The organism is Mycolicibacterium agri, from assembly GCF_002553505.1.
In the GTDB taxonomy this organism is placed as follows: Bacteria; Actinomycetota; Actinomycetes; order Mycobacteriales; family Mycobacteriaceae; genus Mycobacterium; species Mycobacterium agri.
Window position 1 is genome coordinate 114,200 of sequence record NZ_PDCP01000001.1, and the last position, 55,929, is coordinate 170,128.

Here is a 55,929-nt window from a genome sequence, read left to right on the forward strand (position 1 = left end):
CGACCAGGCCGACCGCGACGATCTGGCGAGGGCCGGCATCGTATGACCGAACTCGGGGGACGAACGGCCGTCGTCACCGGCGGCGCCAGCGGTATCGGCGCGGCATGTGCCCGCGAGCTCGCGGCGCGCGGTGCGGTGGTCACCGTCGCCGACGTCGACGACGTCGCCGCCAAGGCGGTGGCCGACGAGATCGGCGGAAAGCATTGGGCGGTAGATCTTTCCGATACCGCACCGCTGGAGCGGCTGAAGCTGGACACCGACATCCTGGTCAACAACGCGGGCATCCAGCACGTCAGCCCGATCACCGAATTCCCGCCGGAGCGCTTCCGCTTCATCCAGACGCTGATGGTGGAGGCGCCGTTCCTACTGATCCGCGCCGCGCTGCCGCACATGTACGAACGCGGCTTCGGGCGCATCATCAACATCTCGTCGATACACGGGTTGCGGGCATCGGAGTACAAGGTCGCCTACGTCACCGCCAAGCATGCGCTCGAAGGACTGTCCAAGGTGACCGCGCTCGAAGGCGGGCGCCACGGCGTGACGAGCAACTGCATCAACCCCGGATACGTGCGAACACCGTTGGTTACCAAGCAGATCGCCGATCAGGCCCGCACGCACAACATCGGTGAACAGCAGGTCGTCGAAGAGGTCCTGCTCAAAGAGAGCGCGATCAAACGTCTGCTCGAACCGGAGGAAGTCGCCAACCTCGTAGGCTGGCTCGCCTCACCGAACGCAGGCATGGTCACCGGCGCGTCCTACACCATGGACGGGGGCTGGAGCGCGCGCTGACGGTGTAGCGCGCTGAAATTAGTCGAGCCAATGGCCGATACGGCGCAGCGCCTCCTCGATATCGCTCGTGGGTCCCGCGAACGACAGCCGGACGAACGACCCGCCGCGCTGGGTGTCGAAGTCGATACCCGGCGCGATCGCGACGCCGGTGTCTGCCAACAGCTTCGAGCAGAACGACAGCGAGTCATCCGTCAGATGCGACACGTCGGCATAGACGTAGAACGCGCCGTCGGGCGGCGCCAGCCGGTCGATGCCGATCTTCGGCAGACCTTCCAGCAGCAGCGCGCGGTTGGCGGCATAGTGATCCAGCAGCGCGTCGGCCTCGGCGATGGACTCCGGCGTGAACGCCGCGACGGCGGCCGTCTGCGCCAACGCAGGCGGGCAGATCGTGAAGTTGCCGGTCAGGCAGTCCACCGCGCGCTGCAGCTCCTTGGGCACCAACAGCCAGCCGAGCCGCCAACCCGTCATCGCGAAGTATTTCGAGAAGCTGTTCACCACAACGGCTTCCCGCGACGTCTGCCACGCGCAACTGGTCTCCGGTGCGCCTTCGTAGACCAGGCCGTGGTACACCTCGTCGCTGATCAGCCGGACGCCGGCCTCATCGCACCACGACGCGATCGCCGCCAGCTCATCTGGCGGAATCACGGTGCCGGTCGGATTGGCCGGGCTCGCCACGATCACGCCGCGCACCGGCGGGTCGAGTTCGGCGAGCATGGCCGCGGTGGGCTGGAAACGTGTCTGCGGCCCGCAGGGAATCTCGACGACCTCGCATCCGAGCGCGGTCAGGATGTTGCGGTAGCACGGGTATCCGGGGCTGGCGATCGCCACCCGGTCGCCGGCGTCGAAGCAGGCCAAAAACGCCAGCAGGAAACCGCCGGAGGAGCCGGTGGTGATCACGACGTCGGCCGGGTCGACGGTGAGCCCGTAGCGCCGGTGATACGAGTCCGCGATCGCGGTCCGCAGTTCCGGAATGCCGAGCGCGACGGTGTAGCCGAGGACGGTGGTGTCGAGCGCCTCCTTGGCCGCGGCTCGCACCGCCGCGGGCGCTCCGGCGCTCGGCTGACCCGCCGAGAGGTTGACCAGGTCGCCGTGCGAGCGCTGGCGCTCCGCGGCGGCCAGCCACACGTCCATGACGTGAAACGGCGGGATGCCCGCGCGCAGCGAGACGGTGCGTTCCAAGGCGTTCCTCTCGTCCACCATTGCCGCAAGGCTACAAGCCTATTCACTCGCCGGTTTGTGCATCTGGCGACGCTTCAGCGCCTCAAACCGTCGCCAGATGCACACACGAGCGGTCTAGAGCACCTCGGACTCGAGCCTGCGCAGGTGCTCGCGCGGCGGGCCGAACAGTTGCGCGCTGCCATGCGCACGTTTGAAGTACAGCTGAATGTCATGCTCCCAGGTGATCGCGATGCCGCCGTGCATCTGGATCGCCTCCGCGGCGACCTTGCTGAACGCTTCACTGGCCGCGACCCGGGCCAGCGCCGCCGACGTCGGTGACGGTTCGGCGACGGCGTCGTCGACGACCGCGCGCGCCGACTGCACGGCGACGTACATGTCGGCCATCCGGTGCTTGAGCGCCTGGAAGCTGCCGATCGGACGGCCGAATTGCACTCTGTTCTTGGTGTATTCGACGGTGAGGTCAAGGCATTTCGACGCCGCGCCGATCTGCTCGGCGGCCAGCAGGATCGCGGCGGTGTCGGCCAGCCCCGGATCGGCGCCGATCTTCGACGTGCTCTTCGCCTCGACCCGTGCCAACGGCCGCGTCGGGTCCATGGTGGCCACCGAAGTCGAGGTGAAATCGGTCCAGCGGGTGAGAGTTTCGCCGTCCGCACCAACGACGACGTCTGCGACGGCGCCGTTGAGCACGTAGCCGGCATCGAAGACCACCGTGCCGATCGCGGAGCCCTCCGCCAGCCGCTCGAGCGCTTCGGCGTCGGGCTCGTCGGATGCCAGCAATGCGAGTTCGGCCAGCGTTGTGCCGAGCAGCGGCGTCGGAACCAGTCCCTTGCCCAGCTCCTCGAGCACGACCGCGGCGTCGGCCAGTTCGCCGCCCGCGCCGCCCATGTCCTCGGGCACCACCAACGCCGCGGCGCCGACCTGCTCGCACAACACCTTCCACAGCGACTCGTCGTAGCCGCGCTCGGACTCCATCGCCTGGCGCACCGCCGTCGAGTTGGCGTGCCTGTCCACCAGCGCCGCCACGGTGTCGCGCAGCAGTTCGCGTTCCTCGCTCATCAGAAGGCCTCCAATACCCGACGTCGGTGCCACGTCGGATCGCCCCACGCCGACCGCAACGCCTGCACGCGCAGCAGCAGAAGCGACAGATCATGCTCCTGGGTGAAGCCGATGGCCCCGTGGGTCTGCAGCGACGACCGCGCCGACAGCAGCGCCGCGTCGGCGGCGGCCACCAGCGCGGCACTGACATCACGGGTGGCATCGGCGGATTCGTCGGCCAGCGACAGTGCCGCGCCGTACACCAGCGGCCGCGCCAACTCGACCTCGATGTACACGTCGGCGAGCTTGTGCTTGATCGCCTGGTATGACCCGATCGGCCTGCCGAACTGGCTGCGCTGCTTGGCATACTCCACCGACGCGTCCAGCATCGCCTGTCCGGCACCGACCAGCTGTGCCGCGTTGGCCAGGACGCCGAACTCGAAAGCCCTTGCCGTGTCGGCATTTTGCGCATCACCCGAGGCGGTGGCGTCGAACAGTTTGCGCGCCGGGTCGACGGACTCGTGTTGGTCGCCCGCGGCGCCGTCGCGCACCTCGCCGTCGCCTGCGACCAGGATCAGGCCCGCGGAATCGGCGTCGACGGCGCGCGGCACCAGCGGCGGCAGCGCCACCGTGGCGATCAGTTCACCCGAAGCCAGTGCGCCGCAACGGTCGTCGTCGGCCAGCAGAACCGGTGCGACGGCGACCGATTCGATGACCGGTCCGGGAACCGCCCAATACCCGAGGCGCTCCATCGCGACGACGACGTCGACGGGGTGTGCCGCGATGCCGTCGAAACGTTCGGGCACGAGCAGCGCGGTCACCCCGAGGTCTGTCAGCGTTGACCACACCTTGCGGCCGGGGCCGGTGTCGCCCTGTGCCCAGGCCCGCACCGCCGCGGGTACGCCTGCCGCCGACAGCGCGGCGTCGATGCTGGCCGCGAAGTCGCGCTGCTGGTCGTCGAGATCGAACTTCATTTGGTCAGCCCTTTGGGTTCGCGAGGCAGGCCAAGCAGCCGCTCGGCGATGATGTTGCGCTGAATCTCGTTGGTGCCCGCATAGATCGGGCCACCAAGAGCGAACAGCAACCCGTCGGTCCATGCGTCGACCAGTTCGCCGTCCGCGCCGCGCATGTCCAGTGCGGTCTGGTGCAGCGCGACGTCGAGTTCCGACCAGAACACCTTGGTGATCGACGATTCGGCGCCCAGTTCGCCACCGCTCGCGAGGCGGGTCACCGTGCCGAACGTGTGCAGCCGGTAGGCCTGCGCCTTGATCCAGGCGTCGGCGACGCGGTCGGTGTACGCCGGATCGGGGTTGGTCTTCCACTGCGTGACGAGTCGTTCGGCGGGCGCGAGGAACCGCGCCGGGCTGCGCAGCGACATCCCGCGCTCGTTGCTCGATGTGCTCATCGCCGCGCGCCAGCCGTCGTCCACCCCGCCGATCACATCGTTGTCGGGGACGAAGACGTCGTCGAGGAAGATCTCGCCGAAGCCGGTGTCGCCGCCCAGTTGCGCGATCGGCCGCACGGTCACCCCGTCGGCATTCAGGTCGAACATGAAGTAGGTGAGGCCTTTGTGCCGTTCGGCTTCGGGGTCGGAGCGGAAAAGGCCGAATGCCTTGTCGCCGAACGGCGCCCGCGAACTCCAGATCTTCTGCCCGTTGAGCTTCCAGCCGCCGTCGGTCTTGGTCGCGGTGGAGCGCAGCGACGCCAGGTCGCTGCCCGACTCCGGTTCCGACCAGGCCTGCGCCCAGATCTCCTCGCCGCTGGCCATCTTCGGCAGCACGCGGTCGAGTTGCTCCTCGGTGCCGTGCGCGAACAGCGTCGGCGCCAGCATCGAGGTGCCGTTGGCGCTGGCCCGCCCCGGCGCTCCTGCGCGGAAGTACTCCTCTTCGAACACCACCCACTGCAGCAGAGTCGCGTCGCGGCCGCCGTAGCGCTTCGGCCAGGTGATCACCGAGAGTCCGGCGTCGTAAAGCACTCTGTCCCAATGCCGATGCTGCTGGAAGCCCTCGGCGGTGTCGTAGGACTTGGTGGGGAAGTGGTGCTTGTTGGCGGCCAGGAAGTCGCGGACTTCGGCCCGGAACTCCTCGGTCTCGCTGTCGAAAGCCAGATCCATCAGACCATCTCTCGCAGTTGAGGTTTGACGACTTTTCCGCCGGCATTGCGTGGCAGCCCGTCGAGGAACGTCACCGATCGCGGCGTCTTGAAGTTCGCGAGGTGTTGCCTGGTGTAGGCGATCACCGCGGCCTCGTCCAGTTCGGCTCCAGGCCGCTTGACGATGAACGCCTTGCCGACTTCGCCGAGCCGGTCGTCCGGCACGCCGATCACCGCTGCCTCGGCCACCCCGTCGAGCCTCGCGAGGACCTGCTCGACCTCGGCCGGATAGACGTTGAACCCGCCGCAGATGTACATGTCCTTGAGCCGGTCGGTGATGCGCAGGTTGCCCTTCTCGTCGACGGTCCCGACGTCGCCCGTGTGCAGCCAGCCGTCGGAATCGATTGCCTTGGCGGTGGCTTCGGGGTCGTCGAGATAGCCGAGCATGACGTTGGGCCCGCGCAACAACACCTCGCCGGTGCCGTCCTCGGCGGGCGCGTCGATGCGCAACTCGAAACCCGCGATCGGCCTGCCGCATGTGGTGGCGACGGTGATCGCGTCGTCGTCGGCGCGGCACATCGTGCCGAACCCGCTGGCTTCCGTCAGCCCGTAGGCGGTCAACACGATGTCGATGTCCAGCTCGGACTGCATCCGCTCGATCAGCACCACCGGGATGGTGGCGGCGCCGGTGACCGCGAACCGCAGCGAGCTCAGGTCGTAGTCGCGGCGCTTGGGATGGTCGAGCAGCGTCTGGTAGATGGTCGGCGGCCCTGGCAGCACGGTGATCTTGTGCTCCTGCACCGCCGCCATCGCCTTCTCGGGATCGAACGTCAGCTGCGGGATCAGCGTGGCGCCGGTCTGCAGGCAGGCCAGGATGCCTGCCTTGTAGCCGAAGTTGTGGAAGAACGGGTTGATGCAGAGGTAGCGGTCGGCGCTGGTGAGCTGCCCGCACTCGGCCCACGCCGCGGGCGCGTCCAGCGACTGCCGGTGCGCGCACAGCGCGCCCTTGCTGCGGCCGGTGGTGCCCGACGTGAAAAGAATGTCGGCGACGTCGTCGGGCTGCACCGCCGCCGCCCTGGCATCGGCTGCGTCGAGATCCGTACCGCGCGCGACGAATTCGTCCCAGGTGCCGTCGTCCGCATCGACCGGAATGCGCACGATGTGGCGCAGGTCGGGCAGTGCGGCGCGATCCAGGTCAGCGGTCTTGTCGGCGCCGAGGAACCGACCGGTGGCCACCAGCAGCGGTGCGCCGGTGCGGGCGAGCACGTCGGTTGCCTCGCCCGCGGTGTAGCGGGTGTTCAGCGGCACGAGCACACCGCCGGCGTAGGTGGTGGCCAGGCAGGCCACCACCCAGTGCCAGGTGTTGGGTGCCCAGATCGCGACGCGGTCGCCGGCGCCGACGCCCAGGTCGATCATCGCGGCGGCCGCAGTGCGCACCTCGTCGCGCAGTTGCGCGTACGTCAGCCGCCGCGGACCGCCCCAGCCACCGGTGGTCACCAGCGCGTCGTGGTCGCCGTATTCGTCGGCAATCCGGTCCAGGACCTGCGGAATGGTCCTCGGAACGGGGGTCATGGATGCTCCTCTAACAAAGCAAGTGCTTGGTAGGTTAGCCTACAGGGGTGATAGAGGTCCAGGAGTTCCGGGCCGAGGTCCGCGAGTGGCTGGCCGACAACCTGGTCGGCGAATTCGCCGCGCTCAAGGGCCTCGGCGGGCCGGGGCACGACAATGTGGCGTTCGAGGAACGACGGGCGTGGAACCAGCATCTGGCGGCCGCCGGTTACACGTGTCTGGGGTGGCCGGAAGAGCACGGCGGCCGCGGCCTCTCGGTCGCCCATCGGGTGGCGTTTTACGAGGAGTACGCGATCGCGGACGCGCCCGCCAAGGTCAACCACTTCGGTGAGGAACTGCTCGGGCCGACGCTGATCGCCTTCGGCACGCCCGAGCAGCAGAAGCGGTTCCTGCCGAAGATCCGCGACGTCACCGAGCTGTGGTGTCAGGGGTACTCGGAGCCGGGCGCGGGCAGTGATCTGGCCAACGTGTCGACGACGGCCGAACTCGACGGCGATCAGTGGCTGATCAACGGACAGAAGGTGTGGACGTCGCTGGCGCACTGGGCGCAGTGGTGCTTCGTGGTGGCCCGCACCGAGAAGGGCTCCAAACGCCACGCCGGACTGTCGTATCTGCTTGTGCCGCTGGACCAGCCGGGCGTCGAGGTGCGGCCCATCGTGCAGCTGACCGGCGATTCGGAATTCAACGAGGTGTTCTTCGACAACGCCCGCACCGACGCCGATCTGGTGGTCGGGGCGCCCGGCGACGGCTGGCGGGTCGCGATGGGGACGCTGACCTTCGAGCGCGGCGTGTCGACGCTCGGTCAGCAGATCGAGTACGCGCGTGAGCTTTCCGGCATCGCCGAGCTGGCCAAGCGCACCGGCGCGGTCGACGATCCGTTGATCCGCGAGCGGCTCGCCCGGTCCTGGCTGGGCCTGCGCACCATGCGCTCGTATGCGTTGGCCACGATGGACAAGGAGCAGCCCGGTCAGGATTCGGTGTCGAAGTTGTTGTGGGCGAACTGGCATCGCGAGCTGGGCGAGATCGCCATGGACGTGCTGGGCCGTGAGGGGCTGACGCTGACCGACGGCGACTTCGACGACTGGCAGCGGCTGTATCTGTTCTCCCGCGCCGACACGATCTACGGCGGATCCAACGAGATCCAGCGCAACATCATCGCCGAGCGCGTGCTCGGCCTTCCCCGGGAGCTAAAAGGATGAATCTTTCCGAACCGCCGAAAGAGATTGACGGACACGGGCTTCTGACCGGCAAGGTCGTCGTCGTGACCGCCGCGGCGGGCACCGGCATCGGCTCTGCGGTGGCGAGGCGCGCCCTGCTGGAGGGCGCCGACGTCGTCGTCTCCGACCACCACGAGCGCCGGCTGGGTGAAACCAAGGATCAGCTGACCGGCATGGGATTGGGCCGAGTGGAAAGCGTGGTGTGCGACGTGACGTCGACCGCTCAGGTCGATGCTCTGATCGCGTCGACGACCGCGCGGATGGGCCGGCTGGACGTGCTCGTCAACAACGCGGGTCTCGGCGGGCAGACTCCGGTCGTCGACATGACCGACGAAGAGTGGGACCGGGTGATGGATGTGACGCTGACGTCGGTGATGCGCGCCACCCGCGCCGCGCTGCGGTACTTCCGCGACGCCGACCACGGCGGCGTCATCGTCAACAATGCCAGCGTATTAGGTTGGCGTGCACAACATTCCCAGTCGCACTATGCCGCGGCCAAGGCGGGCGTGATGGCGTTGACGCGGTGCAGTGCGATCGAGGCCGTCGAGTACGGGGTGCGGATCAACGCCGTGTCGCCGAGCATCGCGCGGCACAAGTTCCTGGAGAAGACCAGTTCGTCCGAGTTGCTGGACCGGCTGGCCGAAGGCGAGGCGTTCGGCCGGGCCGCAGAGCCGTGGGAAGTCGCCGCCACCATCGCGTTCCTGGCCAGCGACTACTCCAGTTACCTGACCGGAGAAGTCATTTCGGTGTCGAGCCAGCGCGCTTAGGCGTCGATGCCGAGCATCCTGGCGGGATTGGTGGACAGAATCGCGGTGCGCTCGGCCTCGCTGATGCCAGGCATCTTCTCCAGCCACCCGACCGGGTCCTCCTGCACCATCGGCGCCGGATAGTCGGTGCCGAGCACGACACGGTCGATCCCGACCGCGTCGATCAGGAACCGCAGCGTCGCCTCGGTGTAGGTGCAGGAGTCGTAATAGAACCGCGAGAGGTACTCGCTGGGCGGCCTCGGCAGCTTCGCGTCGACGAACTCCGGGACGCCCATATCGGCGGCGCGCCAGGTCTTGTCCATCCTGGCCACACCGAACGGCGCATATCCGCCCGCATGGGCGAGGCAGATCTTGAGGTCGGGGTAGCGGTCCATGATGCCGCCGAACACCAGCGTGCCGAACGTGACGGCGCGGTCGACGAGGTTGCCGATGCTGTTGGGCAGGGCGTAGCGGGTGGTGCGCGCCTTCACCAGCGTGGGCCCGCACTGGTGGAAGAACACCACGGCGCCAAGCGATTCCACCGCTTCCCAGAACGGGTAGAAACGCGGGTCGTCGAGCGTGACGCCGTTGACGTGGTCGTTGATCGTGACACCGCGATATCCGAGGTGCGTCATCGCGAAGTCCATCTCGGCGATGGCCCGCTCGATGTCCTGCATCGGCACCGTCGCCAAGCCGGTGAACCGGTCGGGGTACTCGGCGATCATCGCGCCGATCTCCTCGTTGCAGGCGCGGGCGATCTCCTGCGTGAGCCCGGGATCGAGTTCGTAGCGGTAGAAGTCGTTGTTGACGGTCAGCACGTGCATGTCGATGCCAGCGGCGTCCATCTTGGCGATCCGGTCCTTCGGCGCGATGGAGAACTCCGGGATCTCCAGTTCACCGATCTCGTCGGTCAGCGTGTGCCAGGTTCCGCCGTCGAGCACCGACTCGCGGAAGCTGGGCGGGGTGACGTGTGAGTGAACATCGATGACGGGCACCGTTATTCGACCTCTCTGCTAGTGGGGTCGCCCAGCAGCATGGCAGCCGTGCCACGCAGGATGGACTCGATTTCGTCTTCGGTCAGCACGCCGATCGCCGACAGCCGTTTGACCGGGTCGAGCACCCGCATGGGGGCCGGCCAGTCGGTGCCGAGCACCACCCGGTCCGCGCCGACCACGTCGACGAGGTAGCGCAGCGTGCGCGCCTCATAGGTGACGGCGTCGTAGGTGAATCGCCTGGCGTAGCTGCTCGGTGGACCTGTTGTAGCGCCCCGCATCGACGGAAACGCGCGCCAACCCTGGTCCATGCGGTCCAGGGCGAAAGCGGTGTAGCCGCCGGCATGTCCGAGGCACACCTTGAGATCCGGATAGCGATCCATCACCCCGCCGTACACCAGCGCGCCGAACGTGATGGTCCGGTCGACCAGGTTGCCGATCGAGTTGAAGAAGAAGTACTTGTCGATGCGGGCCTGCACCGACGTCGGCGCGTACTGGTGAACGAAGATCAGCGCGCCGAGTTCGGCGGCCGCCTCCCAGAACGCGTCGAATCGCGGGTCGTCGTAGGTCACGCCGTTGACGTGATCGTCGATCATCACACCGCGCAGGCCGAGGTCGCGGATGGACCTGGTGAGCTCGGCGACCGCGAGGTCGGTGTCCTGCATGGGCACCGTCGCCAGCCCGGCGATCCGCGTGGGCCGATCCCGAACCATCGAGGCGACTTCGTCATTCACCTCGGCGGCGATTCTCGCGGTGACGGCGGGCTTTTGGTGGTACTGGTAGAACACGTCCGTCGGCGAGGTCAGTTGTACGTCGATGCCATCGGCGTCCATCGCCTCGATCCGCTGATCGAGGTTCCACAGATTCATCGGGTTGTGCAGCTCGCCGTCATCGGAAGTCATGCCGTGCCAGTCGTTTCCCGCGAGCACCGCGTCGCTGAAGCAGCGCGGTGTCACATGGGCGTGGACGTCAATGATGCGCGGCAATCGGGCCTCACATTCCGTGCATCTGATGGGTGAGCCTGGCCATCCACTCGTACTGGGTCACCTCGCCCAGCTGCTTCATCGCCTGCGTGTACTGTTCGCCGGAGATCAGCTTCTCGGCGTCGGCCTTATCGGCGCAGCGGATGTCGATGATGCCGTCGAAATCCGTTGTCAGAGTGCCGATGTTCTTGCCGATCGTCACCTGTTGCACCTCCGGCAGGGTCTCCAGCGCCTTGACGGCGTCGAGTGCGGCCGCCCGCGACGCCTCGTCGGCTTCATCGGCCCACACGAACATCGCGGCGTGCTTGTACTGGTTCTTGGTGATCAGCGGCGGGCCGTCGTACCACCAGTCGACGCGCGCCGTTTCCTCGCCGCGGCAGATGGAGGCGTTGTACACGGCGACTTCATGGTGGACGTCGTCGGTGTTGTAGGCGTCCATGCCGGCCTGGTCGTCGAAGTCCAGATGCAGTGCAACGTCGTAGCTCACGGCGGGGCCGAGTTTGCGGCTGCGCCAGCGGGGTTGACGTTTCCACGGCTTGACCTCCCGCAGCAGCGCCGAGCCACCGAACTCGTCGAGGCCGAAGTCCAGAGCGCGCACGCTGGGGCAGGCGAATCGCATGTAGGCCAGACCCTTGAGCATCTGGACCGCCTGCTCGAGCGTGGTCTCCTCGCGGAACATGAAGAAAGCGGAATGGCGCAGCATTTAGTGGTTAGCTCCTTCTGGTTCGGCGCCGACGGGCTCGGCGCGCATCTGCTCGAACAGGGCAAGAACGTCGGCCTGCTGGGTGACCACGGCGCGGTCGGTCTGCAGGCGGGGGCGGGGCAGGTTGATCGGGATGTCGGCATACAGCGTTCCTCCCTTGTTCATCATCAGGATTCGGTCGGACAGCTGCACCGCCTCGTTGACGTCGTGAGTGACGAACAGCACCGTTGCGCCGGAGGCCTGCCACAGCTCCTGCAATTCGGTACGCAGGCTGCGGGCGGTGATGGCGTCGAGATGGCTGAACGGCTCGTCCATCAGCAGTAGGTCCGGTTCGATCGACAGCGCGCGGGCGATGCCGATGCGCTGTCGCATGCCGCCGGACAACTGCGCCGGGTACATGTCCGCGGCGTGGGCGAGGTCGACCATCTCCAAAAACCGCATGCACCGTTGCCGCCGCGTCTTGCGGTCACCCTCGTCGTGCACGTAGATCATGTTGTCCAGCACGGTCCGCCACGGCAGCAGCCGCGGATCCTGGAAGACGTATCCGATCCGCGCGTTCTTGTGCGCACCTGTCACCGTGACGGCACCCGAAGTCGGTTTCTCCACGCCGGATACCAGGTTGAGGAAGGTGCTCTTGCCGCAGCCGGACGGCCCGACCAGGCAGACGAACGTGTGCCCGGAAGCCTCGAAGCCGAAGTCCGAGATGGCTTGCACCGCGGTCTGCCCGCGACCGGTCGGTTCGTAGATCTTGGTGACGTGGTCGGCTACCAGTGTCGCCATGAGCTCACCATCTTTCGGTTCCCTCCTGCCAGCGCCGCGAGCGACGCGCGAGGCGTTCGAGCACGAGCCGGTCGACGGCGAGGATGACGACGATCTCGACCAACCCCCAGCCCATCAACCCGTTGAAATTGCCTGCGTCATACCAGAACGCGGCGCGATAGCCCGCGCCCCAGTTACTGGCGAAGAACTCGACCAGCGACAACGCGCCCCACCCGGCCAGCACCGCATACCGGAACCCGGCGAATATGTAGGGCGCCATCGCGGGAAGCACCAGCCAGCCGAAGAAGCGCGCCTTGGGAACGCGGTACGCCGTCGACATCGCAATCAGCGGTTGCGGCAACGACTTTGCGCCCTCATAGGTGGATGCGACGAGCATCGGCGTCGCCGCCAGCACCGGAACGACGAACGGGCCCACCTCCGAGAAGCCCCACCACATGGCCGACAGCAGCGCCCAGATGAAGGCGGGCAGCGCGAGCATGATCGTCACGACGTCGCGGAAGTAGGCGCCGACGCGCCACCATCGTCCCATCGCCCACCCGATCGCGATGCCGAGCACCAACACCACCGACAGCGAAATCGCCGCGCGGCGCAGGGTCCAGGTGAGGTGCGGCCAGAACTCCCCGCGCATCATCTCGTCGATCAGGAACTCGATGGTCCCGAGCGGGGTGGGAATGCGGGTGGACAGCGCGCCGATCGCCTGCCACAGCACCAGCATGAGCAGGCGGGCGGTGTAGCGCGCGGCCACGTCGGAGGTCAGCCACGCCGCCCAACTACGCGATGGGGCGGCCGATCTGGTTGCGGTCGCAGTCATTTGCGCACCACCGTTTCAGCGGCAGAGGTGCTGACCGGTTCGGCAGGCGCGGCGGCCTTGCTGGCGCCGCGCCACCGCCGGCCACGCTGCGGTGTGTCGGCCCGCCACCGGAAAATTCGGTGCTCGGCGTTGACCAGCACCAGGCGCTCCAGCAGGACAACGAAGATGACGAAGAAGCACATCCACGCCAACACGTCGCGCACCGAGAACAGGTGATAGGACCGGCCGATCTGATAGCCCACACCGCTTGACCCGCCGAAGGTTTCGACGAGGGCAGCCAGCTTCCAGGAGTCGGCGAACGACACCCGCCCCGCCGCAAACGCGAACGGCATCACGGTCGGGATCACCACATGCCGGGCGAGGTCGAAGCGACTCCGGTTGAACGCCTTGCTCATTCCCACCAGGTCGGGATCGACCGACATCATGCCCGCCGCGACGTTGAGCGCGATGCTCGGCAGCACGAACAGGATCACCACCGACGTCGGCCCCATCCCGCTGATGCCGAACACGATGATCGCCACGATCGCATAGACGATCAGCGGGACGTTCGCAGCCAGATAGATGAGGTCGTGGAAGAACGCCCTGGCGTAGCGGAAGCGGCCCATCAGGAAGCCGATCACCGAGCCGAGGACGACGGCGATGAGCCACCCGAGGATCGTGCGCCACAGGCTGTCGAGGAAGTTCGTCAGGACGGCGCCCGACTGGGCCAGTTCGATCATCCGTTTCCCGACCGTCAACGGCGACGGCAGGACGTAGGGCTCCATCCGTGAGGAGGCGTACGCCCAGATCCCGATGAACGTCGCGATTCCCGCCAGCGAGTAGAACTGCGAGGCGAGGAGCCGACGCGTGGACGGGGCCAGTGACATCACAAGTGCGTCAGGATTTCGAGGGCTGGATGACGACCATCTCGGGATCGGGCTGGTCGGGGTTGACCACCCCGGCGTCCTTGAGCAGCTGGAAGATCTTCTTCTCCTGGTCGATCCACTCCTGGGTCAGATAGGGGGATTCGACGAACCAGTCGAACGCGGTGTTGAAGTAGTTCTTCATCCACTTCGCCTCTTCCTCGTTCTTCACGGCGAAGTGCTGCGGGTACTCGTCGATGATCTCCTCGCGGTGCTCGGCCCATTCGTCCAAGGCCCGCTGCCACACCTTGAGGAAGAACGCCGCCTCCTCCTGGTGCGAGTCGTACCACTCCTTGCGGGCGGTGAAGAGGTTGCTCATCACGCCTTCGTGGCCGGGTTCCATGATCTCGCCGAACAACTCGGAGGCCGAGCGGCCGTCGTACATGATGTTCAGCTGGCCGGAGGCGAACTCCGGAATCGACTGCGTGGGATCGGCAAACGCCGCGCACACCTCATTGTTGAGCACAAGCTGCGGAATCACCTGGTAGTCGGCGGTGACGAGATTGAGGTCGTCGCCGTTCTCGGCGAGTTCGCGGTTGTCCATCTGCTTGAGCAGCGCCATCCAGATCAGGGTGTTGCCGACCGGTGACTCGCCGGCGATCTTGCAGCCCTTCGGCATGTCGGAGACCGTCTTCCAGTCCGGGTTAGCCGTGATCAATACGTCCTTGGCCTTGTTGAACTTGCCGAAAGTGACTGTCTTGACGCCGGTTTCCTGTTCGAGGTTCTGTAGCTCGTAGGTGCCGATGGAGACGACGTCGGCGTGTCCGCCTGCGAACTGACCGTATTCGTCCCACGTCACGGTCTGCAGGATCCGGAACCCGGAGTCCTTCTCCATCTCCTCGAGGATGCCCTGATCCTGAATCCAGTCCCAGGCCGGATCGGGCGAGAAGGTGAAGCGGATGACGCCGTCCTCCCCGCCTTCGGCGGTCTGCGAGTCGCCCTGCGGACCGCTGCAGCCGGCGGCGAGCAGGACGCCCGCGCTCAGTGCAGCCAAGAGTGACGTTGTCGCCTTCTTCATGGATGGACCTCCTGCGTGTACCGCCGGGCGGCTGCCACAGTCGTCGGTGACAAAACGCCTGTACAGGCCGCGCAGCCGTCGGCCTCTGGCTGCCGCCATAAACTATAGAACGACAGATCCTATAAATTATGGGAATTTCGATCTTCCTGAGTTGCCGTTGTGTAAACGCTGCGAAACGACACCCGATCGAGGCCAGCACGGTTACCTAGCAAGCGCTTGGTTGCTATTCTCTAGTGGTGGATAAAGCAGCGCTGACTCGTCGCGAGGAGCTTCTCGACCTCGCCGCGACCATGTTCGCCGAACGCGGTCTGCGCGCCACCACGGTCCGCGACATCGCCGACTCCGCGGGCATCCTGTCCGGCAGCCTGTATCACCACTTCTCGTCCAAGGAACAGATGGTCGACGAGCTGCTGCGCGGGTTTTTGGACTGGCTGTTCGAGCGCTACCAGCAGATCGTCGAAACCGAGCCCAATCCGCTGGAGCGGCTCAAGGGACTGTTCATGGCCTCGTTCGAGGCCATCGAGCATCGGCACGCACAGGTGGTCATCTACCAGGACGAGGCCAAGCGGCTGTCCGGGCAGTCGCGGTTCGCCTACGTCGAGGAGCGCAACAAGCAACAGCGCAAGATGTGGCTGGACCTGCTCAACCAGGGCATCGAGGAGGGCTACTTCCGCCCCGATATCGACGTCGACCTCGTGTACCGGTTCATCCGCGACACCACCTGGGTTTCGGTCCGCTGGTATCAGCCAGGCGGCCCGCTGACCGCGAAACAGGTCGGCGAGCAATACCTCTCTATCGTTCTCGGCGGCATCACGGCCGGCACTTCAAAAGGAGACAAGTAAATGGCGGCAACCCCGCAGGCATACGTCATCGACGCCGTACGCACCGCAGTCGGGAAGCGCAACGGATCGCTGGCCAGCCTGCATCCGGTCGACCTCGGCGCCACGGCATGGCGCGGGCTGTTCGACCGCGTCGACGTCGATCCCGGCGCGGTCGACGACGTGATCGCCGGCTGCGTCGATGCCATCGGCCCCCAGGCGGGCAACATCGCGCGGCTCTCGTGGCTGGCCGCGGGCTACCCCGAAGAGGTGCCCGGCGTCACCGTCGACCGGCAGTGCGGTTCCAGCCAGCAGGCGATTTCCTTTGGCGCACAAGCGATCATGTCCGGCACGGCCGACCTCATCGTGGCCGGCGGCATGCAGAACATGACCCTGATCCCGATCTCGTCGGCGATGACGGTCGCCGAACAGTTCGGCTTCACCTCACCGACCAACGAGTCGAAGAACTGGCTGCACCGTTACGGCGACCAGGAGATCTCGCAGTTCCGTGGCGCCGAGCTCATCGCCGAGAAGTGGAACATCTCCCGCGAGGAGATGGAGGAGTACGCGCTCACCAGCCACCAGCGCGCCCAGGAGGCGATCCGCGCCGGACACTTCGAGAACGAGATCATCCCCGTCGACGTCGACGGGTCCGCGTTCGTCACCGACGAAGGCCCGCGCGACACCTCGCTGGAGAAGATGGCCGGGCTCAAGACGCTCGTCGAGGGCGGCAGGTTGACCGCCGCGATGGCCAGCCAGATCTCCGATGGCGCGAGCGCGGTGCTGCTCGCCTCCGAGCAGGCCGTCAAGGAGCACAACCTCAAGCCGCGCGCCCGCATCCACCACGTCAGCGCGCGTGGCGCCGACCCGGTGTTCATGCTGACCGGCCCGATCCCGGCGACGCGCTACGCGCTGGAGAAGACCGGGCTGGCCATCGACGACATCGACACCGTCGAGATCAACGAGGCCTTCGCGCCGGTGGTGATCGCCTGGCTCAAGGAGATCAAGGCCGACCCGGAGAAGGTCAACCCGAACGGTGGCGCGATCGCACTTGGCCATCCGTTGGGTGCAACGGGCGCAAAGCTTTTCGCCACCATGCTCAACGAGTTGGAGCGCACCGGCGGCCGCTACGGTCTGCAGACGATGTGCGAGGGCGGCGGCACCGCCAACGTCACGATCATCGAGCGGCTCTAGGCGTCCAGCCGCTAATCGATGATCTGCACCTGCACGCTGCGCCCCTGCGCCGCGGCCCGATAGAGCGCCTCGGCGACCGCCACCGCGCGCAGGCCGTCCCGGCCGGAGGCGGCCGGCTCCTGACCGGAGGCGACGGCCGCGGCGAAATCGCTGACCTCGGCGTCGTACGCCGCCGACGTCGTCGTCGCCAGCCGGCTCGTGCCGTCGTCGTCGTGCAGGTCGAGCGTGTCTCCCGGCGCCGGGCTGGTGCCGCCCCTGGCGTCGAGCCAGCCGTCCGTGCCGAACACCGTCCAGTCAGGCCGGGTTCCCATCCGCAAACTGTGCGATGCGATGTTGGCGAGCGTCCCGTCGGCCAGTCGGCAGCTGCCGACGAAAACATCCTCGGCGCCGGACTTGTCGGTCATGGCGGTGACTTCGACCACGGGGCGGTCGCAGAGGTACGCGACCAGATCGACCGCGTGCACGCCTTGGTGCAGCAGCGTGCCGCCGCCCGACAGCTTCGGGTCGGCGCGCCACGTGTCGTACGGGAAGAGGCCCTTGCCCGCACCGCACGCCATCTCGGCATAGAAGACGGCGCCGAGCCTGCCCGCCGCGATCGCATCCCTGGCGGCGCGGGCTGTGGCTTTGTGCCGCAGGTGAAATCCCGTGCTCAACCGCACATTTGCGGCATCGGCGGCCGCCACGATGGCGCGCGCGTCGGCCACGTCGAGTGCCAGCGGCTTGTCCACCAGCACGTGCTTGCCCGCCTCGAGCGCCGCCAGCGCGTGCTCGGCATGCAGGCCGTTGGGGGAGCCGATGTACACCGCGTCGACGCTGGGATCACGCAGCATCTCGGCATAGTCGTCGCACCCGGCGGCCGCCCCGTGCTTGTCGGCGAACGCCTTGGCCCGCCCGGGGTCTCGGCTGCACACCGCCGCCAGGGTGCTCTGTTCGTCGGCGGCGATGGCGGGCGCGATGGCTATGTCGGCGATCTTGCCTATCCCGATGATGCCCCAACCGACAGTCATGCGCGCTCCGATCCAAGCCCGTAGAGTTTCATAATTTATATCTCATGGCGGCTGAGATTGTTTGGCAGGTTGCTGTGAAACCCCTTGGAGACTCTACCGGCTAGGTAGCTGGGTGGTCGTCCGCGGTCGCGTCTTCGCCGGCGTCCTCGTCGGCGTCGAACTCCAGCGAGTGAATGCTGGACCGGATATGGGTGGCGACCGCTTCCGCGGCGGCCTCGGGATCGCGGCGCAGATAGGCGTCCAGGATCGCTCGGTGTTCGACCTGCGGGTCGGGACCGACGCGGTGGGTGATCGCCAACGGCACGTACAGCGCCGCCGCTTCGAGCAGTGAACTGAGGATGCCGACCAGGCGCGGCGACGGGGCAGGCGAGATCAGCAGCTTGTGAAAGTCGCGATTGCACACCACCCAGCTGTGGTCGGCCTTCTGCGACATGTCCGCGTACAGCTCTTCGGCGCGGTTGAGAACGTCCAGCGTCACGTTGTCCACGGCCAGCCGGGTGGCGTCGGGTTCGAGCTTGAGGCGAATGGTGTGAATTTCCCTGGCGTCGGCGAGATCCAGTGACGTCACCGCCGCGCCCTTGTGCGGAAGCAGCGTGACCAGGCCTTCGGTGGCGAGGTCGCGCAGCGCTTCACGCACCGGCGTCATGCTCACACCGAGATCCTTGGCCAGGGTGGCTTGGATGAGCGGTGCGCCCGGCGCCAGCTCGCCGGTGAGGATGCGGTTGCGCAACGCTTCATAGGCATAGGAGTGGGCAGTTCGCGGCGCAGCGACTGTCATAGCCCCTCGTTTCGTCGTTGCCGTTGAGCGTTTGCCGGGTGACTCGCTCGCTGGGCACACGCCGTGAACCCCTGCGTGACCAGCCGGTTCGCCCTTCTATAGAATACAGCATCATGTCTGGCAGCCCGGCGAAACCCACACCTGGACAGCAGGCCGGCGCCATGATGGCCGAGTTGGCCGCGACCCTTCTCGAGTCGTGCAGCCCCGCTCAACGCGCCGATGTCGTCCGGTCATGGGACGACACCGACCGCACCACGTGGTTCTACACGCCGACCGACCACGGCGGCCTTCCGCTCAACGCGCAGCGCCCGACGCAGCAACAGCTGACCATGCGGCTGGTCGCGGAGGGGTTGTCCGGCCCGGCGTACAACACCGTGGCCGCGGTCATCGGGCTGGAGAACGTGCTCGACCGCATCGAGGGCTGGCAGCGCGACTGGGGCCGCGAACGCGGCCGCGACCCCGGCCTGTACTGGATCCGAGTGTTCGGCGAGCCGGGCAGCCAGCGCTGGGGATGGCGCTTCGGCGGCCACCACGTCTCGTTGAACTACGTGATCGTCGACGGAGGGCTGGTGTCGGCGACGCCGTGCTTCATCGGCGCGGACCCCGCGCGTTCGCCACTGCTGGCAGGAGGGGAACTGGCGCCGCTGCGGGCGGTCGAGGAGCTGGCCAGGTCGTTGGTCGACACGCTGAGCGAGAACCAGTTGCGCACGGCGCTGCTGCATCCCTCCGCCCCGAGCGACATCATCAGCGGCAACCGCGCGCGGCTGAACGGGCCGGCCGAGATGATCCACATGAACGACGAAAAGCTCTGGGGCCGGCTGCTTGACGACTCGCGCATACGCGACCTCGCCGAGGTCATCGACCAGCGCGCCGAAGCGGGTTCGGGCTATCACGCCGACGACCACCACAGGCTCGCCATTCGGGCCACACCGTCCGGGCTGGCCGCCGCGGACATGACCGCCGACCAGCGGGGGCTGCTCTACGAACTCGTCGCGGCGTACGAGTCGAGGGCACCCGAGGGTGTGCTGCCGCGCACCCCGGAGTCGCTGGACGGCGTCCACTTCGGTTGGGCGGGCCCGCTGGTCAGCGGCAGCCCGCACTACTACCGGATCCACGGGCCGGACCTGCTCGTGGAATACGACAACACGCAGCGCCACGCCAACCACGCGCACTCCGTGTGGCGCCGCCCCGAGAGCGACTTCGGCTTCGACGCGCTGGCCGCCCACCGGAGCAATCACCCCCATTGACCCGTCGCACGACGCGCCTCTGCGGTACTGTTTTCTACAATTTATAAAGTAGTGGAGAGGCGGTGTGGTGGTCGAGGTTCCCGACGTCATGCGTGCCGCCGTCTTGTTCGGGCCCAATGATCTGCGGGTGGTCGAGAAACCGGTGCCGCGGCCCGCGCACGACGAAGTGCTCGTTCAGGTGGCCATGTGCGGCGCGTGCGGCACCGACGTCGCCATCCAGAGTGAGCCGTTCCCGGGCCAGCCGCCCTACGGGTCGTTCACCCCCGGCCACGAGTGGACGGGCACGGTCGTCGCCCGCGGCGCAGGCGTCGACGAGGTCGACATCGGGACACGTGTCGCCATCCACGTCCACCACGGCTGCGGCCGCTGCCGCAACTGCCTTACCGGCTCCTACACGGCGTGCGAGAACTACGGCGACGCCGAAAAGGGACACAGTGCAACGGGTTTCACCCGCGACGGCGGGTTCGCCGAATATGTCGTGCACAACGTCAGCTGCATCTACCCGCTGCCCGACAACCTCAGCTGGGAAGAGTCGGTGCTGATTTCGACCGCAGGCACTTCGGTCTACGGGCTGGACCGCGTCGGCGGCCTGATCGCCGGTGACACCGTCGTCGTGATCGGTCCCGGCCCGGTCGGCATCATGACCGCGCAGACGGTGCGGGCGCTGGGCGCGACCAACGTCATCGTGGTCGGCACCCGCCAGGAACGCCTCGATCTCGCCGCCGCGCTCGGCGCCACCGAGGTCGTCAACGCCGTGACGCACGACCCGGTCGCCGAGGTGCGAAGGCTGACCGGCGGGCGGGGCGCCGACATGGTGATCGAGTCGTCCGGTCATCCGGACACTCCCAATCAGGGTCTGCAGATGTTGCGCAGGGGCGGCAAGCTGTTGATCCTGGCCTTCTACAAGGACCCGGTCTCGTTCGACCTGAGTTTCGCCAACCGCGAGGAGATCTCGCTGTTCACCGCGCGCGGTGAGGGCCGTCGGGCCGTCGGCCGCGCGTTGCAGCTCGCCGCCGCCGGTCTGATCAGCGGCGAGCGGTTGGTCACTCACCGGTTCCCGCTGGACGAGATTCAAGCGGGTTTCGACATGCTGCGCAGTCGGCAAGGCAAACCGATGAAGGTGGTGTTCATCCCGTGATCGACCATGTGATCGCGTTCAAGGCGCCGGATCTCGACGCCGATGAGGAGAAAGAGCTATTCGCCAAACTCGCGGAGCTGCAGCATGTTCCGGGCGTTCGGGAGTTCTCGCTCGGGCGCAACTTCGGCGCTCGGTCGCGAGGTTTCGACGTGTGCATGCGCATCACGTTCGACACCAGAGAGGACCTCGACGCCTACGAGGCACACCCGATCCACAGGGAAGTGGTGGCCTACAACCGCCAGGTAACCCAGGAACACATCTGCTTCGACTTCGAGTCGACGGTCTAGCCGCCGCTCACTGCGCCAGCGCGAGGCCGCCCAGCGCGATGATCCAGCTGGCGAAGCTGCCGACGAGGAAGTACTCGGTGACGTCGTCGATGCCGATGATGTTGCCGTTCTGAAACGCCTTCTGCGCGTTGATCTCCGGGAATCGGATGATGCTCTTGGCCGCGACGACGGCGGTGGCCGCGGCGAGCTGTCCGGCCAGCCCCAGCCCGTAGATCAGCAGCCGCTCCATCGGGCCGAGCAGTCGCCCGCCCTTGAGCTTGTCCGACGCCTGCGGCTGACCCTCGGGCTTGACCGCACCGACCGAGCCTAGTACCAGCCGCACCAGCTGGTTGCCGGTGACGATCTGCAGCAGCGCAGCGCCGACGATCATCAGCAGGCGAGTCGGGTCCATGTCGCCGACGGCGGGTACGTCGACCCACGACGACCACCGCGCGACCAGCCCGCCCACATCAGAAGCCCAGCCGGACAACACGATCAGCGTCGCCATCGCCAGGGCGACCACCGCCAGCGGCGCACCCTGGTGAGCGCCGGTGCGCTCGGCGCGGGCGCCGAGCATCACCCAGCCGGCGCTCGCCGCGGCCGCGACGGCCAACAACGCAAGGTCGCCGAGGTGCCACAGGCCGGCCAGCACCGCGCAGACGATGACGACGACGGGCGCCAACACCACCGGCACCCAGACCGGGCGGATCAGCCGCCGGACCGCGTCGGCGACACCCATCGCGATCAGCATGACCGCCACCGCGCTCATGGCACGCCCCGCAGGTATTCGCTTGCGAGCACAAGCAAGTCGAGACCGTCGCGACCGGCGCGCTGAGACACCGCCGACGGGCTGATGCCCTCGGCCGCGGCGATGTCCTTCTTGGTTTGGTTCTGCAACAGTGCCTTCACAATCCGCCTCGATCGGTCGTTCAACGATCCAATCAGGTGGTCCCGACAAATCAGCGCGGCGTTGATCGACGCCACGTCGGCGCGGGTGTCGGCGCCGGCCCGAAACGAGGTCCGCACGAGCGCGAGGCCGGGCTGCCGCTGCGCTGACGCGGTCCACTCGATCGCCTCGCGCGCGGCCCACCAGCCGGGGCCGTCTTGGATTCCCGAAGCCTCATCGAGCACGGTGACTTCGCCCCAGCCGATGCCGAAGCGCACGTCGATGTCGGGCGCGACGGCCAACCGCAGCGAAAGCGTTGCGTCGATGGCGCGGCCGACGCTGGTGAACGCGCCCTGGAACTCGTCGCCGACCGTGAAGGCGGGCGGGTCGAGTGCCTCGCCGGCCAGGTCGCTCAGGGCATCGTTGAGCAGGCGGTGGGCCGCGGCGCGGTCGGCGACCGTGCGGGACCCGACCACGTCGCCGATCAACGTAGCCCGCAATGAAGGGCTGGACTTCATCCGGCTCATATGAAGACTATAGCTTCATTATTGGTCAATGAAGGTCATAGCTTCATAACAGCGATCCGTCTCAGGTAGGACCGTGGTGATCAGGCCGATTCCGGCGAAGGAACCCGGAATCGCGCTGCAGCGTCTGTCTAGTCGACGATGTGTCCTGAGGCGGCCCGCAGGTGCTTGACCGCGTCGCCGACGATCGACTCGATCAACTCCGCGCACGACGGCAGATCGCCGAGGATGCCGGCCACCTGGCCCGACGCCAGCACGCCCGCCTCGGTGTTGCCCTCGACGAGGCCCGCCTTCAGCAGCATCGGGGTGTTGGCCGCCATCACCACCTGAGACCACGAAAGTTCCTTGCCGTGACGCATCTCGAGGCCGTCTTTGATCATCGACCGCCACGTCATGTGCGACATCTTCTTGAACTTCTGCGCGTTGCGCACCGCCGCGGTGAACCCGCGCAGCCGCGAACCGCTTTCGAGTTTCTCGACCAGACCGGTGCGCAGCACCCGGTGCGGCATGCCGTCGACGCGGGTGGACACCACGGTGCCGTCGAGTCCGGCCTGCAGGTAGCGCTGCTTGACCTCGTCGGGAACCGTCGAATCCGACGTCAACAGGAACCGTGTGCCCATCGCGACACCGGCGGCGCCGTAGGACAGCGCGGCGGCAAGGCCCCTGCCGTCGAAGAAGCCGCCCGCGGCCACCACCGGAATGTCGACCGCGTCGAGCACCGACGGCAGCAGCAGCGTCGTCGCGACGGGTCCGGTGTGGCCTCCGCCCTCGCCGCCCTGCACGATCACCGCGTCGGCGCCCCAGCCCGCGACCTTCTTGGCATGCTTGGCCGCACCGACCGACGGAATCACCACCACGCCGGCTTCTTTGAGCTTGGCTATCAGATCGGGTTTGGGGGCCAACGCGAACGACGCGACCTTGACGCCCTCGCGGATGAGCAGGTCCACCCGGTCGCCTGCGTCGCCCGCGTCGGCGCGGATGTTGATGCCGAACGGTTTGTCGGTCGCGGCCTTCACCTTCGTGACGGCGGTCTGCAGCTCGTCGAGCGTCATCGTCGCCGACGCGAGAATGCCGAGGCCGCCCGCATTGGCCGTCGCCGAAACCAGCCGTGCACCGGCCACCCAGCCCATGCCGGTCTGCACCACCGGATGCTCGATGCCGACCAGCTCGGTCAACGGCGTCCGCAGCCTGCTCATCCGCGGATCTCCTTGTCCCGCAGCGACTTGGGGTCGATCGCCTCACGGATAAGCTTCAGTTCGTCGTCGGTCGGCAGCCGGGTCTCGGCGGCATCGTCCAGCCCGGCGATCTCGAACGAGGTGTTCTCCCGCACCCTGTCCGGATCGACACCGGGGTGCAGTGACACCGCGCGCATGGTGTGATCCGGGCCGTTGAAGTCGAACACGCCGAGATTCGACACCACCCGGTACACGTTGACGAACCGAAACGCGGGGTTGTCGGGATCGACCTTGTCCCAGCCGATTCCGGACACCACGTCGACGCGATCGCAGAACACCCGCTTCGAGTGGTTGCCCACCCAGTAGCTGGTCGCGTGATTGATGGTGTTGCCAGGAGCGCCCCGCACGCCGAACATCTGCCGCCTCGGATGCTGCAACGGCCCGAACGCCGAGAGGTTCTGGTTGCCGAACCGGTCGATCTGGTTGGCGCCCATCACCACATGGCGTCGGCCCCACGCCAACGTCTCGAAAACCCGGCCGAACGGCATCCAGCCCTCGATCGCACCGGCCGCGCCGATCGCCGGCGTGTCGGCCAGCAGGCGAGCCTCGCCGTCGGTCAGCAGGATGTCGGGCGAGAAGGTCAGCCGGGCCAGCCGGGCACCGACCGACACCATGGTCGTCATCGGGCTGACCATGATTTCACCTGCGTCGCGGAACAATTCGGCGCACGCGACGGCACACACCTCGGCACGGGTCACCGACATCACTGCTGCTCTCCAAACTTGCGGACCGCGGCCTGGTAGTCGGCCTCGTCGCCCGACAGGTAGGTGCGAACGAACTGCTGCCAGGTCTCGTCGGACGCCGCCGACTCGGCGTAGTGGCGCTGGAACTTCTCGTCACGCTTGTAGTCCGGTTCGGCGGTGGTGAAGTGCGCCCCGTTGGGGGCCTCGACCACGCTGTCCACCATCATCCGGTTGACCAGCAACGCCTGCGGCGGAACCGATTTCACCAGCTCCTCGGTCGGCACCACCCGCTCGACGGACAGGAACCGCCGCTTTGCGGCCATCAGGTACAGATCGTCGAAGTAGGGGTCGATCCCGGTGTAGGCGGCGTTGCCCTGCTCATCGCCGAGGTTCATGTGCACGAACGCCGCGTCGAGGTTGAGCGCGGGCATCGCGATGAGCTCTTCGTAGCCGCCGTCGGTGGGGTAGGGGGACGTGACGGTCTTCAACTCCTCGCCCCAGAACGCGCGCACGTCGCTGCCGAGGCCGGCGCGGATAGGCAGGAAGGCAAGCCGTTGCGCGGCAGCCTGCAAACCGCAGCGCAGCATGCCCTCGTCCATCTCGCGCGACTCGATCGAGCCGCTGGTGCGCGCCTTGGAGAACCACGGGTCGTAGAACGGCGGCGAATCCAGCGAGACGAAACCGTAGTAGACCCGCTTGACCTTGCCGGCCGAGCACAGCAGACCGATGTCGGGTCCGCCGTAGGTGACGACGGTCAGGTCGGTGACGTCGGTGCGCAGCAGCGCGCGCACGAACGCCATCGGCTTGCGCCGCGAACCCCAGCCGCCGATGCCGATCGTCATCCCGCTCTCGATCGAGGCGACAGCCTCGTCCAGCGTCGTCCTTTTGTCTGTCACCTGGCCGACCCCTTCTTCGTCCCGGCGAACGCGTCACGATGCTCGTCGGAGACCCCGGAGAGGTTGAGCTCGAACGTAAAGCCTTGCTCCATGCGGTAACTGGTGTTCACGTTCTGCACGTCGATGAAGTTCAACGCCTCTTTGGCGGCTCTGATGACGCGGGTGTCCTTGGCGGCGATGTCGCGCGCCACCCGCAGCGCGGCCTCGTCGAGGTCGGCGCGCGGCACCACCTCGTGCACCGAACCGAAGTGGTGCAGGGTCGCTGCGTCCACGGTGGCCGCGGTGAAGAACAGCCTGCGCATCAGGTGCTGGGGCACCAGTCGCGACAGGTGCGTTGCGGCGCCGAGCGCGCCGCGCTCGACCTCGGGCAGGCCGAACGTCGCGTCGTCGGAGGCGACGATCACGTCGGCGTTGCCGACCAGGCCGATGCCGCCGCCCACGCAGAACCCGTTGACTGCGGCCACCACAGGCACCGCGCACTCGTAGACCGCGCGGAACGCCTCGAAGCATCCCCGGTTGGCGTCGATGAGGGCCGTGAAGCCCTCGGTGTTCTGCATCTCCTTGATGTCGACGCCCGCGTTGAACCCCCGCCCCTCGGCGCGCAGGATCACCACGTGGGTGGACTGGTCGCGGCCCGCGGCGGTGATCGCGTCGGCCAGTTCGAACCAGCCCCGCGACGGGATCGCGTTGACCGGCGGGTAGTCGACGGTGACCGAGACGATTCCCGGCTCGACCGTCTTCGTGGTGATCGTCATCGACAACTCCTGGGTCGGTCCCTGGGGCTCCCCCGCAGGGGTCGGCTGCCTAAGCAAGCACTTGCTTGGTACGCTAGCACAGTGACCGACACGGCTGACAGTGCTGGTTTGGCCGGCATCAATCTCCGACTCGACGGTCGAGTCGTTCTCGTGACCGGCGGCGTCCGGGGGGTGGGCGCCGGGATCAGCGGCGTCTTCGCGGCCCAGGGCGCAACGGTCGTGACGTGCGCGAGGCGTCCGGTCGAGGGATCGCCATACGAGTTCCACTCCTGCGACGTGCGCGACGACGATTCGGTCAAGGCGCTGATCGACGCCATCGCGGCGGCCCACGGCCGGCTCGACGTGGTCGTCAACAATGCGGGCGGATCGCCCTACGTCGCGTCCGCCGAGGCGTCGGCCAAGTTCAGCCGCAAGATCGTCGAGCTCAACCTGCTTGGCCCGCTGTCGGTTTCGACGCACGCGAACGCCGTAATGCAGACACAGGACAGCGGCGGCGTGATCGTCAACGTGGCCAGCGTCAGCGGCCGACGCCCCACACCGGGGACCGTCGCCTACGGCGCCGCAAAGGCGGGCGTGGAGAGCATCACGAGCACCCTCGCGGTGGAATGGGGGCCGAAGGTGCGGGTGAACTCGGTCGTCGTCGGCATGGTCGAGACCGAACAGTCCGAACTGTTCTACGGCGATGCGGACTCGATCGCCGCGATCTCCAAGAACGTGCCGCTGGGCAGGCTCGCCAAACCGGCCGACGTCGGTTGGGCCGCAGCATTTCTCGCGTCAGAAGCGGCGTCCTACATCAGCGGTGCATCGCTCGAGGTGCACGGCGGCGGCGAACCGCCACACTATCTGGCCACCACGAAAGCCGATCTCGGCTAGGCCTTTACACAATCGCCTTTACACAACCGCGTTTACCCAACCCGGACCGACCAAGGAGAAGATATGGGACTGCTCGACGGCCGTGTGGTCATCGTGACCGGTGCCGGCGGCGGCATCGGACGCGCGCATGCGCTGGCGTTCGCCGCCGAAGGCGCGCGCGTGGTGGTGAACGACATCGGGGTCGGACTCGACGGGACACCGGCCAGCGGCGGCAGCGCCGCCCAGAGCGTGGTCGACGAAATCACCGCTGCCGGAGGCGAAGCCGTCGCCAGCGGCGCCAATGTCGCCGACTGGGCTGAGGCGGAAGGGCTCATCCAGACCGCCGTCGACGCCTTCGGCCGCCTCGACGTCCTGGTCAACAACGCGGGCATCGTCCGCGACCGGATGTTCGCCAACACCACCGAAGAAGAGTTCGACGCGGTGATCGCGGTGCATCTCAAGGGGCACTTCGCGACCATGCGGCACGCGGCGGCGTACTGGCGGGCGCAGTCCAAGGCGGGCAACACTCCCGACGCCCGGATCATCAACACGAGTTCGGGCGCGGGCCTGCAGGGCAGCGTCGGGCAGGCGAATTACAGCGCCGCCAAGGCGGGCATCGCCGCCCTGACGTTGGTCGGCGCCGCGGAGATGGACCGCTACGGCGTCACTGTGAACGCGATCGCGCCGTCGGCGCGCACCCGGATGACCGAGAAGGTCTTCGCCGAAATGATGGCGACCCAGGACAAAGAGTTCGATTCCATGGCGCCCGAAAACATTTCCCCGCTGGTGGTCTGGCTGGGCAGCGCCGAGTCGCGTGACGTCACCGGCCGGATGTTCGAGGTCGAGGGCGGCATCATCCGCGTCGCCGAAGGTTGGGCGCACGGACCCGAGGTGGACAAGGGGGCCCGCTGGGAACCCGTCGAGATCGGTCCCGTGGTGGCCGACCTCCTCGCGAAGGCGCGCCCGCCGGTGCCGGTGTTCGGCGCCTGACGGGCGCGCTCTGCGTTTAGGCGGCGTCCTTCTCGGCGCGGTCGCGTGGAGCCTTCGCCGCGTCCCTCGCGGCGTCGGCGACCTTCTTGACGGCCTCGCCGGCCTTCTTGAGCGACCTGGAGACCTCGTTGCGAACGTCGCGCACGGCGCCGTCGACGCCCTCGTTGGTCTGCTGGATGTTCGACTCGAGCGTCGACGCGATCCGGCTACCCGGCCGCACCTTGTTGCCACCAGTGAGGTCCGTTGCGGCACTGTCTTTTTCAGCGCGCATCGCGGCGAGCTTCGACACCGAAGTGTTGTTCTGCTGTGCCGGCGCAAGGCTTCGAGCGCCGTTGCCGAGATCCTTGACAGTCTCAGTGGCGAACTTGACCGTGGCGTCGGCGACGTCTCGCACAGCCGCTACGCCGGTTTCGGCGCTGGCATCACGGCTGAAGTTGTACAACGCCGTCTGCGGCGCGACGATCAGGTCGCGGGTGTTGACGAACAGCTGCGTCGGCAGGTTCGCCGGCCCGACCTCTTGGCCCGCCCAGCTCTTCAGCGTCCAGCTGCCGTCGTCGTTCTTCTCGACCACAACGGTTTCGGTGTTGTCCAGCTGGTGGCTGAGCAGCAGCGTCAGATCGGGGTTGGCGACGTTCATCATCGTCCAGAACATGATCGTCGCGCCGTGCGAGAAGACGACCGGGTTTTCGCTGTCGCCCTGCGTGGGGTCCGCGATCTGCTCGAGGGCGGCGTCCATGCGCGCGTCGAACTCATTGCCGTCCTCGGATCCGGGAATCCGGACGAACCGCAGACCCAGCGTCCACGCCACCGGGGCGAGCGCGTAGCCGAGGCGTCCGAGCCCGCTGTCCTCCGATGAGCCCTCGAAGATTCCGGCGTTGATCTCCTGCAGCCCGTTGAGGACGACGATGTCCTTGCCGAAGTCGGGATTGTCGGGGTCGTCCGACACCGTGACCTGACCCGTGGGCTTGTTCTTGAAAAGGGCCGCGTACGGCCGCGCCGTCTGTTGCGTGCGGATCATGGTCGAGGCGAAGACCCCGTCGTGCGGAGTCTCGATGAGAACCGTGGCGACCTTGTCGGCCTGCTCGCGACCCGTTTGGGTCAAGCCGGGTCCGGGGACCTTCGTGTCGATGATTCCGTCGGCGTTGGCCTGCGATTCCCCGTGACGCACGAATGTCACCGTCAGGGCACCGGCGGGAATCACCGCGACGATCAACGCGAGGGCGGCCACCAACACGGCTCCGACGACGCCGAGGACCTTTTTGTTCGACGCGTGGCGCATCCGAGGCTCCATCTTCAATGGGCGGTGTGAACTGGCTCACTGTACAAGGCCTTCGATGTGTCTTGTACCGCAGATCAAATATTGACGCCCGCGAGGACAGACGGCCGAAGCGGTTCTGAAGCCGTGCCGCGTCCGTCATGATGATCGAGTGAGGCGGATGACGTGGCCGGTGATGGCCGGCGCAATGTTGTTGGTACTGGCCGGGTGTGGTGGTCAGCGAGGTGGCGACAACGGTGCGGAGGCGGCGCAGGAGCCGACGAACTGCACGGTGGAGCAGGACTCGCGCTTGAGCATCGCCACGGGAAACACCACAGGCGTTTATTACAGCCTCGGCGGCGCGCTCGCCGAGGCGATCACCGACGAAACCGACGGCAAGTTGAAGGCCACCGCAGCCGAGACCTCCGCTTCGCTGCAGAACATTCAGCAGCTGGTTGCGGGCACTCATCAGGTTGCCTTCTCGTTGGCCGACACCGCAGCCGACGCGGCCGAAGGCAAGGATTCGTTCGACGAACCGCAGCCGATCGCGGCGCTGACCCGGCTGTATCCCAACTACACGCAGGTGGTCGCCCGCAACGACGCGGGCATCAACTCGATCGCCGACATGCGGGGTAAGAGAGTGTCCACGGGAGCGCCGAATTCGGGCACCGAAGTGATCGCCAACCGGATGCTGACCGCGGCGGGGCTCGACCCGGCCAATGACATACAGGGCCAGCGCACCGAGTTGGGCAAGACCGTCGAGGGAATGAAAGACGGATCGATCGACGCGATGTTCTGGTCGGGTGGGTTGCCGACGAGCGGCATCACCGACCTGTTCACCAGCCAGCGCGGCAACGTCAAGCTGATCGACGTGACCGATACCCTCGACAAGCTGAAAGAGATCAACCCGATCTATGAAGAGGGTGTCATCCCCGCGGCCACCTACCAGACGCCGGAGGACGTACCCACGGTTGTGGTGCCCAATCTGCTTCTGGTGAACGAGAATATGGATGGCAATACTGCATGTGTGCTGACCAAGGCGCTGTTCGACCACAAGGACGAGCTGGTGAAGGTGAACAGGGCGGCCGAGGACATCAGCCTGGAGACGGCGCGTCAGACGGACCCGGTGCCGCTGCATCCGGGGGCGCAGAAGGCGTTGGACGAACTCGGCGCGAAGAGCTGACCGAACGCGAGGGCGACGGCGCCGAGTCGCCGCCGACCGAGCAGGCCGCGGCCACCGCCGCCGGCTATGAGGAGGAGAAGCCCGCCCGCGAGCTGACCGGATGGATCGGCCACGCGGTCACCGCCGCCTGCGTGCTGATCGGCGTCTTCGCCATCTATCAGGTCTTCTTCCCGCTCGCGCAGGGCAATCAGGTTTCGCTGACCTACTTCCTGGCTGCCGTGCTGCCGCTGACCCTGCTCTGCTATCGGTCCGGTGTGCGGTTCCGCCGCAGGAAGGGCGACGCCGACGACGGCGTGGTGGTGACGGCCGACAACCCGACAGTCGTCGACTGGTTGCTGGCCGCCGTCGCAGTGGTGGTCTGCCTGTATCCGATACTGCCGTTCGAATTCGCCGGAGGCGGCGGGGGTTTCGACGAATTCCTCAGCAGGCAGGGTGCGCCCGCGATGGTCGACGTCGTCGTGGGCAGCCTGGTGCTGCTGCTGGTGCTGGAGGCGTGCCGGCGCACCACGGGCGCGGCGCTGCCGATCGTGTGCCTGCTGGCGCTGGGGTATGCGTACTACGGCGGGTACCTACCGCAAGGGGCGGCGATCGCGCACGCGGGGGTGGACTGGGATCAGGTCATCAGCGCATCATTCATCCAGTCGACCGGTCTTTACGGTGTGCCGCTGGATGTTGCGGCCACCTACATCGTGTTGTTCACGATCTACGGGGCAGTGCTGGACGCGTCGGGCGCCAGCAAGTTTTTCATCGATCTGTCCCTCGCAGCGTTTCGGCGGTCGCGCACGGCACCGGGTCGCACCGTCACACTCGCGGGTTTCCTGCTCGGCTCGGTATCGGGTTCCGGCACCGCCACGGCGGTCAGCCTCGGGTCGGTGACGTGGCCGATCCTGCGTCGGGCGGGCTATCCGAGGGAGAACGCGGGCGGCATGCTCGCCGCGGCTGGCATCGGTGCGATCCTGTCGCCGCCGACGCTCGGCGCCGCGGCGTTCATCATCGCCGAGTATCTCGGCGTGCCCTATCTGACCGTGCTGGTGTGGGCGATTACGCCGACGATTCTGTACTACCTCGGCATTCTGTTGGCTGTCGAGGTCGACGCAAGGCGCTACGGCACAAGGGAAGTCGAGGTCAGCACGCAGTCGGGCTGGCGACTGATGGGCCGGTTCGGCTATCACCTGATCTCGTTGATCATGATCGTGGTGTTCCTCGCCATGGACATCTCCGCGACGCGCGCCGTGGTGTATGCGACCTTCGTGCAGATCGTGCTGTCGTTCCTGGATCGCGATCGGCGCATGACGCCGGTCCGGCTGTATGAGGCACTGGGCAGGGGCGTTCGCAGCGTGCTCGCCGTCGCCACGGTGTGCGCGGCCGCAGGCGTCATCGCCGCGATGATCTCCAGAACCGGACTGGGCCTGCAGCTGCACTCGATCCTGGTGAACACCGCGCGCGGCATCACCGAAAACCCGGCGCTGATACTGACTTTCACCGCGGTGTTCGCCGCGCTCGCCGTGGCCGTCCTCGGCCTGGCGGTGCCGGTCACGGCGTCGTTCGTGATCAGTTGGGTGATCATCGGCCCCGCGCTGCAGGATCTCGGCGTGGCTGCGCCCGCGGCGGCGATGTTCGTCTTCTACTACGCGGTGTTGTCGGAGGTCACGCCGCCGACGGCGCTGGCATCGGTGGCCGCCTCGGCGATCACCGGCGGCAAGGTGATTCCCACCATGATCCAGGCCTGGAAGTACACCCTGCCCGCGTTCCTGGTGCCATTCGCGTTCGTGCTGACCGAGAACGGCCAGGGGCTGCTGGGATTGCGGTCGATCGGCGATTTGGCTTGGACCGTAGCGGTTTCCGCGCTGGCGGTCGCGGCGCTGGCGGTCGTCACCGGCGGATGGATGATCCGACGTGCGGGGTGGCCGGAGCGGGTGCTGTGCATACCGGCGGCAGCGCTTCTGCTGTATCTGCAGCCGACCACCATCGCCATCGGTGCCGCGTTGTTCGCGGTCGCGGTCGGGGTGAACCTGGTGCTGCGGCGCCGTGCGGAGGAGCCCGCGGCGGCGGGCTAGGGCTCGCAGATCACCAGCGGGATGACGCGGTCGGTCGCTTCGCGATAGTCCCGGTACGGCGGATACATCCGAGTCAACCGCGGCCAGAGCTGTTCACGCTCTTCCGGTGTGGCGTCGCGGGCTACAAGATCGGTGTGCTCGCCGCCGATTTGGATGTGCACCTTGGGGTTGGCCTTCAGGTTGTGATACCAGCCGGGGTGCTGATCGCGGCCGCCGAAGGATGCGGGCAGCACGACACGATCGCCGTCGCGCAGATACAACGTCGGGGTGGTGCGCTGTTGGCCGCTCTTGCGGCCGGTCGTCGTGATCAGCGCGGCGGGAAACCACAGCAGTCGCTCACCCACACGGCCGTTCGTGCGTTGATACACCCAGATGTGGGCACGCGCGAACCGCTTCATCATCATCGCCAGAAGGCGCGAGTTCCGGAACGACCACTGCGTCATGGCAGAGGATTTGCCCGTGACGTCGATGCGCAAACCGGTGTCAGCCGGTGTCTTTCAGATCGGCGTCGGCAAGGCAGACGTCGGCGAGTTCATCGAGGGACAGCGGAAGCACGCGGGCCAACGCGGCGATCGTGGTGAACGCAGGCGTCGCCAGCCGGCCGGTCTCGATCTTGCGCAGCGTCTCCGGTGAGATGGCCGCCGCCTGCGCGACCTCGGCGATGGTGCGCGTTCCGCGGGCTGCGCGCAGCTGCTCACCGATGCGCTTGCCGGCGGCGAGTTGTTCGGCGGTCAACGGCAGACGAACCATGGCGCCAGCTTACCTCGCCGCGGTATGAAAATACCGCCAATCTCCGCTAGAGTGGTATTTAAATACCGATCGGAAACGTGGAAGGGAGCGGCCGGTGGTGGAACTGAAGACGCCGGACGAGATCGCAGCGATGGCCGTCACCGGCAGCTTCATTGCCGAGTTGCTCGACGATCTCGCCGGCCGGGCGCGCCCCGGCGTGAACCTGCTCGACCTCGAGCAGCGTGCACGAGAGTTGATCGCCGAGCGCGGCGCGGAGTCGTGCTACTGGGACTATGCGCCTTCGTTCGGCCGCGGGCCGTTCCGCAACGTGATCTGTCTGTCGGTCAATGACGCTGTGCTGCACGGCCTTCCGCACGACTACGTGCTGCGCGACGGCGACCTGTTGAGCATGGACATCGCGGTCTCCATCAACGGGTGGGTCGCCGACTGTGCCCGCAGCATCATCGTCGGCACCCCGCGCCCCGAGGATCAACGCCTCATCGAGGCCACCGAGAAGGCGCTCGAGGCGGGCATCGCGGCGGCCGTGCCGGGCAACCGCCTGGGCGACATCTCGGCGGCGATCGCCGGCGTGGCCGCTGACTACGGGTACCCGGTGAACACGCAGTTCGGCGGGCACGGTCTCGGCCGCACGATGCACGAAGACCCGCACGTGTCCAACGCCGGCCGCCCCGGGCGTGGCATGAAGCTGCAGCCCGGGCTGACGCTCGCGCTGGAGCCGTGGTTCGCGGCGGGCACCGACAGGATCGTCTACGACCCCGACGGCTGGACCATTCGCTCGGCTGATGGATCGCGCACCGCCCACAGCGAGCACACCATCGCCGTCACCGAGGATGGGCCGCTGGTGTTGACCTGCCGCGAGAGCGTCACCGCCGCTGCGGGCGGCCGCTAGGTACGCTACTTCTTCAGCCGACGACTGCCGCCGTGCCAATCCTCCTGCTTGCCAACCGATTCGGTGTCGACCCCGAAGCTGGCCAACTGCGGCCGTTCGCGCAGGCTGCGCTTGAGTTCGGCGAAACCGCCGAATTCGGCAAGGCCGATCACGTGGTCCCACAGCCGGCCCGCATCCTCTGCGCTTGGTAGCCGACTGATGACCGGGCCGAAGAACGCGGTGCCCTCCGGCGGGTTGAAGTGCAGGATCGGGGTGCCGACGTCGCGGCCGGTCAGCGACAGCGCCTCCTCGGTTTCGGCGCGGATCTCGTCGTCGTAGGAGGTGCCGTCCAGCGCGTCGGCGAGTTCGACGGGAAGCCCGGCTTGGCGCAGCAGCGGTTCGAGCACGCGACGTGATCCTTGATCGGCGCCCGACAGCGGATCGATCTCGCGCGATGTGTCGAACAGCCGGGTGCCGATCGCCTCATACAGCGGTGCGACGGCTTCGCGGCCGTGCTCGGCGCGGGTGCGGGCCGCGACCCGCAGCAGCCGCAGACCCGCGGTGTGACCGGCTTCGTACTCCGGCGGGAAATGGCTGTCATAGTCGATGTGCGCGTTCAGGATTCGCAGCGAGATGAAGCGCCAGTCCACTTTGTAGTCACGCTGGGCGGCGACGATGCGCACCCATTTGCTGGTCATCCAGGCGAACGGGCATACCGGATCGAAGTAGAAGTGCAGGTCCACCTGCACGATCCTAGGCCGCGATCAGATACGGGCGGACGGTCGCGCGGATGTGGTGGATCTGGCCGTCGTCGGCCGGGATCACGAACGTCTCGTCGACGTGGGCGCCGACGCGTCGGCCCGCCAGCGACGGCTTGGTGACCAGATCGAAGCGGGCGCGCACCAGGTCGCCCTCAACGGTGAACTGCGGGGCGGACGCCGAGGCGATGACGCGGTACTGCGGTCCACCATTGAGGCTGCGCCGCAGGTGATTTCCGGAAAACCCGGTCTTCACACCGAACTCGATGCGGGTGCAGTGCGGCGCGAACGGCACGTCGCTCGCGTCGTGGCTGACCAGCGCATCGATGTAGGCCTGGGCGGCCGCGATGCGTTCGGCTTCGGTGAAGACGCGGGTTTCGGCCACTAGATGCGCTCGATGATGGTTCCGGTGGACAGCGCGCCGCCTGCGCACATGGTGATGAGCGCGGTGGTCTTGTCGGTGCGCTCCAACTCGTGCAGGGCAGTGGTGATCAACCGGCTGCCGGTGCTGCCGACAGGATGGCCCAGCGCGATCGCGCCGCCGTTCACGTTCACCTTGTCCATGTCGGGGTTGTGCACCCGCGCCCAGGACAGCACGACGGACGCGAAGGCCTCGTTGATCTCGGTGATGTCGATGTCGCCCATCTTCATCCCGGCCTTCTCGAGCACCTTGGCCGTCGACTGCACGGGCCCGTCGAGGTGGTAGTACGGCTCGGCCCCGACGAGCGCCTGGCTGACGATGCGTGCCCGCGGCTTCAGGCCGAGGGCCCGCGCCTTGTCCTCGTCCATCCACAGCACCGCGGCGGCGCCGTCGGAGATCTGCGACGAAGTGCCCGCGGTATGAATGCCGCCCTCGATGACGGGTTTGAGGCCGGCCAACGCCTCCATAGTGGTGTCGCGCAGGCCCTGGTCGCGGGTGACCACATGCCGGTCGGACGTCGGCTGCTTGTTCTCGTCGAGCGCCGGTGCCTCGATGCCGCTGATCTCGCGGTCGAACCGACCCTCGGCCCAGGCCTGCTTGGCCCGCAACTGCGACTGGTAGCCCCACTGGTCGATCTCTTCGCGGGTGATGCCGCGCCGCTTGGCGATTCGCTCGGCCGCGGTGAACTGGTCGGGCATGTCGATGTCCCACGACTCGGCGCGGATCTTCGCGCGGTCAGGTCCGGCGTTGGCGCCGAGCCCGACCCGGCTCATCGCCTCGACGCCGCAGGCGATGCCGATGTCGATCGCGCCCGTGGCGATCAAGCCTGCGATCAGATGATTGGCCTGCTGGCCGCTGCCGCACTGGCAGTCGACGGTGGTGGCACCGACGTGTTCCGGCAAACCCGCGGTCAGCCATCCCACGCGGGTGATGTTGTTGGACTGCTCGCCGTATTGCGTGACGCAGCCGCCGATGACCTGCTCGACATCGCCGGCATCGATGCCGGCCTTCTCCACGAGAGCCTTCTGCACGGCGCCCATGAGCTCGGTCGCGTGCAGGCCAGACAACCATCCATTCCGCTTGCCGATCGGGCTGCGGGTGGCTTCGACGATGACAGGGTTACCCATTCCGCCAGGCTAGAACACGTTTCCTTCCAATGCCAAGCTGCATCGAAGCCGAGCCTTTGATCTGCGGAGAAGGCATGTTTTACTGGCACTAGAACACGTTGCAATAAGGAGTTCCTCCATGCCTTGCCCGAATCTGCCCGACGGCTTCAACTTCCTCGACCCGGACGTGAACCTCAAGGGCCTGCCCGTCGCGGAGCTCGCCGAGCTGCGCAAATCCGAGCCCATCCACTGGGTGGACGTCCCGGAGGGGTGCGGCGGCTTCGGTGACTACGGCTACTGGATCGTCACCAAGCACGCCGACGTCAAAGAGGTGTCTCGACGCAGCGACGTCTTCTCGTCCTGGCAAAACGGCGCCATCCCGGTCTGGCCGAAGGAGATGACGCGTGAACAGGTCGACCTCCAGCGCAACGTCATGCTCAACATGGACGCGCCGCATCACACCCGGTTGCGCAAGATCATCTCGCGGGGCTTCACACCGCGCGCCATCGGACGGCTGAAGGACGAGCTGGACCAGCGGGCGCAGAACATCGCCAAGGCGGCGGCGGCATCCGGCAGCGGCGACTTCGTCGAGCAGGTCTCCTGTGAGCTGCCGCTGCAGGCCATCGCCGGACTGCTCGGGGTGCCGCAGGAGGACCGCGACAAGCTGTTCCGCTGGTCGAACGAGATGACCGGCGGCGAGGATCCCGAGTACGCCCACATCGATCCGGCGGTGTCGTCGTTCGAGCTGATCCAGTACGCCATGAAGATGGCCGAGGAACGCGGCAAGAACCCCACCGACGACATCGTCACCACGCTGATCCAGGCCGACATCGACGGCGAGAAGCTCTCCGACGACGAGTTCGGCTTCTTCGTCATCATGCTCGCGGTGGCGGGCAACGAGACCACCCGGAACTCGATCACCCACGGGATGATCGCGTTCTCCAACAACCCCGACCAGTGGGAGCTGTACAAGAAGGAGCGCCCGGAGACCGCCGTCGACGAGATCATCCGGTGGGCCACGCCGGTGTCGGCGTTCCAGCGCACCGCCAACCAGGACGTGGAGCTGGGCGGTGTGCTGATCAAGAAGGGTCAGCGAGTCGTGATGTCCTATCGCTCAGCGAATTTCGACGAAGAGGTGTTCGAAGAGCCACACAAGTTCAACATTCAGCGCGACCCGAACCCCCACGTCGGCTTCGGCGGCACCGGCGCGCACTACTGCATCGGCGCCAACCTCGCCCGGATGACGATCAACCTCATCTTCAACGCGGTCGCCGACCATATGCCCGACCTCAAGGCGATCGGCGAACCGGAGCGGCTACGGTCAGGGTGGCTCAACGGCATCAAGCACTGGCAGGTGGACTACACCGGCAAGTGTCCCGTCGCCCACTGAGCCGGGATCGAGGAGGATCTGAGTGGATTTCACTCCGGACGAGGGGCAGCAAGCTGTCGCCGACGTCGTCAACTCGGTTCTGGACCGCGACAACAGCTGGGACGGGTTGGTCGCCGGGGGTGTGACGGCACTCGGCGTGCCCGAACGTCTCGGCGGCGACGGTGTCGGGCTGGCGGAACTCTGCACGGCGCTGACCGAGATCGGCAGGCACGGCACCACCGGTCCCGCGCTGGGTGTCCTCGGTGCGACTGCGGTGCTGCTGGATTCGGCGGCCGACGCGCAGCAGGACCGGTACCTGGCCGGGGTCGCCAACGGCTCGATCATCACGCTGGCGCTCAACGAGCCCGGGGTCGCGCTGCCCGAGAAGCCCGCGGTGACGCTGGCCGACGGCCAACTCAACGGCACCAAACTTTCTGTCGCGTATGCCGAACATGCGGACTGGATCGTGGTGACAACCGACACCGGTGCGGTGGTGGTGTCGCCGAAGGCCGCCGGTGTGCAGGTCACGAAGACCCCGACGTCCAACCACTCCGATGAATATGTCGTGACGTTCTCCGGCGTCGCGGTCTCTTCTGACGACGTGCTTGCGGGTGTGCAGGCGAGCCGGGTGAACCAGTTGGCGCTGGCCACCATCGGCGCCTACGCGTCGGGTCTGGTCGCCGGTGCGCTGCGGCTGACCGCCGACTACGTGGCCAATCGGCACCAGTTCGGCAAGCCACTGTCGACGTTTCAGACCGTGGCCGCGCAGCTTGCCGAGGTGTACATCGCTTCGCGCACACTGACATTGGTGGCGACGTCGGTGGCGTGGCGGCTGTCGCAAGGCCTTGACGCCGACGAGGATCTGGATGTGCTGGGCTATTGGCTGGCGTCCCAGGCGCCGCCGGTGATGCAGATCTGTCATCACCTGCACGGCGGCATGGGGATGGACATCGCCTACCCGATGGATCGCTACTACTCGTCGATCAAGGATCTGGCCCGCCTGGTGGGTGGCCCGGCGCAGCGCCTCGAGCTTCTCGGCGCTTCGAGTTAAATGGGAGCGCAATGTATATCGATCTGACCCCTGAGCAGCGCAAGCTGCAGGCCGAACTGCGCGAGTACTTCTCGAATCTCATCTCGCCCGAAGAGGCCAAGGAGATGGAGAAGGACCGACACGGCAAGGCCTACCGCGCGGTCATCAAGCGGATGGGGACCGACGGCAAGTTGGGCGTGGGTTGGCCCAAGGAGTTCGGCGGCCTGGGCTACGGCCCGGTCGAGCAGTCGATCTTCGTGAACGAGGCGCACCGCGCCGATGTCCCGCTGCCCGCGGTCACGCTGCAGACGGTGGGGCCGACGCTGCAGGTGTTCGGCACCGAGGAACAGAAGAAGAGGTTCCTGCCCGCCATCCTCGCGGGCGAGGTGCACTTCGCGATCGGCTACACCGAACCGGAAGCGGGCACCGATCTCGCGTCGCTGCGCACCACCGCGGTGCGCCACGGCGACGAGTACATCGTCAACGGCCAGAAGGTGTTCACGACCGGTGGCCACGACGCCGACTACATCTGGCTGGCCTGCCGCACCGACCCGGAAGCCGTGAAGCACAAGGGCATTTCGATCCTCATCGTGGACACCAAGGATCCCGGCTACTCGTGGACGCCGATGATTCTGTCCGACGGCGCCCACCACACCAACGCCACGTACTACAACGATGTGCGGGTGCCGGTGGACATGCTCGTCGGCGAGGAGAACGGCGGCTGGAAGCTGATCACCACTCAGCTGAACAACGAGCGGGTGATGCTGGGCCCGGCGGGCCGGTTCGCGGCGCTGTATGACCGGCTGCACGCGTGGGCGTCGAAGCCGGGAAGCAACGGCGTCGTTCCGCTGGAGCATGACGCGGTGAAGCGCTCGCTGGCCGAGATCAAGGCCATGTGGCGGATCAACGAACTGCTCAACTGGCAGGTGGCCGCGTCGGGGGAGACCATCGACGTCGCCGACGCCGCGGCTACCAAAGTGTTTGGCACCGAACGTATTCAGTATGCCGGTCGGCTGGCAGAGGAGATCGTCGGAGCGCACGGCAACCCGGCCGATCCGGACACCGCCGAACTGCTCGACTGGTTGGACACCCAGACCAAGCGGAATCTGGTGATCACGTTTGGCGGGGGAGTGAACGAGGTGATGCGCGAGATGATCGCAGCTTCGGGTCTGAAGGTTCCGAGGGTCCCACGGTGACGCCGGAAGAAATCCACAAGGCTGTAGCGGAGATCAAGGCGAAGGGACCGAGCAAGCCGCGCACCGGCCGGGACCCGGTGAACCAGCCGATGATTCGGCACTGGGTCGACGCCATCGGCGATGCCAACCCGATCTACGTCGACGAGGCGGCGGCGCAGGCGGCCGGCCACCCGGGTGTGGTGGCTCCGCCCGCGATGATCCAGGTGTGGACGATGATGGGGCTCGGCGGTCAGCGCCCCGACGACGACCCCATCGGCCCGATCATGGAATTGTTCGACTCGGCAGGCTATGTCGGAGTCGTCGCGACCAACTGCGACCAGACCTATCACCGGTATCTGCGGCCCGGTGAGGAGGTCAACGTGATCGCGGAACTGACCGATGTGGTGGGGCCGAAGAACACGGCGCTGGGCGAGGGCTACTTCATCAGCCAGCGGATCACCTGGCAGGTCGGCGACGAGGATGTCGCCGAGATGGATTGGCGGATCCTCAAATTCAAGCCGGCCGAGAAGTCGGCGGCCTCGACGGTTCCGGAGGATCTCGACGCCGACCAGATGATGCGTCCGGCGATGTCGCGCGACACGAAGTTCTTCTGGGACGGGGTGAACGCACACGAGCTGCGTATCCAGAAGCGTCCCGACGGCAGCCTGCAGCATCCGCCGGTGCCTGCGCTGTGGCAGGACAAAGAGGCGCCGATCGACTACGTGGTGGCCAGCGGTAAGGGCACGGTGTTCAGCTTCGTGGTGCACCATGCGCCGAAGGTGCCGGGGCGGACGTTGCCGTTTGTCGTCGCTCTCGTCGAGTTGGAGGAGGGGGTCCGGATGCTCGGCGAGTTGCGGAATGTGGATCCCGCGGCTGTGGAGATCGGAATGCCGGTGCGCGCAATGTATATCGACTTCCCCGAGAGTAAGAGCGGGCCGGCGTGGACGCTGTATGCATGGGAGCCGGACGTATGAGCGCACCTTCTATTGAGGTCGGCACGAAGCTGCCGGAGTTGTCGCTGTACGGCGACCCGACGTTCATCATCTCGACGGCGATCGCCACGCGCGACTACCAGGACGTGCATCACGATCGGGACAAGGCGCAGGCGAAGGGCTCGAAGGACATCTTCGTCAACATTCTGACCGACACCGGTTTGGTGCAGCGCTACATCACCGACTGGGCGGGTCCGAAGGCGATCATCAAGTCGATCAAGCTGCGGCTCGGCGTGCCGTGGTACGCGTATGACACGGTGACATTCAGGGGTGAAGTGACCGACGTATCGGATGGGCTGATCACCGTGAAAGTGGTCGGCAGCGACAGCCTTGGCGACCACGTCATCGCCACGTCGACTCTTGTCATCGGAGGTGCCTGATGGCGGGCTTGTCCGGTAAGGCGGCGATCGTCGGGATCGGAGCGACCGACTTCTCGAAGAATTCCGGTCGCAGCGAGTTGCGGCTGGCGTCGGAGGCCGTGCTGGATGCGTTGACCGATGCGGGGCTGACGCCGGCGGACGTGGACGGCATGGTGACGTTCACGATGGACTCGAACACCGAGGTGGCGATCGCGCGGGCGATCGGGATCGGTGAGCTGAAGTTCTTCTCGAAGATCCACCACGGCGGCGGCGCGGCGTGCGCGACGATTCAGCAGGCGGCCCTCGCGGTCGTGACCGGTGTCGCGGATTGCGTTGTGGCGTACCGGGCTTTCAATGAGCGGTCCGGGCAGCGGTTCGGCCAGGTGCAGATGCGGCTGGTGGAGAACGCGGACTCGACGGGGGTGGACAACTCGTTCTCGTATCCGCACGGGTTGTCGACGCCCGCGGCGCAGGTGGCGATGATCGCCCGGCGGTACATGCATTTGTCGGGGGCGACGAGCCGCGACTTCGGCGTGGTCTCGGTGGCCGACCGCAAGCACGCGGCCAACAACCCGAGGGCCTACTTCTATCAGAAGCCGATCACCATTGAGGATCATCAGAATTCGCGGTGGATCGCCGAGCCGCTGCGGCTGTTGGACTGCTGTCAGGAGACGGACGGCGGGGTTGCGCTGGTCGTGACGTCGGCGGAGCGGGCGAAGGATCTCAAGCATCGGCCCGCGGTGATCGAGGCGGCGTCGCAGGGGTCGAGCCCGGACCAGTACTCGATGGTGAGCTACTACCGGCCGGAATTGGGCCTGCCCGAGATGGGGCTGGTGGGCCGGCAGTTGTGGGAGCAGTCCGGCTTGAAGCCCGACGACATCCAGACCGCGGTGCTCTATGACCACTTCACTCCGTTCACGCTGATCCAGCTCGAGGAGTTGGGCTTCTGCGGCAAGGGCGAGGCCAAGGACTTCATCGCCGACGGAGCGATCGAGGTCGGCGGCAGGCTGCCGATCAACACGCATGGCGGTCAGCTGGGCGAGGCCTATATTCACGGCATGAACGGCATCGCCGAGGCCGTGCGCCAGCTGCGCGGCACCTCGGTCAATCCGGTCCCCGACGTGGAGCACGTCCTGGTGACCGCGGGCACCGGCGTGCCCACTTCGGGTCTCATCCTCGGCTAGACCGCCTTTGCGTGGCGCTGCTGCGCCCGCGTTTCGTTTGGTGGCTGACTCGCCGCTGTAACGCCGGTGGCCGTGGGTAGGCCTCGGCGAGAGTGCCTGCCCCGCTATTTGCCATATACTTTTTCGCGATCCCACCCAGTGGGCAGTGGCAGAGTTGCGACCAGCGGTCCGCCCCAACCTCGCTCGGAGCCTAAACTAGATTGCTAGATCTGCACGACAACGTCGATCTTGGCGTTTGGGTGGGTAGATATCGAGCGATCGAAGCCGAAGATATACCGAAGTTGTCGCTGCTTATCGAGGCTATCTTGACCGAGCGACACACTAGCACTGGCGAACCGGGACGGGTGGTATTCGCCGAGTTTTCTGAAATTTGCTAGATTCGTATTGCAGCGCGAAAGTGCGAGTGGTAACTTCCATAACTCATGGAGGGCAGTCCTGCAAGTTCGAGATTTTCAGCTAAGTCTCAGAGATTTGCACGCTCGATCGGGTCGCATTGCCGGCATAGCCGACAAGCGAAAGGGGGGATCGTGCCAGCGCACAACGCTCCGACTTCGCTGCTGCAGGCAGAACCAACTTGCCGCGCCTGTCGCTCAGGGCGCGTTCCGATGGCCGGCGGAGCCGGCGCACCCCTCGCTGACTCCGCCGGCTCTAAAACGTATTCGCGATATGCGGCCAACACGGTTGCCGGAGGCGTCAAGTGGTAGTCCAGCAGGGTCAGACGCCCGTTCCACAACCACTCGGTTCCGCGGTCGGACAACTGGCAGGTCCGCTCACCTCGGGACAACCCGAAATCGCAGCTCCCTCCGATGTCGAGCGCTCGTCGAGACTGGCCAGCCGCAGGCAATGGGAGCGGCGATACACCAGCAACCTGCGGATAACCGACACCGCGATCGTGATCTGTGCCGTTCTCCTGGCGCAATACGTCCGATTCGGCCGGACCGCAGTCGCCGAACAGGCGATGAGCGATTACCAGACCGCGTACTCGGCGGGGCTCGTCGTCATCTGGCTCGCGGCACTTGCCGGCTTTCGTACGCGGTCGCCCAAATACATGAGCGCGGGGATTGAAGAGTATAGGCGAGTGGTGACCGCGTCCTTCTGGACCTTCGGGGCAGTGGCCATGGGCGAACTGCTGCTGAAGCTCGAGCTCTCGCGGGGGTACCTCGCGGTGGCACTTCCAGTGGGAACACTTTGCCTGGTCCTGAATAGATGGATGTGGCGGGATCACGTCGTTCGACAGCGCGCGTCCGGTCGCTATCAGTCTGCGGTGCTGGCGATCGGCGACACCGAGGCTGTTACCAATCTCGCTAGCGAGTTGGCCGATGATCCCTGCAGTGGGTATCAGGTCGTCGGGATCGGCATACCCGCGTACGGACCCCCGCGTGGGGAGTACCTCACCATCAACGGTCGAGAGGTTCCGATCGTCGGTGGTGTGCCCTACCTGCTTGATGCGATCAAGGGCTGTGGCGCCGACACAGTGGCGATTGCCGGCACCGAATACTTCGGCGTCAAGGGCATCCGCCGGCTCATATGGGAACTCGAACCCATGAATGTGGAGCTGCTGGTGTCGCCCGGCGTCATGGATGTGGCACGATCGCGGCTTGCGGTGCGGCCGATTGCCGGATTGCCTCTGCTCTGCATCGACAAGCCCCAATACCAAGGGGCGAAGAGGTTGCAGAAGCGCGTATTCGACTTCTGCTTCGCGTCGGTCGCACTGACAGTGGCCTCGCCGGTCCTGGTTGTCACCGCACTGGCCATCAAATTGACGAGTAGAGGACCGGTCTTCTATTCCTCGGAACGCATTGGAATCGACGGCAAGCCGTTCTCGATGCTGAAGTTCCGCACCATGGTCGAAGACGCTGACAAGGAACTGGACACCTTGCTCAGCGCCAACGAGAGTGACGGCCTTCTGTTCAAGATCCGCAACGATCCGCGGGTCACGCCGGTCGGGCGATTCTTGCGTCGATTCAGCATCGACGAGCTGCCTCAGTTCATCAACGTGCTACGGCAGGAGATGAGCGTTGTCGGCCCCCGTCCGCCACTGAGGCGGGAAGTCGAACAGTACGACGACGACGTGCAGCGCAGATTGCTTGTAAAGCCGGGCGTTACCGGGCTCTGGCAAGTCAGCGGCCGTTCCGATCTGCCGTGGGAGAAGGCTGTTCGCCTGGACCTTTCATATGTCGACAACTGGTCGATGGTGACCGACATTTTGATCATCGCAAAGACCGTGCGAGCGGTGTTCGGCCGCTCCGGGGCTTACTGAGGCACGAGATGCGCGGAATCATTCTCGCCGGGGGCACCGGCTCGCGTTTGCACCCGATCACCGTGGGCACGAGCAAGCAGCTACTGCCGGTATACGACAAACCGATGATCTACTACCCCCTCACGTCGCTGATACTCGCGGGCATCCGCGACATCTTGGTCATCACCAAGCCGGCCGATGCGGCGGCGTTTCGCGCTTTGTTGTCGGACGGCTCTCAGTTCGGTATTTCCATCACGTACGCGGTCCAGCCGGTGCCCGACGGGATCGCTCACGCGTTCGTTATCGGTGCCAGCCACATCGGAACCGACTGCGTGGCACTGATCCTCGGCGACAACCTGTTTCACGGCCCGAAGTTGGGCACGCAGCTGAACCGCTTCACCGACATCAAGGGTGGAACGGTCTTTGCCTACCGGGTAGCTGATCCCAGCGCATACGGGGTCGTCGAGTTCGACGATCAAGGACGCGCGTTGTCTTTGGAAGAAAAGCCGAAATGTCCGCGATCCGAATACGCGGTTCCCGGTCTGTACTTCTATGACAACGACGTTGTCGACATCGCTGCCTCTCTAACCCCCTCCGATCGCGGCGAATACGAAATCACTGATGTCAATCGTGCGTACCTGGAGCTCGGGCGGCTGTCGGTCGAGGTCCTACCCCGCGGGACGGCCTGGTTCGACACCGGGACTTTCGACTCGCTGCTCGATGCGGGCAATTACGTCCGCACCATCGAGCAGCGCCAAGGACTGAAGATGGGAGTCCCGGAGGAGGCCGCCTGGCAGCGCGGCTTCATCGGCGACGATGAGTTGCGGGAGCGCGGCGAACTGCTTCACAAGTCTGGTTATGGCACCTACCTGTTGGGGCTTCTCGACGGCGTGGCAGTAGGTGGCAAATCATGAGAATGGTCGTTCTGGGAACCGGCTATCTCGGTGCTACGCACGCGGCTTGCATGGCCGAATTGGGCCACGAGGTCCTCGGCGTGGACATCGACCCGGCCAAGCTCGCGAAGCTCGAGGCGGGTGGGGTTCCGTTCTTCGAACCGGGTCTCAGCGAGGTTCTGCAACGCAACACGGCTAGCGGCAGATTGCGCTTTTCCTCCTCATATGAGGAGGCGGCGGACTTCGCGGACGTGTTCTTCCTTGCAGTCGCAACGCCGCAGAAGAAAGGCGAGTATGGGGCTGATCTGCATTTCGTCGAATGCGCGATTACCACACTCGCGCCGCTGCTGAACAAGCCGGCCTTGATTCTGGGTAAGTCGACGGTTCCGGTGGGGACCGCAACGCGGCTCGGTCAAGTCGTTCGTGATCTGTCGCCCGCCGGCGAGGCGGTCGAAGTGGCGTGGAATCCGGAATTCCTGCGTGAAGGTTTGGCGGTTGAGGACACGCTGCATCCCGACCGGTTGGTTCTCGGAATCGACAGAACGGGTCCAGGCCGCGCTGAGCGGATCGCGCGAGAAATATATGCCGATCTGATCGACGACGGGATTCCGTTCATCGTGACCGACATGGCCACCGCCGAGTTGGTGAAGGTGTCCGCCAACGCGTTTCTGGCAACGAAGATCTCATTCATCAATGCGATCGCCGAGGTGTGCGAGGCGGCCGATGCCGACGTAACGGTCCTGGCGGACGCGCTCGGATACGACCGCCGGATCGGAAGGCAGTTTCTCAATGCCGGTCTCGGTTTTGGTGGTGGATGTCTGCCCAAGGACATCCGCGCTTTCATGGCGCGAGCGGGCGAGCTGGGAGCTGACCAAGCGCTGACGTTCTTACGCGAAGTCGACAGCATCAACATGCGTCGACGGACGCGCATGGTCGAGATCACCCGCGAAGAGTGCGGCGGGAGTCTCATCGGGGCGATGGTCGCGGTGTTGGGGGCGGCCTTCAAGCCGAACTCGGATGATGTACGAGACTCGCCCGCACTGAATGTTGCTGGACAGCTCCAGCTACAGGGAGCGGTGGTCAACGTCTTTGACCCACAGGCGATGGACAATTCGCGCGCGCTGTTCCCAACACTGACCTACGCCACCTCTGCATTCGAAGCGTGCGAAGGTGCCGACGTCGTGCTCGTCTTGACCGAGTGGCCGGAGTTCCGTTCGATCGACCCTGTTGCGCTGAAGGCAACCGTTCGATCGGCTTGCGTGATCGACGGACGCAATTGTCTCGACGCGTCGGCGTGGTCTGCCGCGGGATGGCGTTACCGAGCTCTCGGTCGGCCGGTGATTGCGCGTGATCTGGGCGCATTGGTCGGTGCGACATGATGCCGCCGCAGTGGCACGAACCCACAGCCGTAGCCGATCCGCCACCGGGACGGCATCTGCTCGCCGCCTCCACTGGTGGACACTTGGCCCAACTCGCCAAGTGGTCGAAAGCCATAGGCTCGGCTTCTGATTCACTCTGGGTGACATTCAAGTCGCCCCAGAGCGATTCACTGCTCCAGGACCGTAGGACCATATATGTGCCGTATGTCGCACCGCGCGACCTCCGTGGAGCGGTGAACGCCTTCATTCACCTGATAAGAGAAATTAATTGGGGCACGGAACAATTCACCGCAGCGGTGACGACGGGAGCAGCGGTGGGTTTGGCTGCGCTCGCCGCGGCGCGCATCCATCGCGTACCGTCCTTCTACTTCGAAAGTGTGTCGCGCGTCAATGGCCCTTCGCTCACCGGAAAGCTGGCCAGCCTCGACCCGCGCATCCATACCTTCTGCCAGTACGAGCATTGGGCTGGACGCCGTTGGATTTACCGAAGTTCCCTTTTCGACAGTTACCGAACGATCCCTAAACACAAAGTTGAACGACCCCGGCTATTCGTAACGTTGGGAACTATCTACCCTTACCGATTCGATGCGCTCGTCGACGCCATTCTCTCGACAGGCCTTGCGGACAGCCGGACGGTTTGGCAGTTGGGGACCACGACGCGAGAAGGGCTGCCTGGCAACGCCGTTTCACAAATGGGCGGCGCTGAATTCGAACGGTGCGCGCGCATCGCCGATGTCGTCATCACTCACGCCGGCGTCGGGACAATCATGCACCTGCTTGACATGGGCATCTTCCCAGTGGTGGTGCCACGTAGAGCCAAGCGAAGTGAGCACGTCGACGACCATCAGTGCCAAATCGCCGGATTGCTCGACACTCGTGCGATTTCGATGGTGACCGAAGCAGATGACCTGCACCGAAGCACGATAATCGCAGCCTCGGGAAGCGCTGTTCGGAGCATGGGGGTGCCAGCAACACGTAATGACACATGGCCATCGGTCCAATCGCCCAGGGAACTGCCAAGTGAACGAACGGAGATTTCATGAACTGCCGCCTGTGCGGTTCCACTCGCCTCCACAGTGTGCTGGATCTCGGCGCCACGCCGCCGTGCGAGAAGTTCCTCGAGGTCGATGACCTCGATTCGCCCGAGCCGACGTTTCCGTTGCATCTTCGGTTGTGCGAGGACTGCTTGCTGCTGCAGATTCCGGCGCTGATCACTCCGGAGGAAACCTTCACCGAATATGCCTACTTCTCGTCATATTCCGACAGCTGGGTCCAGCACGCGAGGCGGTTCGTCGATGACGCCGTCACGCGGCTTGACCTCGGCCCTGAATCGTTCGTCGTCGAGGTCGCCAGCAATGACGGATATCTGCTTCGACACGTACTGGCAGCAGGCATACCGTGCCTCGGAATCGAACCGTCCGTAAATGTGGGAGCCGCTGCCCGCGAGTCGGGCATTCCGACGCTGACCGCATTCCTCGACGAGCAACTCGCCGCTGAGGTGCGAACGGATCACGGCCCGGCGGATCTCGTCGTCGCCAACAACGTTTACGCGCACATCCCCGACCTTCTGGGTTTCACGCGGTCACTTCGTGGACTGCTCGCCGACGACGGCTGGCTGAGCATCGAAGTCCATCATGCACTGAACCTCGTCACATTAGGCCAGTTCGACACCATCTACCACGAGCATTTTCAGTACTACACAGTGCTTTCGGCGCAGCGTGCACTCGCCTCGGCCGGTCTGGCGCTGGTGGATGTGGAGATGATCCCTACACACGGTGGATCGATTCGGCTCTGGGCACGGCCCGTAGAGATCGCCGAACCGCAGCATCAACGCGTCACCGATGTGCTCCGGATCGAGGAGGAAGCCGGACTGCACCAGATCGACGGCTATTTCCGGCTGCAGCGGCAGGCCGAAGCTGTTCGCCACGCACTGTTACGTTTTTTACTCGAATGCCGCGCCGACGGCAAGCAAGTCGTCGGTTACGGAGCACCGGGTAAGGGCAACACTTTGCTCAACTACTGCGGTATCCGCTGTGATCTGCTGGATTACACCGTTGATCGCAATCCCTACAAGCACGGGCGCTTCACCCCCGGCACGCGGATTCCGATCCATGACCCGGCGCAGATCGACAAGGACCGGCCCGACGTCGTGCTGGTGCTGCCCTGGAACCTCGAGGCCGAGTTGACCGAACAACTTGCCTACATCGCGGAATGGGGCGGTCAACTCGTCTTTCCGCTGCCCACGCTGCATACCGCGGCTATCTCGAATCCGCCGAAAAGAAAGGTGGCAACATGAAAGTCGTTCTGTTCTGCGGTGGTTACGGCATGCGAATGCGCAACAGCGTTGACGACATGGTGCCGAAGCCGATGCAGATGATCGGACCCCGGCCGCTCATCTGGCATGTGATGCGCTATTACGCACACTTCGGACACAAGGAATTCATTCTGTGCCTCGGTTACGGTGCTGCGCACATCAAGAACTATTTCCTGACCTACCAGGAAGCCGCGTCGAATGATTTCGTGATGCGCGGCGGACAGGTCCAATTGATGCACTCGGATATCAGTGACTGGTCGATCTCGTTCGTCGACACCGGACTCGAATCGGCGATCGGTGAACGTCTACGCCGGGTGCGAGACCACCTCAAGGGTGACGAATACTTTCTGGCCAACTACGCCGACGTGCTCAGCGATGCACCGCTGGACGACATGATCGAACAGTTCCACCAATACGGCGCAACCGCTTCGATGATGGTCGTCCCGCCGCAGTCGTCCTTCCACTGCGTTGAGGTGTCCGAGAACGGCGAGGTCAAGGACATCATTGCGGTGTCCAAGCTGCCGATATGGGAGAACGGCGGATTCTTCGTGCTGTCGCAGGAGATCTTCGACCTCTTGCCCCCCGGTGGCGATCTGGTCGCCGATGTCTGCGGCACGTTGGCGGGGCAGGGCAAGTTGTTCGGTTACCGGTACGAAGGATTCTGGAAGCCCGCCGACACTTTCAAGGAACGAGCCGAACTCGAATCCAGATATCACAGCGGCGACCGGCCATGGATGTTGTGGGAAAAGCCGGTCGGCGCCGCGTCCGGGGCACGATGATCCAACTACTCACCGGCGTGCTCGACGAAATCGCGGTCGTAGGTGCGCATTGCGACGACATCGCGATCGGTATGGGTGGCACCCTGCTCACCCTCGCGACCTCTAACCCAGGTCTGCGGGTCAGGGGTCTTGTGCTGTCCGGCGGCGGCACTGAACGCGAAGCCGAGGAGATCGAAGCATTGGCGGGGTTCTGTCCTGGCGCCGATGTGAACCTGACGGTGCTCGATGTGCCGGATGGACGGGGGCCAGCGCACTGGGAGCGAATAAAGAATCACCTCCGTGACTTTCGCGTGTCGTGCAGACCGCAAGTGGTGTTCGGCCCACATCGCGGAGATGCACATCAGGATCACCGGCTGCTGGCGAAGCTGTTGCCCACCGAGTTCCGTGATCACCTCGTGCTCGGCTACGAGATCCTCAAATGGGAAGCAGACACCCCGCGCCCTACGCTATTTCATCCCCTCGCGACCGCCGTCGCCGAGGAGAAGGCACGCCTTCTGCACAAGCACTATCCCTCGCAGATAAGCCACGACTGGTTCGACGAGCAAGCGTTTCTCGGCCTGTCCAGACTTCGCGGAGTGCAATGCCGCAGCGTGCACGCTGAAGGCTTCATCCTCGAAAAGGCAACGATCTCATTCGGGCGGCGCGAAAAGCCGGTACCGCAGGCAGTCTCACCAACGAAAACATAAGGGGTAGTGGCAATGCGAGTACTCATCACTGGGCATCAAGGATACCTGGGCACCGTCATGGTGCCGATCCTGCGCGACGCGGGTCACGAGGTAACCGGCTTGGATTCGGGTTTCTTCGCCGACTGCGTTCTTGGCCCGGCCCCCGCGGATCCGCCGGGAATGCGGGTGGACCTCAGGGATGTGACAGTGGAACAGCTGACCGGCTTCGACGCGGTCATTCATCTAGCGGCGCTGTCCAACGACCCGCTCGGTGCGCTTGCACCCCAAATCACCTACGACATCAACCACCACGCGTCGGTCAAGTTGGCCCGGCTCGCCAAGGCGGCGGGTGTGCGGAGATTCCTCTATGCCTCCACCTGCTCGGTGTACGGAGCAGCGGGAGAGGACCTGGTCACCGAGAGCGCCCCGCTGCGACCGTTGACCCCTTACGCGGAAAGCAAAGTCAGGGTCGAATACGACGTAGCGGCAATGGCCGATGAATCCTTCTCGCCCGTGTTCTTGCGCAATGCGACCGCTTTCGGCTTCTCGCCGCGGCTGCGTGCGGACATCGTGCTGAACAACCTTGTCGGCCACGCCGTCCTCACCGGCGATGTTCGTGTGCTTTCAGACGGGACGCCATGGCGACCGCTCGTGCACGCCAGGGACATCGCCGCGGCCTTCCTCCTCGCGTTGGAGGCGCCGATCGACAGAGTGCATTGCGCCGCTTACAACGTCGGCACCGAATCGAACAATCTGACCGTCGCTGAGATCGCCCAGTCGGTGGTCGATGTGGTTCCCGGCGCCAAGTTGTTGATCACCGGTGAGACCGGGGGCGACCCTCGCTCGTACCGAGTGGATTTCTCGGCATTCCGCGAGGCGCTGGGCTTCAAAGCGAAATGGTCGATTCCCGATGGTGCCGCTGAGCTCTACAAGGAGTACGTCGCCGCCGGGCTCACCGCTGACGACTTCGCCAACAAGTTCACTCGGCTGGCGCACCTCAAATCACTGCAGGCCGACAATGTCGTCGACGAGTCCATGCGACGGATCACGACAGATGTGTGAGCAGCTCAGCCCAGCTTCCGGCGCTCGCGTCGCGGGGCGAGACCGCCGTCACCGGCAGCGGCCAGTGGATGCCGATATCCGGGTCGTTGTACGCCACGGCGAGGTCCTCGGAGGGGTCATGGGGACGATCGATCCGATAGCACACGTCGGCGGTGGCGGTCAGCGCCTGGAAGCCGTGCAAGAACCCGGGCGGCACGTAAAGATGTTGAAAATCTTTGTCATCGAGCAGGAATTCCTGGTGCCGGCCGAATGTCGGCGAATCCCTCCGAATATCGACCAGCACATCGTGCACCGCTCCGTTGGCGCAGCGCACGAGCTTCGCCTCGCCCCGTCCCGCCCGGCCGTGCAAGCCGCGAATGACGCCCTTCGCCGAACGAGATTGGGAGTCCTGGACGAACGAAGCGGAGAATCCCGGGCGACCGAGATAGTCGTCGAAGATCTTCGCGTCGAACGTACGGGTGAACAGCCCACGCTCGTCCCGGAACGGCTGCGGGACGAGGACAAGAACGTCCTTGAGATCCGCGGTTTCGATACGCACATGGAAATGCTGTCATGACAGCGTGCCGCGGATGCGGAAAAACCGATTTAACCCCAGTTCTGGATCTGGGGCAGGTGCCCGCCGCCGATCACTTCCCAGCCGTTGAAGAACCCGTCTGCGCGCAGGAGGCATCGCACGCGCTGGTGATGGAGCTCTGCGGTGGCTGTGGCCTTGCACAACTCGCCGCCGACGACACAATCGCAGATGAGCCCCGCGGCGTGGAACCGCAGGCGCTTAAAGACCAGGCCGAGGCGGCAATCGAGCGAGTTGCCGCTGCCGGTTGGTTGCGAGGAGAAACCACTCTCGAATTCGGCAGCCCGCACGGTGGCACCTGGATCCCGCTGCTCGCCGAACGCGGTTTCACCACCGTGTCGTCACCGGCGGACGTGGTGCTTGATTGCTTCGGCATCATGCATGAGCCAGATCAACGCAGCGCCTTCCTACGCCGCGCGCAGGTGACCAAGCGCGGCGGTATCCTGTTGCTGCAGTACCACTCGCTCGTGACGATTGTCGAGCAAGGCCAGTGGAACGCCCTGCGGCACGGGCATTTTGCGTACTATTCGTTGACCGCGCTAACGCGGCTGCTCGGTGCGGCCGGACTTCGCGTCGTCACCGCCTGGGACTTCGACCTTTATGGCGGCACGGTGTTGCTGGCGGCAGTACACGGAAATGCCGAGCCCGATGAGACGGTGAGGTGCATTCTCGAGACCGAGGACGCACTGGGTATCACCAGTCCGGCAGTCGTCGCCGATCTCCAATCCAAAGCCGATCGGCACGTTACGGAGCTGCGGAAGTGGCTCGAGGCGGAGTCGGGCGCCGGCCGGACGATCCTTGCGTATGGCGCCGCGTCGCGTGCGGTCGCGCTGTTCAGTCGCGCGGGGATCGACGCCCGCCTACTTGCGGCGGTCGCCGACGCGTCGCCCGCCAAGCACGGCAGGCGGATGCCAGGGACCGATATACCGATTGTGTCGCCGGATCAACTCCTGGTGGCCGAGCCGGACCAAGTGCTCTTGACAGTTCCCGATCTTCTGCCTGAAGTCGCCGCCCGTTTTCCAGAACTTGACGGTCGGTGGAAGGTCGACATCCCATGAATCTTGTTCCTGTCCAGAAAGGTAGGCGCTCCTCATGACCACAGTTCTGTTCAACCCCGACCTCGCCGACGAAGAGCGGCGTGCGCGGCTGTATCGCGGGCAGGTCCTCGTGTTCTCGGCGTCACCGGAGTCGCTTGCGCTGGTCGACCACGCCCGCGACCTCATCACCGAAGCGTTTGGCCAACGAGACCCGCAGACCGCGCAGTACGACGTGCCGGTCGAGGAGTTCGCGTCGCTACTAGCGGACCTGAAGCCGAGGTTCATCCATCATCCCGAGTCGAAGAAGCGGATCAGGGCGGTGTTAGAGCGCTTCGGCTGTGACCTCGACCGGACCTATTTCGACGTCCCTCGGATGCGGACGTCGACTTCCGATGACTTCTTGACGACCGGGATCTCCTATGCGTTCCACCCGCATCGGGACACGTGGTACTCCGCGCCGTTCAGTCAGCTCAACTGGTGGATCCCGATCTATCCGGTGGTTCCCGAAAACGTGATGGCGTTTCATCCCCAATACTGGGACCGCCCAGTGCGCAATGGGTCGCGTCGCTACAACTACTACGAGTGGAATCGGACCAGCAGGCCCACCGCTGCCCAGCACATCAAGGTTGACACTCGGGATCAGCCGAAACCGGAGGAGCCCCTGCAACTCGAACCCCAGGTGCGCGTCGTGCCCGAGGTAGGCGGGATCATGCTCTTTTCCGGCAATCAGTTGCACTCGACTGTTCCGAACACTTCCGGCCAGACCAGGTTCAGCATCGATTTTCGGACCGTGAACATCGACGACGTGCAATCCCGCGTCGAGGCACCGAACATCGATTCGGAATGCACAGGGACATCGTTGCGAGACTTCCTGTGCGCAAGCAATTTCGAGCGGATCGCCGAAGATGTTGTGGTTTCTTATGAGGGATTGGCGCCTGCGAATGTATGAATCTTCAGTGACCTGTCGCGAGGAGGCGGCGGTGGACAGACCGCCTCCAGCGACCATCCGTCGGAGGCCGAGGACGAAACGGTCCGTGCGGTGGGGGGTGGCCGCGCTGGTCGTATTGACAGTGGTCACCATGCTGGGCTGGCCTGTCTACGTTACGCCGCAAGTTGACCAACTGCGACATGCCGATGCAGTCTTCGTTCTCGGCGGCAGCGGCGACGCTGCCTACACACTCGGACTGGAGTATGCGCTGCAGGGATACACCGCCGACGTGGTGTTCTCCAATCCCAATGGTGCTGAGGCTATTTGGCTTACCGACCTGTGCAGCCACCAAAGATATCGCTTCACCGTGAGCTGCGTCGAGCCGAACCCCCGAACGACAAGGGGAGAAGCGCGTGCGCTTGAGCGCCTTGCGACCGCCAAGGGCTGGCACAGCGTGATCGTGTTGACGGATGCACCACACATCACGCGTGCGCGTTACATCATCCAGCGTTGCTTCCACGGTGATCTGATGATGAGGGAGAGCGAAACCGAACTTTCGCCGCTTGAATGGGCGCGGAGCTTCATATACCAAACTGCCGGCTTCGTCCGCGCGGCAGTGCAGTCCGGATGCTGAGCGTCATGCGATGGCAACTCAACAGACCAGCGTCAGTCGGCAGTCACAGAAGCCGCTTTCTCCGACGGGAGTTCCGCAATGCCCGTGCCAGTGAATAGATCGTTCGAACGTTCCAACGATTTGCAGGACCGACTGCATCATGTGGTCCCTGGCGGTGCGCACACCTACGCACGCGGCCCCGATCAGTATCCCGAAGGGATGGCGCCGGTGTTGATGCGTGGCTTGGGCTGCCACGTCTGGGACGTCGACGGCAACGAGTACATCGAATACGGCATGGGCTTGCGCTCGGTGACGCTAGGTCACGGCTTCCGGCCAGTCGTCGAGGCGGTCTGCCGTGAGATCGCAAACGGGGTCAACTTCAGCCGACCGACCGCGATCGAGCTCGCCGCGGCCGAGGATTTCCTGGATCTCGTTCCCGGCGCGGACATGGTGAAGTTCGCCAAGAACGGGTCCGATGTCACTACCGCCGCGGTCCGCTTGGCCCGCGCTGTGACCGGTCGTGTCAAGGTTGCAGCTTGCGACCAGCCTTTCTTCTCCACTGACGACTGGTTCATCGGCGGTACCCAAATGGACTGCGGGGTCCCAGAATCAAGCCGGAGCGCGACAGTTCGCTTCCGCTACAACGATCTTGAGTCACTTTCGGCCGTCCTGAAGGGCGATGACATCGCGTGCGTGATACTCGAGGCCGCTACGTCGACGACAGAACCGGAACCCGGCTACCTCCAGGGTGTTCGACGATTATGTGATCAGCACGGCACGCTATTGATCCTTGACGAGATGATCACCGGATTCCGCTGGTCCATACACGGTGCACAGGGACTCTATGACGTGCAACCG

At 65.6% G+C, this 55,929-nt stretch carries 59 protein-coding genes (2 of these 59 only partly in view); 32 read left to right on the plus strand and 27 right to left on the minus strand.

Going from position 1 to position 55,929, the window contains the following annotated elements:
* Positions 1-46: the final stretch of an MFS transporter gene (locus CQY20_RS00555; RefSeq protein WP_097937688.1), read on the plus strand. It extends 1,301 nt beyond the left edge of the window; only the last 46 of its 1,347 coding nucleotides appear in the window; the start codon falls outside the window, past its left edge; the stop codon is at positions 44-46.
* Entirely contained in the window at positions 43-789 is a 747-nt protein-coding gene (locus CQY20_RS00560) for a 3-hydroxybutyrate dehydrogenase (protein ID WP_097937689.1), read from the plus strand. The genes CQY20_RS00555 and CQY20_RS00560 overlap by 4 nt, the downstream gene beginning before the upstream one ends.
* An 18-nt stretch (positions 790-807) precedes the next feature.
* Here the strand turns inward: CQY20_RS00560 and CQY20_RS00565 are convergent, their stop codons facing one another.
* From CQY20_RS00565 to fadD3, 5 genes are all read right to left on the minus strand, one after another.
* Positions 808-1,989, minus strand: coding sequence for a pyridoxal phosphate-dependent aminotransferase (locus CQY20_RS00565; protein WP_097937690.1), 1,182 nt, complete (start codon positions 1,987-1,989; stop codon positions 808-810).
* Positions 1,990-2,082: 93 nt separating this feature from the next.
* Complete coding sequence (gene ipdE2, locus CQY20_RS00570; RefSeq protein WP_097937691.1) at positions 2,083-3,024, minus strand: acyl-CoA dehydrogenase IpdE2; 942 nt, start codon at positions 3,022-3,024, stop codon at positions 2,083-2,085.
* Entirely contained in the window at positions 3,024-3,977 is a 954-nt protein-coding gene (locus tag CQY20_RS00575) for an acyl-CoA dehydrogenase family protein (protein WP_097937692.1), read from the minus strand. The genes ipdE2 and CQY20_RS00575 overlap by 1 nt, the downstream gene beginning before the upstream one ends.
* Complete coding sequence (locus CQY20_RS00580) at positions 3,974-5,116, minus strand: acyl-CoA dehydrogenase family protein (RefSeq protein ID WP_097937693.1); 1,143 nt, start codon at positions 5,114-5,116, stop codon at positions 3,974-3,976. The genes CQY20_RS00575 and CQY20_RS00580 overlap by 4 nt, the downstream gene beginning before the upstream one ends.
* A complete protein-coding gene (gene fadD3 / locus CQY20_RS00585) occupies positions 5,116-6,666 on the minus strand; it encodes a 3-((3aS,4S,7aS)-7a-methyl-1,5-dioxo-octahydro-1H-inden-4-yl)propanoate--CoA ligase FadD3 (RefSeq protein WP_097937694.1) in 1,551 nt (516 codons plus the stop codon). Before fadD3 ends, CQY20_RS00580 begins: the two co-directional genes overlap by 1 nt.
* A 47-nt stretch (positions 6,667-6,713) precedes the next feature.
* Between fadD3 and ipdE1 the strand changes: the two genes are divergently transcribed.
* Both ipdE1 and ipdF read left to right on the plus strand, forming a co-directional pair.
* Positions 6,714-7,862, plus strand: a complete 1,149-nt coding sequence (gene ipdE1 / locus CQY20_RS00590; RefSeq protein WP_097937695.1) for an acyl-CoA dehydrogenase IpdE1 — start codon at positions 6,714-6,716, stop codon at positions 7,860-7,862.
* Complete coding sequence (ipdF, locus tag CQY20_RS00595; protein WP_097937696.1) at positions 7,859-8,647, plus strand: (5R,7aS)-5-hydroxy-7a-methyl-1-oxo-2,3,5,6,7,7a-hexahydro-1H-indene-carboxyl-CoA reductase; 789 nt, start codon at positions 7,859-7,861, stop codon at positions 8,645-8,647. The genes ipdE1 and ipdF overlap by 4 nt, the downstream gene beginning before the upstream one ends.
* Here the strand turns inward: ipdF and CQY20_RS00600 are convergent.
* Genes CQY20_RS00600 through CQY20_RS00630 form a run of 7 tightly spaced genes read right to left on the minus strand, consistent with a single transcriptional unit; the run spans position 8,644 to position 14,815 of the window.
* A complete protein-coding gene (locus tag CQY20_RS00600; RefSeq protein ID WP_163701245.1) occupies positions 8,644-9,621 on the minus strand; it encodes an amidohydrolase family protein in 978 nt (325 codons plus the stop codon). The two genes, ipdF and CQY20_RS00600, sit on opposite strands and share 4 nt — an antisense overlap.
* A 2-nt stretch (positions 9,622-9,623) precedes the next feature.
* Positions 9,624-10,604 carry an amidohydrolase family protein gene (locus CQY20_RS00605; protein ID WP_163701242.1) on the minus strand — a complete coding sequence of 327 codons (981 nt, stop codon included), beginning with the start codon at positions 10,602-10,604 and terminating at the stop codon, positions 9,624-9,626.
* A 7-nt stretch (positions 10,605-10,611) separates the two neighbouring features.
* Positions 10,612-11,304 carry a Dabb family protein gene (locus tag CQY20_RS00610; RefSeq protein ID WP_097937699.1) on the minus strand — a complete coding sequence of 231 codons (693 nt, stop codon included), beginning with the start codon at positions 11,302-11,304 and terminating at the stop codon, positions 10,612-10,614.
* Positions 11,305-12,084, minus strand: a complete 780-nt coding sequence (locus tag CQY20_RS00615; RefSeq protein WP_097937700.1) for an ABC transporter ATP-binding protein — start codon at positions 12,082-12,084, stop codon at positions 11,305-11,307.
* A 4-nt stretch (positions 12,085-12,088) separates the two neighbouring features.
* Positions 12,089-12,895: an ABC transporter permease gene (locus CQY20_RS00620; RefSeq protein ID WP_097937701.1), complete on the minus strand. Its 807-nt coding sequence runs from the start codon at positions 12,893-12,895 to the stop codon at positions 12,089-12,091.
* Positions 12,892-13,761, minus strand: coding sequence for an ABC transporter permease (locus CQY20_RS00625; RefSeq protein WP_097937702.1), 870 nt, complete (start codon positions 13,759-13,761; stop codon positions 12,892-12,894). Before CQY20_RS00625 ends, CQY20_RS00620 begins: the two co-directional genes overlap by 4 nt.
* Positions 13,762-13,771: 10 nt before the next feature.
* Positions 13,772-14,815 carry an ABC transporter substrate-binding protein gene (locus CQY20_RS00630; RefSeq protein WP_097937703.1) on the minus strand — a complete coding sequence of 348 codons (1,044 nt, stop codon included), beginning with the start codon at positions 14,813-14,815 and terminating at the stop codon, positions 13,772-13,774.
* Positions 14,816-15,051: 236 nt separating this feature from the next.
* Here CQY20_RS00630 and kstR2 point away from each other — a divergent pair, with 236 nt between their 5' ends.
* Positions 15,052-15,657: a TetR family transcriptional regulator KstR2 gene (gene kstR2, locus CQY20_RS00635; protein WP_272938788.1), complete on the plus strand. Its 606-nt coding sequence runs from the start codon at positions 15,052-15,054 to the stop codon at positions 15,655-15,657.
* Positions 15,658-16,827, plus strand: a complete 1,170-nt coding sequence (gene fadA6 / locus CQY20_RS00640; protein WP_097937704.1) for a steroid 3-ketoacyl-CoA thiolase FadA6 — start codon at positions 15,658-15,660, stop codon at positions 16,825-16,827.
* Positions 16,828-16,838: 11 nt separating this feature from the next.
* Here the strand turns inward: fadA6 and CQY20_RS00645 are convergent, their stop codons facing one another.
* Together CQY20_RS00645 and CQY20_RS00650 are read right to left on the minus strand one after the other, a co-directional pair.
* Positions 16,839-17,834, minus strand: a complete 996-nt coding sequence (locus CQY20_RS00645) for a Gfo/Idh/MocA family protein (protein ID WP_097937705.1) — start codon at positions 17,832-17,834, stop codon at positions 16,839-16,841.
* A 100-nt stretch (positions 17,835-17,934) separates the two neighbouring features.
* Positions 17,935-18,612 (minus strand): GntR family transcriptional regulator, encoded by a 678-nt coding sequence (locus tag CQY20_RS00650; protein WP_097937706.1) that lies wholly within the window; start codon positions 18,610-18,612, stop codon positions 17,935-17,937.
* Between the two features lie 113 nt (positions 18,613-18,725).
* Between CQY20_RS00650 and CQY20_RS00655 the strand changes: the two genes are divergently transcribed.
* The 3 genes from CQY20_RS00655 (at position 18,726) to CQY20_RS00665 (ending at position 21,284) form a co-directional block, all read left to right on the plus strand.
* Positions 18,726-19,859, plus strand: a complete 1,134-nt coding sequence (locus CQY20_RS00655; protein ID WP_207767231.1) for a DUF3500 domain-containing protein — start codon at positions 18,726-18,728, stop codon at positions 19,857-19,859.
* A 64-nt stretch (positions 19,860-19,923) separates the two neighbouring features.
* A complete protein-coding gene (locus tag CQY20_RS00660) occupies positions 19,924-20,997 on the plus strand; it encodes a zinc-dependent alcohol dehydrogenase (RefSeq protein WP_097937707.1) in 1,074 nt (357 codons plus the stop codon).
* Positions 20,994-21,284: a Dabb family protein gene (locus tag CQY20_RS00665; protein ID WP_097937708.1), complete on the plus strand. Its 291-nt coding sequence runs from the start codon at positions 20,994-20,996 to the stop codon at positions 21,282-21,284. Before CQY20_RS00660 ends, CQY20_RS00665 begins: the two co-directional genes overlap by 4 nt.
* A 7-nt stretch (positions 21,285-21,291) precedes the next feature.
* On the opposite strand, the gene CQY20_RS00670 is transcribed toward CQY20_RS00665, so the two are convergent.
* The 6 genes from CQY20_RS00670 to echA20 form a co-directional block, all read right to left on the minus strand.
* Positions 21,292-22,032: a hypothetical protein gene (locus tag CQY20_RS00670; protein WP_097937709.1), complete on the minus strand. Its 741-nt coding sequence runs from the start codon at positions 22,030-22,032 to the stop codon at positions 21,292-21,294.
* The gene (locus tag CQY20_RS00675; protein ID WP_097937710.1) at positions 22,029-22,676 is read right to left on the minus strand and encodes a SatD family protein; all 648 of its coding nucleotides are present in this window, start codon (positions 22,674-22,676) and stop codon (positions 22,029-22,031) included. Before CQY20_RS00675 ends, CQY20_RS00670 begins: the two co-directional genes overlap by 4 nt.
* Positions 22,677-22,804: 128 nt before the next feature.
* Positions 22,805-23,869: a (3aS,4S,5R,7aS)-5-hydroxy-7a-methyl-1-oxo-octahydro-1H-indene-4-carboxyl-CoA dehydrogenase gene (gene ipdC, locus CQY20_RS00680; protein WP_097937711.1), complete on the minus strand. Its 1,065-nt coding sequence runs from the start codon at positions 23,867-23,869 to the stop codon at positions 22,805-22,807.
* Positions 23,866-24,612 carry a cholesterol ring-cleaving hydrolase subunit IpdB gene (ipdB, locus tag CQY20_RS00685; RefSeq protein WP_163701239.1) on the minus strand — a complete coding sequence of 249 codons (747 nt, stop codon included), beginning with the start codon at positions 24,610-24,612 and terminating at the stop codon, positions 23,866-23,868. The genes ipdC and ipdB overlap by 4 nt, the downstream gene beginning before the upstream one ends.
* Positions 24,612-25,487 (minus strand): cholesterol ring-cleaving hydrolase subunit IpdA, encoded by an 876-nt coding sequence (gene ipdA / locus CQY20_RS00690; RefSeq protein ID WP_097937713.1) that lies wholly within the window; start codon positions 25,485-25,487, stop codon positions 24,612-24,614. Before ipdA ends, ipdB begins: the two co-directional genes overlap by 1 nt.
* On the minus strand, positions 25,484-26,242 hold the full coding sequence (gene echA20, locus CQY20_RS00695; RefSeq protein ID WP_097937714.1) for a (7aS)-7a-methyl-1,5-dioxo-2,3,5,6,7,7a-hexahydro-1H-indene-carboxyl-CoA hydrolase: 759 nt from the start codon (positions 26,240-26,242) through the stop codon (positions 25,484-25,486). Before echA20 ends, ipdA begins: the two co-directional genes overlap by 4 nt.
* A gap of 81 nt (positions 26,243-26,323) precedes the next feature.
* Here echA20 and CQY20_RS00700 point away from each other — a divergent pair, with 81 nt between their 5' ends.
* Both CQY20_RS00700 and CQY20_RS00705 read left to right on the plus strand, forming a co-directional pair.
* Positions 26,324-27,115, plus strand: coding sequence for an SDR family oxidoreductase (locus tag CQY20_RS00700; RefSeq protein ID WP_097937715.1), 792 nt, complete (start codon positions 26,324-26,326; stop codon positions 27,113-27,115).
* A gap of 63 nt (positions 27,116-27,178) precedes the next feature.
* Positions 27,179-28,084 (plus strand): SDR family oxidoreductase, encoded by a 906-nt coding sequence (locus tag CQY20_RS00705; RefSeq protein ID WP_097937716.1) that lies wholly within the window; start codon positions 27,179-27,181, stop codon positions 28,082-28,084.
* Positions 28,085-28,100: 16 nt separating this feature from the next.
* Here CQY20_RS00705 and CQY20_RS00710 read toward each other — a convergent pair whose 3' ends face one another.
* A complete protein-coding gene (locus tag CQY20_RS00710; protein WP_097937717.1) occupies positions 28,101-29,363 on the minus strand; it encodes a histidine phosphatase family protein in 1,263 nt (420 codons plus the stop codon).
* Between the two features lie 157 nt (positions 29,364-29,520).
* Between CQY20_RS00710 and CQY20_RS00715 the strand changes: the two genes are divergently transcribed.
* Complete coding sequence (locus CQY20_RS00715; protein ID WP_097937718.1) at positions 29,521-30,522, plus strand: TAXI family TRAP transporter solute-binding subunit; 1,002 nt, start codon at positions 29,521-29,523, stop codon at positions 30,520-30,522.
* 131 nt (positions 30,523-30,653) lie between these two features.
* Positions 30,654-32,579 carry a TRAP transporter permease gene (locus CQY20_RS00720; RefSeq protein WP_371871121.1) on the plus strand — a complete coding sequence of 642 codons (1,926 nt, stop codon included), beginning with the start codon at positions 30,654-30,656 and terminating at the stop codon, positions 32,577-32,579.
* Here CQY20_RS00720 and CQY20_RS00725 read toward each other — a convergent pair.
* Together CQY20_RS00725 and CQY20_RS00730 are read right to left on the minus strand one after the other, a co-directional pair.
* The gene (locus CQY20_RS00725) at positions 32,576-33,022 is read right to left on the minus strand and encodes a nitroreductase family deazaflavin-dependent oxidoreductase (RefSeq protein ID WP_097937719.1); all 447 of its coding nucleotides are present in this window, start codon (positions 33,020-33,022) and stop codon (positions 32,576-32,578) included. The two genes, CQY20_RS00720 and CQY20_RS00725, sit on opposite strands and share 4 nt — an antisense overlap.
* A gap of 40 nt (positions 33,023-33,062) precedes the next feature.
* Entirely contained in the window at positions 33,063-33,329 is a 267-nt protein-coding gene (locus tag CQY20_RS00730) for a helix-turn-helix domain-containing protein (RefSeq protein WP_097937720.1), read from the minus strand.
* 94 nt (positions 33,330-33,423) lie between these two features.
* Between CQY20_RS00730 and map the strand changes: the two genes are divergently transcribed.
* The gene (gene map / locus CQY20_RS00735; RefSeq protein ID WP_097937721.1) at positions 33,424-34,218 is read left to right on the plus strand and encodes a type I methionyl aminopeptidase; all 795 of its coding nucleotides are present in this window, start codon (positions 33,424-33,426) and stop codon (positions 34,216-34,218) included.
* A 5-nt stretch (positions 34,219-34,223) separates the two neighbouring features.
* Here the strand turns inward: map and CQY20_RS00740 are convergent, their stop codons facing one another.
* The 3 genes from CQY20_RS00740 to CQY20_RS00750 are packed head-to-tail and all read right to left on the minus strand — an operon-like array spanning position 34,224 to position 36,503.
* Complete coding sequence (locus CQY20_RS00740) at positions 34,224-34,895, minus strand: mycothiol-dependent nitroreductase Rv2466c family protein (protein ID WP_308494487.1); 672 nt, start codon at positions 34,893-34,895, stop codon at positions 34,224-34,226.
* A gap of 55 nt (positions 34,896-34,950) precedes the next feature.
* Positions 34,951-35,340, minus strand: coding sequence for a DUF8021 domain-containing protein (locus tag CQY20_RS00745; RefSeq protein ID WP_097937723.1), 390 nt, complete (start codon positions 35,338-35,340; stop codon positions 34,951-34,953).
* Positions 35,340-36,503 carry a steroid 3-ketoacyl-CoA thiolase gene (locus CQY20_RS00750; protein ID WP_097937724.1) on the minus strand — a complete coding sequence of 388 codons (1,164 nt, stop codon included), beginning with the start codon at positions 36,501-36,503 and terminating at the stop codon, positions 35,340-35,342. Before CQY20_RS00750 ends, CQY20_RS00745 begins: the two co-directional genes overlap by 1 nt.
* A 118-nt stretch (positions 36,504-36,621) precedes the next feature.
* Between CQY20_RS00750 and CQY20_RS00755 the strand changes: the two genes are divergently transcribed.
* The 14 genes from CQY20_RS00755 to CQY20_RS00820 all read left to right on the plus strand — a co-directional run bounded on the left by CQY20_RS00755 (position 36,622) and on the right by CQY20_RS00820 (position 51,922).
* Positions 36,622-37,872: a cytochrome P450 gene (locus CQY20_RS00755; protein WP_097937725.1), complete on the plus strand. Its 1,251-nt coding sequence runs from the start codon at positions 36,622-36,624 to the stop codon at positions 37,870-37,872.
* A gap of 22 nt (positions 37,873-37,894) precedes the next feature.
* A complete protein-coding gene (locus tag CQY20_RS00760; protein WP_097937726.1) occupies positions 37,895-38,902 on the plus strand; it encodes an acyl-CoA dehydrogenase family protein in 1,008 nt (335 codons plus the stop codon).
* An 11-nt stretch (positions 38,903-38,913) separates the two neighbouring features.
* Complete coding sequence (fadE29, locus tag CQY20_RS00765; RefSeq protein WP_097937727.1) at positions 38,914-40,077, plus strand: acyl-CoA dehydrogenase FadE29; 1,164 nt, start codon at positions 38,914-38,916, stop codon at positions 40,075-40,077.
* Entirely contained in the window at positions 40,074-41,030 is a 957-nt protein-coding gene (locus CQY20_RS00770; RefSeq protein WP_097937728.1) for a bifunctional MaoC family dehydratase N-terminal/OB-fold nucleic acid binding domain-containing protein, read from the plus strand. The genes fadE29 and CQY20_RS00770 overlap by 4 nt, the downstream gene beginning before the upstream one ends.
* Positions 41,027-41,428 (plus strand): MaoC family dehydratase, encoded by a 402-nt coding sequence (locus CQY20_RS00775; protein ID WP_097937729.1) that lies wholly within the window; start codon positions 41,027-41,029, stop codon positions 41,426-41,428. Before CQY20_RS00770 ends, CQY20_RS00775 begins: the two co-directional genes overlap by 4 nt.
* Positions 41,428-42,591 (plus strand): 17-hydroxy-3-oxo-4-pregnene-20-carboxyl-CoA lyase, encoded by a 1,164-nt coding sequence (locus CQY20_RS00780; protein WP_097937730.1) that lies wholly within the window; start codon positions 41,428-41,430, stop codon positions 42,589-42,591. The genes CQY20_RS00775 and CQY20_RS00780 overlap by 1 nt, the downstream gene beginning before the upstream one ends.
* 697 nt (positions 42,592-43,288) lie before the next feature.
* Entirely contained in the window at positions 43,289-44,851 is a 1,563-nt protein-coding gene (locus tag CQY20_RS00785; RefSeq protein WP_097937731.1) for a sugar transferase, read from the plus strand.
* Between the two features lie 8 nt (positions 44,852-44,859).
* Positions 44,860-45,744: a glucose-1-phosphate thymidylyltransferase RfbA gene (gene rfbA / locus CQY20_RS00790; RefSeq protein ID WP_097937732.1), complete on the plus strand. Its 885-nt coding sequence runs from the start codon at positions 44,860-44,862 to the stop codon at positions 45,742-45,744.
* Positions 45,741-47,102 carry a UDP-glucose dehydrogenase family protein gene (locus CQY20_RS00795; protein ID WP_097937733.1) on the plus strand — a complete coding sequence of 454 codons (1,362 nt, stop codon included), beginning with the start codon at positions 45,741-45,743 and terminating at the stop codon, positions 47,100-47,102. Before rfbA ends, CQY20_RS00795 begins: the two co-directional genes overlap by 4 nt.
* Before the next feature lie 233 nt (positions 47,103-47,335).
* A complete protein-coding gene (locus CQY20_RS00800; RefSeq protein ID WP_234816033.1) occupies positions 47,336-48,145 on the plus strand; it encodes a glycosyltransferase in 810 nt (269 codons plus the stop codon).
* A complete protein-coding gene (locus tag CQY20_RS00805) occupies positions 48,142-49,398 on the plus strand; it encodes a class I SAM-dependent methyltransferase (protein WP_097937734.1) in 1,257 nt (418 codons plus the stop codon). The genes CQY20_RS00800 and CQY20_RS00805 overlap by 4 nt, the downstream gene beginning before the upstream one ends.
* Positions 49,395-50,195, plus strand: a complete 801-nt coding sequence (locus CQY20_RS00810) for a sugar phosphate nucleotidyltransferase (protein ID WP_097937735.1) — start codon at positions 49,395-49,397, stop codon at positions 50,193-50,195. The genes CQY20_RS00805 and CQY20_RS00810 overlap by 4 nt, the downstream gene beginning before the upstream one ends.
* Positions 50,192-50,881: a PIG-L deacetylase family protein gene (locus tag CQY20_RS00815; RefSeq protein ID WP_097937736.1), complete on the plus strand. Its 690-nt coding sequence runs from the start codon at positions 50,192-50,194 to the stop codon at positions 50,879-50,881. The genes CQY20_RS00810 and CQY20_RS00815 overlap by 4 nt, the downstream gene beginning before the upstream one ends.
* 12 nt (positions 50,882-50,893) lie before the next feature.
* Entirely contained in the window at positions 50,894-51,922 is a 1,029-nt protein-coding gene (locus tag CQY20_RS00820) for an NAD-dependent epimerase/dehydratase family protein (protein ID WP_097937737.1), read from the plus strand.
* Here CQY20_RS00820 and rfbC read toward each other — a convergent pair.
* Complete coding sequence (rfbC, locus tag CQY20_RS00825; protein WP_097937738.1) at positions 51,906-52,460, minus strand: dTDP-4-dehydrorhamnose 3,5-epimerase; 555 nt, start codon at positions 52,458-52,460, stop codon at positions 51,906-51,908. The genes CQY20_RS00820 and rfbC overlap by 17 nt on opposite strands.
* A gap of 14 nt (positions 52,461-52,474) precedes the next feature.
* Here rfbC and CQY20_RS00830 point away from each other — a divergent pair, with 14 nt between their 5' ends.
* The 4 genes from CQY20_RS00830 to CQY20_RS00845 form a co-directional block, all read left to right on the plus strand.
* Positions 52,475-53,551, plus strand: coding sequence for a methyltransferase domain-containing protein (locus CQY20_RS00830; RefSeq protein WP_097937739.1), 1,077 nt, complete (start codon positions 52,475-52,477; stop codon positions 53,549-53,551).
* Between the two features lie 34 nt (positions 53,552-53,585).
* Positions 53,586-54,479, plus strand: a complete 894-nt coding sequence (locus CQY20_RS00835; protein WP_097937740.1) for a phytanoyl-CoA dioxygenase family protein — start codon at positions 53,586-53,588, stop codon at positions 54,477-54,479.
* A 97-nt stretch (positions 54,480-54,576) separates the two neighbouring features.
* Complete coding sequence (locus tag CQY20_RS00840) at positions 54,577-55,092, plus strand: YdcF family protein (protein WP_234816034.1); 516 nt, start codon at positions 54,577-54,579, stop codon at positions 55,090-55,092.
* Between the two features lie 78 nt (positions 55,093-55,170).
* Positions 55,171-55,929, plus strand: the 5' portion of a protein-coding gene (locus CQY20_RS00845; RefSeq protein WP_097937741.1) for a glutamate-1-semialdehyde 2,1-aminomutase. It continues 624 nt past the right edge of the window; the window shows 759 of its 1,383 coding nt (coding positions 1-759); it begins with the start codon at positions 55,171-55,173; its stop codon lies beyond the right edge, outside the window.

Excerpts from the sequence above, each read along its gene's own strand:
- CQY20_RS00560 (WP_097937689.1), top strand. The coding sequence starts at position 43 with ATGACCGAACTCGGGGGACGAACGGCCGTCGTCACCGGCGGCGCCAGC.
- CQY20_RS00565 (WP_097937690.1), bottom strand. The coding sequence starts at position 1,989 with ATGGTGGACGAGAGGAACGCCTTGGAACGCACCGTCTCGCTGCGCGCG.
- ipdE2 (WP_097937691.1), bottom strand. The coding sequence starts at position 3,024 with ATGAGCGAGGAACGCGAACTGCTGCGCGACACCGTGGCGGCGCTGGTG.
- CQY20_RS00575 (WP_097937692.1), bottom strand. The coding sequence starts at position 3,977 with ATGAAGTTCGATCTCGACGACCAGCAGCGCGACTTCGCGGCCAGCATC.
- CQY20_RS00580 (WP_097937693.1), bottom strand. The coding sequence starts at position 5,116 with ATGGATCTGGCTTTCGACAGCGAGACCGAGGAGTTCCGGGCCGAAGTC.
- fadD3 (WP_097937694.1), bottom strand. The coding sequence starts at position 6,666 with ATGACCCCCGTTCCGAGGACCATTCCGCAGGTCCTGGACCGGATTGCC.
- ipdF (WP_097937696.1), top strand. The coding sequence starts at position 7,859 with ATGAATCTTTCCGAACCGCCGAAAGAGATTGACGGACACGGGCTTCTG.
- CQY20_RS00610 (WP_097937699.1), bottom strand. The coding sequence starts at position 11,304 with ATGCTGCGCCATTCCGCTTTCTTCATGTTCCGCGAGGAGACCACGCTC.
- CQY20_RS00615 (WP_097937700.1), bottom strand. The coding sequence starts at position 12,084 with ATGGCGACACTGGTAGCCGACCACGTCACCAAGATCTACGAACCGACC.
- CQY20_RS00620 (WP_097937701.1), bottom strand. The coding sequence starts at position 12,895 with ATGACTGCGACCGCAACCAGATCGGCCGCCCCATCGCGTAGTTGGGCG.
- CQY20_RS00625 (WP_097937702.1), bottom strand. The coding sequence starts at position 13,761 with ATGTCACTGGCCCCGTCCACGCGTCGGCTCCTCGCCTCGCAGTTCTAC.
- CQY20_RS00630 (WP_097937703.1), bottom strand. The coding sequence starts at position 14,815 with ATGAAGAAGGCGACAACGTCACTCTTGGCTGCACTGAGCGCGGGCGTC.
- fadA6 (WP_097937704.1), top strand. The coding sequence starts at position 15,658 with ATGGCGGCAACCCCGCAGGCATACGTCATCGACGCCGTACGCACCGCA.
- CQY20_RS00645 (WP_097937705.1), bottom strand. The coding sequence starts at position 17,834 with ATGACTGTCGGTTGGGGCATCATCGGGATAGGCAAGATCGCCGACATA.
- CQY20_RS00650 (WP_097937706.1), bottom strand. The coding sequence starts at position 18,612 with ATGACAGTCGCTGCGCCGCGAACTGCCCACTCCTATGCCTATGAAGCG.
- CQY20_RS00655 (WP_207767231.1), top strand. The coding sequence starts at position 18,726 with ATGTCTGGCAGCCCGGCGAAACCCACACCTGGACAGCAGGCCGGCGCC.
- CQY20_RS00670 (WP_097937709.1), bottom strand. The coding sequence starts at position 22,032 with ATGAGCGCGGTGGCGGTCATGCTGATCGCGATGGGTGTCGCCGACGCG.
- CQY20_RS00675 (WP_097937710.1), bottom strand. The coding sequence starts at position 22,676 with ATGAGCCGGATGAAGTCCAGCCCTTCATTGCGGGCTACGTTGATCGGC.
- ipdC (WP_097937711.1), bottom strand. The coding sequence starts at position 23,869 with ATGAGCAGGCTGCGGACGCCGTTGACCGAGCTGGTCGGCATCGAGCAT.
- ipdB (WP_163701239.1), bottom strand. The coding sequence starts at position 24,612 with ATGTCGGTGACCCGTGCCGAGGTGTGTGCCGTCGCGTGCGCCGAATTG.
- echA20 (WP_097937714.1), bottom strand. The coding sequence starts at position 26,242 with ATGACGATCACCACGAAGACGGTCGAGCCGGGAATCGTCTCGGTCACC.
- CQY20_RS00705 (WP_097937716.1), top strand. The coding sequence starts at position 27,179 with ATGGGACTGCTCGACGGCCGTGTGGTCATCGTGACCGGTGCCGGCGGC.
- CQY20_RS00710 (WP_097937717.1), bottom strand. The coding sequence starts at position 29,363 with ATGCGCCACGCGTCGAACAAAAAGGTCCTCGGCGTCGTCGGAGCCGTG.
- CQY20_RS00715 (WP_097937718.1), top strand. The coding sequence starts at position 29,521 with ATGACGTGGCCGGTGATGGCCGGCGCAATGTTGTTGGTACTGGCCGGG.
- CQY20_RS00725 (WP_097937719.1), bottom strand. The coding sequence starts at position 33,022 with ATGACGCAGTGGTCGTTCCGGAACTCGCGCCTTCTGGCGATGATGATG.
- CQY20_RS00730 (WP_097937720.1), bottom strand. The coding sequence starts at position 33,329 with ATGGTTCGTCTGCCGTTGACCGCCGAACAACTCGCCGCCGGCAAGCGC.
- CQY20_RS00740 (WP_308494487.1), bottom strand. The coding sequence starts at position 34,895 with ATGACCAGCAAATGGGTGCGCATCGTCGCCGCCCAGCGTGACTACAAA.
- CQY20_RS00750 (WP_097937724.1), bottom strand. The coding sequence starts at position 36,503 with ATGGGTAACCCTGTCATCGTCGAAGCCACCCGCAGCCCGATCGGCAAG.
- CQY20_RS00755 (WP_097937725.1), top strand. The coding sequence starts at position 36,622 with ATGCCTTGCCCGAATCTGCCCGACGGCTTCAACTTCCTCGACCCGGAC.
- fadE29 (WP_097937727.1), top strand. The coding sequence starts at position 38,914 with ATGTATATCGATCTGACCCCTGAGCAGCGCAAGCTGCAGGCCGAACTG.
- CQY20_RS00775 (WP_097937729.1), top strand. The coding sequence starts at position 41,027 with ATGAGCGCACCTTCTATTGAGGTCGGCACGAAGCTGCCGGAGTTGTCG.
- CQY20_RS00780 (WP_097937730.1), top strand. The coding sequence starts at position 41,428 with ATGGCGGGCTTGTCCGGTAAGGCGGCGATCGTCGGGATCGGAGCGACC.
- rfbA (WP_097937732.1), top strand. The coding sequence starts at position 44,860 with ATGCGCGGAATCATTCTCGCCGGGGGCACCGGCTCGCGTTTGCACCCG.
- CQY20_RS00795 (WP_097937733.1), top strand. The coding sequence starts at position 45,741 with ATGAGAATGGTCGTTCTGGGAACCGGCTATCTCGGTGCTACGCACGCG.
- CQY20_RS00805 (WP_097937734.1), top strand. The coding sequence starts at position 48,142 with ATGAACTGCCGCCTGTGCGGTTCCACTCGCCTCCACAGTGTGCTGGAT.
- CQY20_RS00810 (WP_097937735.1), top strand. The coding sequence starts at position 49,395 with ATGAAAGTCGTTCTGTTCTGCGGTGGTTACGGCATGCGAATGCGCAAC.
- CQY20_RS00815 (WP_097937736.1), top strand. The coding sequence starts at position 50,192 with ATGATCCAACTACTCACCGGCGTGCTCGACGAAATCGCGGTCGTAGGT.
- CQY20_RS00820 (WP_097937737.1), top strand. The coding sequence starts at position 50,894 with ATGCGAGTACTCATCACTGGGCATCAAGGATACCTGGGCACCGTCATG.
- CQY20_RS00830 (WP_097937739.1), top strand. The coding sequence starts at position 52,475 with ATGACAGCGTGCCGCGGATGCGGAAAAACCGATTTAACCCCAGTTCTG.
- CQY20_RS00835 (WP_097937740.1), top strand. The coding sequence starts at position 53,586 with ATGACCACAGTTCTGTTCAACCCCGACCTCGCCGACGAAGAGCGGCGT.